This is a genomic window from Saccharothrix sp. NPDC042600 (genome assembly GCF_040647305.1).
GTDB lineage: Bacteria > Actinomycetota > Actinomycetes > Mycobacteriales > Pseudonocardiaceae > Actinosynnema > Actinosynnema mutabilis.
On sequence record NZ_JBEZBW010000068.1, the window covers coordinates 1 to 44,909 of the forward strand.

Sequence of the window (44,909 nt, forward strand, 5' to 3'; positions counted from 1 at the left end):
GGCGGCGGGGCGGGCGGCGGCGCTGTGCGGGCGCGCCCCTGGCGGTTGCCGCGGGCGAGGTCGGGCGGGCGGCCCTGGTGACTGCCCGAGCAGCCCTGCCGGGCGGTCTTGCCGGCTGCCGGCAGCCGCATGCCGTCCGCGGCCAGGCGCTCGGCGGTCGCCCGCCCGATCCCCCGCGATCCACCAGTGACGATCGCGACGCGCGTGTTCATCTCGGTCCCCTCCTCGGTCGTGTTCACACCGATAATGGAACCACGGTAGCAGCGCTATTGCAACATCGTTAACACGATCGTGTTATCGCCGCTAACCGACGAGGTCGCGAACCACCTCCACCGCACCCGCCGCCAACGTCGGAACGCTCGGCACCACGAACGACGTGTCCGCCGTCGCCGACCCGAGGCTGAGCACGTCCCGCGACCGCACCTCCACCCCGCCCCGCTCCGGCAACCCCACCAACCCACCCGCCAGCAACGACCCCACCAACGGCTCGGCCACCGCCGGCACGGCGTGGGACCGCGGGTTCACCGCGTTCACCACCACGTCCGCCACGACCTCCTCGTCCCCGACCACCCGGAACCCCCGCGCGACCCGCTCCACCTTCACCACCCCGCGCAGCAGCCGCAGGCGACCCGACTCGAACTCCCGCAACAGCAACTCCCCGTTCAACGGAGCCATGGGCGAGGCAAGGCTGTTGATCGCCCGAAAATGCCTGCGCCGCACCAACTCCCGGTCAACCGGGGACAACAGCCGCCACGCCGCCGAGCCCAACATGTGCACGGCCGCCGTGACCAACCGCCGCCCCAGGTACACCGAGTCCACTTCGGACAGTTGACGGCGCAGACGGGCCACCGGGTCCTCCGGAGCACTCAGTTCGCGCACCAGCGGCTCCAGGTCCTGGCCGACGGCTGCCAGTTCCGAGCGCAGCAGGTCCACCAACCCCTCCCGCGACCCCACCAGGTTCTCGCGCACCAAGTGCCGGAACTCCAACGCCACCGGCCGTTGCTGCACGTGCGGCAGGACACCGGTACGCGACACCAGCGTCACCGGCCCGGTGTGCCCGGTCGCGGTCAACGCCGCCACCACGTCCACCGCCGTCAACCCGCTCCCGATCACGGCCACATGCGCGTCGGACGGCACATCGGCCACCGTGCGCGCCAACGGGTAAGGCTCCAGCACGAACCCCGGACCGCCGTCGAGCCCGTAGTGGTCGAACGGCGACCCGCCGCCCACGGCCAGCACGGTCCGGTCCACCCGGTGCTCACCGGACGCCGTCCGCAGGGGCGCGGCACCCACCACCCGCTCGTTCACCACGCTGACCCGCCACCCCGCCGACCGCAGCCGCGCGATCGCGTCCGTCGCGGTTTCCTCCAAGTACTCACCGAACACCGCACGCGGCACGATCTGCACGCCCATCCGCGCGTCCAGGTACCCACCACGGCCCTCCAACCAGCGCATGTAGTGCGCACGGTCCGAGTGCCGGATCGACATGAGCACCGGCGGCGCGTTCACCCGCACCGCCTCCAGGTCCGGCTGGTACGCCCGCCCCCGCCACAACCACGGCGACTCCTCGAACACGGTCACCCCGCCGGGAGCCACGTCCGCCAGGGACAACGCGTCGAGCAGCGCCACGCCGGCCGCGCCGGCTCCGATGATCCCGATCTTCATGACCACGACACTCGCCGGCCGCGCACCCCGGCCGCCATCCCCCGTTTTCGGGGTTGTCCCAGGCCGGCGGCCGGGCGCATGATCGAGTGCATGGACTCCGCCCTGGCCCTGTTCGAGGAGGCGTCGCGCACCCTGCGCCGGTCGGTCCCGTTCGACGCCGCGGTGTGGCAGGCCAGCGACCCGGCCACCGGCCTGGCCACCGCACCGATGCGGGCGGAGAACCTGGGCGAGGACGGCTGCGACACGTACTGGGACAGCGAACTGCTGGCGGAGAAGGTGAACCTGTTCCGCGACCTGGCCCGCGCCCCGGTCCCGGTCGCCGCGCTGCGGGACGGCACCTCCGACGCCCCCGAGCACAGCGCCACCTACCGCCGGTTCCTCAAGCCGCGCGGCCTGGACGACGAGTTGCGCGCGGTGCTGCGGGCGGACGGCCAGTGGTGGGGCCAGGTGAGCCTGTTCCGGGAGCGGGGCAGGGCGGCGTTCACCCGGCGCGAGATCGCCACGGCGGCCGAACAGCTCGCCCCGCTGGGCAAACGGCTGCGGACGTTCGCCGGCCTCCGGCCCCCGGTTCCATCCTCGCACGGGGGTATGACAGCCGGGCCGGGGTTGCTGTTGTTCGACCTGTCGGGCGGGTTGCTGTCGATCAACGACGAGGCGCGCGAACTGCTCGCCGCCATGCCGGACAGCCCCTCGTCGCAGAGCCGTTTCGGGGTCCGAGTGCCGGCGTGGGTGCACAGCACGGCGGCCCGAGCGCTGACCGGCGACGACACCCGCGTCCGCGCGCGGGACCGGACCGGGCGCTGGTTGGTGTTCCACGCCTCCTGCCTGCGCGAGGAGTCCGGCGCGGCCACGCAGACGGCGGTGGTCGTGGAGCCCGCCAAGCCGGCGGACGTCGCGTCCCTGCTCACCGCCGCCTACGGCCTCACCGAACGCGAGCAGGAGATCACCGGCCTGGTCGCGCGCGGGTTGAGCAGCGCGCAGATGGCCCGCGGCCTGCACCTCTCCCAGCACACGGTCCGCGACCACGTGAAGGCGGTCTTCGCCAAGACCGGCGTCAACAGCCGGGGCGAGCTGGTCGCGAAGCTCTACACCGACCACTACCGGGGGCTGAACCAGGACGCCAGGGTCCGGGTCTGGCCGGGTTGAGCCCCCGGCAGCGGGTCAGCGGTTGCGGCGCTTGGTCCACACGTCGTAGGCCACGGCCGCGAGCAGCACCAGGCCCTTGACCAGCATGACCTTCTCGCTCTGCGCGCCGATCAGGGACATGCCGTTGTTGATCACCGCCATGATCAGGCCGCCGGTGATGGCGCCGACGACCTTGCCCACCCCGCCCTGCACCGCCGCGCCGCCGATGAAGGCCGCCGCGATGGCGTCCAGCTCGAAGTTGAACCCGGCCGTCGGGCCCGCCTGGTTGAGCCGGCCCGCGAAGACCACGCCCGCCAGCGCGCCCAGCACGCCCATGTTGACGAAGATCCAGAACGTCACGGACTTGACGTTCACGCCGGACAGCGTCGCCGCCTGGACGTTGCCGCCCACCGCGTAGATCCGCCGCCCGAACACGGTCCGGTTCGCCACCAGCGAGTACCCGATGACCAGCACGGCCAGCAGCACCAGCACCCACGGCAGGTTCCGGAACCGCGCCAACTGCACCACCACGGCCATCACGACCAGCCCGGCGCCGGCGAGCTTCGCCACGAACACCCACATCGGGTCCACGGTCTGCCCGTACCCGATCCGGCCGGCCCGCGCCCGCCACTGCGCCCCGCCCAGGCCCGCGACCACACCGAGGCCGACCAACAGCGACAACAGGTCCGCGCCACCCAGCGGGCCGAGCCCGACGTTGCCCAGGTAGCCCTCGACGAACCCGTTGGACAGCGTCCGGATCTCCTGCGGGAACGGCCCGATGCCCTGGTTGCCCAGCACGGTCAGGGTCAGGGCGCGGAACACCAGCATCCCGGCCAGCGTCACGATGAACGCGGGGATCCCGAAGTAGGCGACCCAGTACCCCTGCCACGCGCCGATCAGCGCGCCCGCGCCCAGCGTGATCAGGACCGCCAGGCCCCACGGCAGACCCGCCTGCACGGTCAGCACCGCGCACAGCGCGCCGGTCACCGCGACCACCGACCCGGCCGACAGGTCGATGTGCCCGGCGATGATCACCAGGATCATCCCCACGGCCAGGATCAGGATGTAGGAGTTCTGCACGATGATGTTCGAGATGTTCTGCGGTTCGAGCAGAGCACCGTCGGTGATCACCGTGAACAGCACCACGATCAGCGCGAACGCCACGTAGATGCCGCTCTGCCGCAGGTTGAAGCGGAACCGGCGCGGGGCGGCGGCCGGCCCCGCCTGCACCGGGGCGGCGGTCTTGACACTCATCGGTTCAGTCCCTTGGTCATGTGCTGCATGAGGCGTTCCTGGGTCGCCTCGTCCCGGCTCACCTCGCCGGTCACGCGGCCCGCCGACAGCGCGTACACGCGGTCGCACAGGCCGAGCAGCTCGGGCAGTTCGGACGAGATCACCAGGACCGCCTTGCCGCGCGCGGCCAGTTCGTTGACGATCGTGTAGATCTCGTACTTGGCGCCCACGTCGACGCCGCGCGTGGGTTCGTCGAGGATCAGCACGTCCGGGTCGGTCTGCATCCACTTGGCCAGCACGACCTTCTGCTGGTTGCCGCCGCTCAGCGCGGCGGTGGGGGTCAGCACGTCCGGGGCCTTGATGCCCAGCGACCGCCGGTGCGCCTCGGCGACCGCGAACTCCTCGCCCTCCCGCACCCAGCCCCGCGAGGCCAGGCGGGGCAGGGCCGCGGCGGAGATGTTGCGCTTGATGTCCTCGATCAGGTTCAGCCCGTACCGCTTGCGGTCCTCGCTGACGTACGCGATGCCGTGCTTGATGGCGTCACGCACGGTCTTCAGCTCGACCTCGCGACCGTCCTTGACGATCCGACCGGAGATGCGCACGCCGTAGGAGCGGCCGAACACGCTCATCGCCAGTTCGGTGCGCCCCGCGCCCATCAGGCCGGCCAGGCCGACGATCTCCCCGCGCCGCAACGTCAGCGACGCGCCGGAGACCACGACCCGGTCGGGCTGGACCGGGCTGTGCACCGTCCAGTCCTCGATCCGCAGCACCTCGTCGCCGATGCGCGGCTCGCGCGGCGGGAAGCGGTGCTCCAGGTCGCGGCCGACCATGCCGGAGATGATCCGGTCCTCGGTGGCCTCGGCGACGTCCATCGTCTCCACGGTCCGGCCGTCGCGGATGACCGTGATCCGGTCGGCGACGTCCATGACCTCGTTGAGCTTGTGGGAGATGATCACGCACGTGATGCCCTGGTCGCGCAGGCCGCGCAGCAGGTCCAGCAGGTGCGCGGAGTCGTCGTCGTTCAGCGCGGCCGTGGGCTCGTCCAGGATGAGCAGCGAGACCTCCTTGGACAGCGCCTTGGCGATCTCGACCAGCTGTTGCTTGCCCACGCCGAGGTCCGCGATCGGTGTCGTCGGGTTCTCCCGCAGGCCCACGCGCGCCAGCAGCTCGGCCGCCGCGTGGTTGGTGCGGTTCCAGTCGATGAACCCGCGCGTGGCCTGCTCGTTGCCCAGGAACAGGTTCTCCGCGATGGACAACTGCGGGCACAGCGCCAGCTCCTGGTGGATGATCACCACGCCGCGCCGCTCGCTGTCGCGCACGGAGGAGAACCGGCACTCCTCGCCGTCGAAGAAGATGCCGCCGTCGTAGGACCCGTGCGGGTGCACGCCCGACAGCACCTTCATCAGCGTGGACTTGCCCGCGCCGTTCTCGCCGCACACCGCGTGGATCTCACCGCGCCGCACGGCGAACGTGACGTCGTGCAGCGCGGTGACCCCACCGAACCTCTTGGTGATGCCGCGCATCACCAGGATGTCGTCGGACAAAGCCATCACTTCAACTGGTCGGCGGTGTAGTAGCCCGAGTCCACCAGGACCTTCTGGTAGTTGGCCTTGTCCACGGCCACCGGCTGCAACAGGTAGGACGGGACGACCTTGTTGCCGTTGTCGTAGTCCTTCTCGTTGTTCACCTGCGGCTTGCCGCCCTTGAGCACGGCGTCGGCCATGTCCACGGTCACCTTCGCCAGCTCACGGGTGTCCTTGAAGATGGTCGAGTACTGCTCGCCCGCGATGATGGACTTCACCGACGCCACCTCGGCGTCCTGGCCGGTCACGACCGGGTAGGGCTGGTCGGCGGTGCCGTAGCCGTTGGACTTCAGCGCCGACAGGATGCCGATCGACAGGCCGTCGTACGGCGAGAGCACGCCGTGCACCTTCCCGCCGCGGTAGGTGGTGGTGAGGATGTCCTCCATGCGCTTCTGCGCCGTGGCGGGGTCCCACCGCAGGATCGCGACGGTCTTGAAGTCCTTCTGGCCGCTCTTGACGTTCAGCGTGCCCTTGTCGATGTACGGCTGGAGCACCGACATCGCGCCGTTGAAGAAGAACGTGGCGTTGTTGTCGTCCGGCGACCCGGCGAACAGCTCGATGTCGAACGGGCCGGTCGCGCTGCCCGGACTGCCGTCGGCGTTGCGCAGCTTCAGACCGGTCAACAGGGAGTTCGCCTGCTCGACGCCGACCTTGAAGTTGTCGAAGGTGGCGTAGTAGTCCACGTTCGGGCTGTTGCGGATCAACCGGTCGTAGGCGATGACCGGGATGTTCGCCGCCTTGGCCTGCTCCAGCTGGGTGGTGATCGCGGTGCCGTCGATCGAGGCGATCACCAACAGCCGCGCGCCCTTGGTGATCTGGTTCTCCAGCTGGTTGACCTGGGTGGGGATGTCGTTCTCCGCGTACTGGAGATCGACCTTGTAGCCCTTGGCCTCCAACGACTTCTTGATGTTCTCCCCGTCGTGGATCCAGCGTTCCGAGGACTTGGTGGGCATGGTGACGCCCACGAGCGCACCCTCGGCGGACTGGCCCTGCTGGTCGACCGTCTTCTCCGACGACCCGCAGGCGGTGGCCAGCACCGCTGCGGCGGCCAGGACCGCGATCTTCGTCAACCTCATTGTTGCTCCTTGCGGCGGTGGGTGTCTCTAGCGCAGGCCCTGCGCGAGTCGGTGGTAGGCGGCGTTCCAGCGCAGCCGGTCGGTGAACGACTCCGCCGTCGTGGCGGCGTCGATCAGGGCCAGTTCGGTGCCGGTCATGGTGGCCAGGTCGCGCAGCGCCTCCGCGCCGACGGCCTGGGTGAGCACCGTGTGGTGCGGTCCGCCGGCGGTCAGCCAGGACTCGGCGGACGTGCTCAGCGACGGCGCGGGCTTCCACACCGCGCGCGCCACGGGCAGGTTGGGCAGCGGCTCGTCCGGCGCGACGACCTCGACCTCGTTGGCCACCATCCGGAACCGGTCGCCCAGGTCGGCCAGGCCGATCACCACGCCGGGTCCGGGCGCGGCGTCGAACACCAGCCGGACCGGGTCCTCCCGGCCGCCGATGCCCAGCGGGTGGACCTCGCACGAGGGCCGGTCGGCCGCGATGCTCGGGCACACCTCCAGCATGTGCGCGCCCAGCACCTTCGGCTCCCCCGGCCCGAAGTGGTAGGTGTAGTCCTCCATGAACGAGGTGCCGCGACCGGTGCCCGCGCCCATCGCCTTCACCGTCGCGAGCAGCGCGGAGGTCTTCCAGTCGCCCTCGCCGCCGAAGCCGTAGCCGTCGCCCATCAGCCGCTGCACGGCCAGGCCCGGGAGCTGGCGCAGCCCGCCCAGGTCCTCGAAGTTCGTGGTGAACGCCCCGAACCCGCCCTCGGTCAGGAACTGCCGCAACCCGGCCTCGATGCGCGCCGCGTAGCGCAGCGACTCGTGCCGCTCGCCGCCGCGCGCCAGCTCCGGGGCCAGCCGGTAGGTGTCGGCGTACTCCGACACCAGCAGGTCGATCGACTCGTCGGACACCCCGTCGACCAGCGCGACCAGGTCGTTGACGCCGTAGGTGTTCACCGACACGCCGAACCGCAGCTCGGCCTCGACCTTGTCGCCCTCGGTCACGGCCACGTCGCGCATGTTGTCGCCGAACCGGGCCAGCCGCAGCGACCGCAGGTGCGTGTAGCCGGTCGCGGCGCGCGCCCAGCCGTCGATGCGGTCGGCCAGCACCGGGTCGCTCGCGTGCCCGACCACGGTCTTGCGCGCCACCCCGATCCGGGTTTGCACGTAGGCGAACTCGCGGTCGCCGTGCGCGGCCTGGTTGAGGTTCATGAAGTCCATGTCGATGGTCGACCACGGCAGGGACTCGTTGTGCTGGGTGTGCAGGTGCAGCAACGGCTTCTGCAACGCGTCCAGGCCGGTGATCCACATCTTGGCCGGCGAGAACGTGTGCATCCACGCGATGACGCCGACGCACGCCGGGTCGGCGTTGGCCTCCTGCATCACCTTGCGGATGGCCGCGGTGTCGGTCAGCACGGGCTTCCACACCAGCTCGGCGCTGATCCGCCCCGACGCGCCGAGCATGCGCTGGATCTGCTGCGACTGCCCCGCGACCTGGTCGAGCGTCTCCGGGCCGTAGAGGTGCTGGCTGCCGGTGAGGAACCAGACCTGGGGCTTCGCGGCGGACGACATGGGCACTCCTTGTGCTGGGCTCGACATTGCGGGGCTCACTGCCCGTAGACGTTCTGGTAGCGCGCGTAGAGGCGGTCGACGTGCTCGGGGTCGATCGGGTCGGGCTTGCCGAGCTGCTGTGCGATGTGGACGGTCCGCGCCACGTCCTCCAGCATCACGGCCGCCTTCACCGCCGAGCGGGCGTCCTTGCCGACCGTGAACGGGCCGTGGTTGCGCATCAGCACCGCCGGGGACCGGCTCTCCCGCAACGTCTCCACGATCCCGCGCCCGATCGAGTCGTCGCCGATGAGCGCGAACGGCCCCACCGGGATGTCCCCGCCGAACTCGTCCGCGATCATCGTGAGCACGCACGGGATCGGCTCGCCGCGCGCGGCCCACGCCGTGGCGTAGGTCGAGTGCGTGTGCACCACTCCCCCGACCTCGGGCATGTGCCGGTACACGTAGGCGTGCGCGGCGGTGTCCGAGGAGGGCGCGAGTTCGCCGTGCACGAGGTTGCCGTGCAGGTCGGTGACGACCATGTTCTCCGGTGACAGCTCGTCGTAGGACACCCCCGACGGCTTGATCACCATCAGGTCCTCGCCCGGCACCCGCGCCGACACGTTGCCCGCGGTCCAGATGACCAGCTCGTACCGGGTCAGCTCGCGGTGCAGCTCGGCCACGCCGTGGCGCAGCGCGTCCAGGACCTTCATCGGCCGGCCTCCCCCTTGGTCGCCTTGCGCTCGACCGCCTGGCGGCGCAGGACCTTCAGCCGGTGCATGACCTCGTTCGCGCCCCGGCCGAAGTAGTCGTGCAGCTCCTGGTACTCCACGAACAGCCGCTCGTAGGCCTCGACGTTGGCCGGCACCGGCTCGTACACCGACCGCTCGACCTTGCCCATGGCCGCCGCCGCGGCGACGATGTCGGGGAACGCGCCCGCCGCGACCGCCGCGTGCATCGCCGAGCCCAGCGCCGGGCCCTGCTCGGACCCGATCACCGACAGCGGCAGGTTCGTGACGTCGGCGTAGATCTGCATCAGCAGCGCGTTCTTCACCAGGCCGCCCGCGATGACCAGCTCGGTCACCGGCACGCCCGAGTCGGTGAACGCGTCGATCACCATGCGGGTGCCGTAGGCGGTGGCCTCCAGCAGCGCGCGGTAGGTGTCCTCGGCGCGGGTGGCCAGCGTCTGGCCGACGACCACGCCGGACAGCTCGTGGTCCACCAACACCGACCGGTTGCCGCTGTGCCAGTCCAGCGCGATCAGGCCGTGCTCGCCGATCTCCTGCCCGGCGGCCAGCTCGGTGAGCAGCTCGTGGACGCCGATGCCGCGTTCCCGCGCCCGCTCGTGGTACTCGGGCGGGACGCCGTGGTTGACGAACCACGCGAAGATGTCGCCGACACCGCTCTGCCCGGCCTCGTAACCCCACAGGCCCGGCACGATCCCGCCGTTGACGACACCGCACATGCCCGGCACGTCCCGCAGGTCCACGCCGTTCATCACGTGGCACGTCGAGGTGCCCATGATCGCGACCATCACGCCCGGCTCCACGGCCTTGGCCGCGGGCGCGGTGACGTGGGCGTCGACGTTGCCGACGGCGACCGCGATGCCCTCGCGCAGCCCGGTCCACCCGGCCGCCCGGGCGGTGAGGCCGCCGGCGCGGTCGCCCAGCGCGCCCAGCGGGTGGTCGAGCTTGTCGGCGACGAACCGCTCGAAGTCGGGGTTGAGCTCCTTGAGGAACTCCGGCGACGGGTAGGCGTCGTCCTGGCGGATGCCCTTGTACCCGGCGGTGCACTCGTTGCGCACGTAGACGCCGGCGAGCTGCCAGACGATCCAGTCCGCGGCCTCGACCCAGTGCTCCATCGCCGCGTAGACCTCGGGGGCCTCCTCCAGCACCTGGAGGCCCTTGGCGAACTCCCACTCGGAGGAGATCAGGCCGCCGTAGCGGGGCAGCCACGGCTCGCCGCGCCGTTCGGCCAGGTGGTTGATCCGGTCGGCCTGCGGCTGGGCGGCGTGGTGCTTCCACAGCTTGACGTAGGCGTGCGGGTGGTCGGCGAACTCGGGCAGCTCGTTGAGCGGCGTGCCGTCGGCCGTGGTCGGGACCATCGTGCACGCGGTGAAGTCGGTGCCGATGCCGATCACGTCCGCCGGGTCGGCGCCCGCGGCCTCCAGAGCGGCGGGGACGGCGTGGCGCAGCACGTCGACGTAGTCGGAGGGGACTTGGAGCGCCCAGTCGGGCGGCAACGCGCGGCCCGAGGGCAGGGCGCGGTCGAGCACGCCGTGCGCGTAGTCGTGGACCGCGCTGCCGAGCTCGGCCCCGTCGCGGACCCGCACCACGACGGCGCGGCCGGACAGGGTGCCGAAGTCGACGCCCACCACGAGTGGGTCGTTGGTCATCGGGGATGGCCTTCCTGAGAAGCGATGTGATGCAGTGTTATCGCTAACAATTAAGACGTCAAGAGATGGCCGGTCTCGGGCTGGAAACAGCACCGAACCGAGTTGTTAACGCACTCACGGGAGAGCGGACGGCCACGCCGGGTGTTGCGCAAAGCGGACCGCCGTCCAAGGCGCGCCGGCCACCGGCGGGACGCGCGCCGGGCGCGCCGGCCACCGGGCGGGAGGTGCGCCGGGCGGGACGTGCGCCGTGGGCCGGCACATCCGCCGATCGACCCCGACCCGCCAAGCTTGCCCGCCGACGCGCTCGCGCGCCAGCCACCGAGCCGGTCCGTCCGCACGCCGGCCACCGAGCCGGTCCATCCGCACGCCGGCCGCCGAGCCGGGTCCATCCGCGCGCCGGCCGCCGAGCCCGTCAGCCGAGCCCGTCAGCCGAGCCGGTCAGCCCGCGGCCCGGCGGCCCCGGCGTTCTACTTGGGTGGCGCGACGCTGCCGCGGCTGATCAGGGCCGGGGCGATGGTGCGGCGCGTGTCGGCCGCCCCGCCGTCGGCGACCTGGGCCAGCAGCAGGTCCAGGGCTTCCCGCGCGACCGCCGCGAAGTCCTGTCGCACGGTGGTCAGCGGCGGGATGAAGAACTCCGCCTCGGGCACGTCGTCGAACCCGATCACGCTCACGTCCTCCGGCACCCGCCGCCCGCGTTCGTGCATCGCCCGCAGGATGCCCAGCGCCAGGTGGTCGTTCGCCGCGAACACGGCCGTGACCTCGGGCATCCGCGCGAGCATCTGCCCCGCCTGGTACCCGGCGCGGGCGCTCCAATCCGCGGGCACCAGCGGCGGGACCTCGGCGCCGGCGTCCTCCAGGGCCTTGCGCCACCCCTCGACGCGGCCCGAGCTGTCGAACCAGTTCGGCGGCCCCGACACGTGCCACACCGTCCGGTGCCCCACGTCGAGCAGGTGCTTGGTGGCGGCGTACGCGCCCGCTTGCTGGTCCACGGTCACCAGCGGCGTCGGGCGGGCCGGGTCGCCGTCGATGGTCACCACCGGCACGCCCGCGGGGATGTCGGCCAGGGCGTCGTTGGCCGACGCGGTCGGGGCGATCACCACGATCCCGGCCACCCGCTCGTCGCGGTGCCGCTCGACGGCCCGGTTGATCGACGCGTGGTCCAACTCCTTGACCCGGCCGACGCTGACCGCGAAGCCCGCGCCCGCGGCCGCCTCCTCGAACGCCGCCAGCAACGACGCCGGCCCGTACAGGGTGGAGTTCTGCGCCACCACGCCGATCAGCTGCGACCGCCCGGTCACCAGCGCCCGCGCGGCCTTGTTCGGCCGGTAGCCCAGCTCGGCGATCGCCGCCCGCACCCGCAGCCGGGTCTGCTCGCGCACGTTGGGGTGGTCGTTCAGCACGCGCGAGACGGTCTGGTGCGACACGCCCGCGAGTCTCGCCACATCCGTCATCGCGGGGTCGCGCGAGGTCTTGTTCTCCACTGCCGCACCCTCATCCCGGCTCATGATCGTCCACTTCGGATGTTAGCGATAACACCAGCTGTCCACCAGCGCGCGTGCCCGACACCCATTGTCCACCACGCCGGCGACGCGCGAGGGCAGGTCCGCGCCCCCGCGCGTCGCGGGCGGTCAGCCCACCCGGAAGGTGGCCCGCTGCCGCGCCTCGCGGGACGTCCCGAGCCGCGCCACCACCAGCCGCCCGGTGTCGTGCGTGACGTGCAGGTCACCCTGCCGGAACATCACCCCCGTCCGGCTCTCGTCCCGCACGAAGCTCGCCGCGCGCCCGTAGGCGTCGGTGTCCTCGTACGGGTCGATGCGCAGGTCCGTGCCGTCGGTCCGCACGTACCGGTCGGGGAAGTTCACCGACTGCAACGCCACCGTGCCCGCGCCCAGGAACCCCGCGACCACCCGGAACTGCGAGTCCGCCAGGTCGCGGACGTCGCCGTCCACCCGCAGCCGGTACTCGTGGTGCCGGACCACCGCGTGCGGCGCGTCCAGCGGGTGCAGCCGCACGGGCGGCTCACCCCGACCGACCGGCACGCCGAAGCTGGGCGTGCCGTCGGCGTTCCAGTACAGCCGCTGCACGCGGGTGTGCCGGTTGGGGTCGAACAGCGGGTCGCCGGTGATGTCGCGGTAGTCCCGCGCGTGGTAGACCAGCACGTCCACGTCCCCGACGCGGGTGAACGAGTTGTGCCCCGGCCCGTACTGGCTCGTGGCGGTGTTGGTGGTGAAGACCGGCCGCGGCGACTTGGTCCACGACCGCGCGTCGAGCAGGTCCGCGTTCTCGTCGGCGGTCAGCAGGCCCATGCAGTACCGGGCGTCGGTCGCGCTGGCGGAGAAGGTGACGAACACGCGGCCGTTGCGGATCAGCACCGCCGGACCCTCGTTCACCTTGAACCCCTGCACCTCCCAGTCCAGCGTCGGCACGGCGATGCGCACCGGCGCGGACGCCAGCGCCAGCGGCGAGGCCATCTCGGCGATGTAGAGGTTGCTGTTGGTGGCGATGCCGGGTTCGCTCTGCGCCCACACGAAGTACCGCTTGTCCCGGTGGACGAACGTGGTCGCGTCCAAGGTGAACGAGTCCCACCCGGTCACCATCTGCCCGCGCAGCGTCCACGTGGCCTCGCGCGGGTCCGCCGACGGCGACTCCAGCACGTAGGTGCGGATGCGGAAGGGCTGGTCGGAGTCGCCGGCGGCGAAGTAGATGTACCACTTGCCGTCGATGCGGTGCAGCTCCGGAGCCCAGACGTACCCGCCCATCGGGCCGGACGACGGCCGCCGCCACACCGTGCGTTCCCGGGCGGTGGCCAGTCCGTCCAGGGTGGACGCGCCCCGCACCACGATCCGGTCGTACTCCGGCACCGACCCGGTCAGGTAGTACATGCCGTCGGTGGGCGGGGTGACGAACGGGTCGGCCCGCTGCTCCACCAACGGGTTGCGCGAGGTCAGGACCGGCGTGGCCGGCGCGGCGGCCTCGACGTCCTGGGCGACCGCCCGACCCGCGGGCAGAGCGCCGGCGGCGGCCACGGCTCCCCCGGTCACCAGCAGGGATCGACGGCTGAGGCTCACGACAGTCTCCTGTCCTTGATGCGAATGAACGTCACGGAGTGGGCCGGGAAGGTGTGCGAGAACGACGTCTTCACGCCGCGCAGGGTGCTTTCCCTGGCCCGCACCGGCTGGAAGAACTCGGTGTTCATGTCGTCGGGACCGCCCTGGACGGTGGTCACCTTGGCGGTGTTGGCCACGGCCACCCGGTTGCCGAGGTCGAGCTTGACCCGGGCCGGCGACGCCTGGGCGTTGACGACCTTCACCACCAGTTCGCCGGTGGCCAGGTCACGCGTCACGACCTGGCGGAACGGCTCGGCGACCTTGTCGTCGGTGAACTCGCCCCACTTCTGCCCGTTCAGGAACAGCTCGACGTGCCGCCCGCGCACCGAGACCCGCAGGTCGTAGGTGCGCCCCGTCTCGACGCGCGTCCCGTTGGCCAGCAGGGTGGACTTGCCGCCGCCGACCGCCTTCTCCACGGCCGACTGGGTGTTGTTCCAGCCGCCCAGGTTCCACCAGTAGAAGTTGCCGGTGTCCTTGACGCCGAACGCGACCAGGAACCCCTCCGCGCCGGACAGCTTGGTGGCCTTGACGTCGAGGTCGTAGTCGCGCCAGTTCACGTCGCCGGCGGTGACGAGGGTGTCCTGTGCCGCCGCGTCGGACTGCACGTACCGGCCGCCGGAGACCGCCCACGAGCCGCGCCCGGCCGCCCGCGTCCACTGCGCGTCGGTGCCCGAGAAGTCGTCGGAGAACAGCTTCGCGCCCGTGGCGGAGGTGACGGAGACGTCGTCGTAGGCGGCGCTGGTGGCCCAGGTGGACAGCCCGATCGCGCCGGTGATCGGCCCGGCGACCGACGGCGTGGAGGTCTGCGTGCTCGGCACCACGTGGTCGCCCACGTTGGTCATGAACAGCTTCTGCACCTCGTAGTTCGCCGAACCCCAGGAGGCGTGGTTGTTGAGCCAGATCATGTCCGGCTGCCACTGCACGTAGTCCTGGTTGGCGAACAGCGGCGCGTAGGACGCCAGCTTCACCACGTCGGCGTTGCGCTCCAGACCGGTCATGTACGCGGCTTCGGCGAGCGCGTTGGACAGCTTGTTGCCCTGGGAGGCGTATTCCCCCAGGAACACCTTGGGGCCGTTGCGGTCGTAGCTGTCGTACCGGTTGTTGTTCTGGAGGAACCAGTCCGGGCTGTTGTAGTAGTGCTCGTCCACCATGTCCACGCCGCCCTGCTTGTTGAGCTGCCACAGGCGGTCGAACGTGGTTCCGGTGTCGTCCGGGCCGGAGTTGCTGATCACCGTGATGTCCGGGTGCTTCGCCTTGATGGCGTCGCGGAACTGCACGAAGTTGGCGAAGAACTGGCCGGGCAGGTTCTCCTCGTTGCCCACGCCCAGGTGGGTGAGCTTGAACGGCTCGGGGTGGCCCATGTCGGCGCGCAGCCTGCCCCACGTCGAGGTGGCGGGGCCGTTGGCGAACTCGATCAGGTCGAGGGTGTCCTGGATGTGGCGCTGCAGCAGGGCCGGGTCGTCGGTGGCGCGGTTCTGGCCGCAGCCGGTGACCAGCGCGGGCACGACGGGCAGCGGCATCGCGCCGATGTCCTCGGCGAACTGGAAGTACTCGTAGTAGCCCAGGCCGTAGGACTGGTTGTAGCCCCAGAAGTTCGCGTTGGTGGGCCGCTGCTCGACCGGGCCGACGGTGTCCTTCCACTGGTAGGAGCGGCGGCGCTCCCAGTTGGGAGCCTCGTAGCCGTAGTGGCTGTTGACGTTGACCAGGCAGCCGCCGGGGAAGCGCAGGAAGCCCGGCTTGAGGGCGGCGACCTTCTCGGCCAGGTCGGCGCGCAGGCCGTTGGGCCGGTTCTTGTAGGTGTCGCGCGGGAACAGCGACACCATGTCCAGCCGCAGCGTGCCGGCGCCCGCGCCGCGGACCGCGAGCCGGCCGACCGTGCTGGACTTCGCCGCCAGGAAGCTGCCGGTGTACTTGGTCCAGGCGTCGCCGCGGACCTGGACGGTCACCGCGTCGGCCAGCGGCGCGCCGGCCGGGTCGGTGAGGGACGCGGTCACGGTGGTGGCGGGCTGGTCGGTGCGCGCCCACACGGAGAAGTCGTAGCGCTTGCCCGCCACGACGTTGACGCCGGAGTTGTAGCCGGAGTTCACCACCCCGGCGGGCAGGCCCAGCTTGAGGTGGCGGCGGTTGCGCTCGTGCAGGCGCTGGTCGTCGTCGACGACCTCGATCGTGCCGCCGGCCAGCGGCGCCCACGACGTGAGGCCGCTGTAGGAGGCGTTGTCGACGCGGTCGTACTCGAACGACCGGTTCTGCACCAGCTCGGCGTACAGGCCGCCGTCGGCGGCGCGGTTGATGTCCTCGAAGAAGACGCCGTACATGGTGTCGGCGATGTCGGCGCCCCGGGCGGTGGGATCGACCGTGAGCGTGTAGTCGGTCTCGGCGGCGGCCTGCGCGCCGGGGACGGCGGCGGCCAGGCTCGCGGCCAGCAGGGCGGCGAGCACGCGTGATCGGGACATGGGTCGGTTGGGCTCCTGTCGATTGGCGGTTCGTCAGGGGAAGGCGGCGCGGACGCGGTCGGGCGCGACGCGGACCTGTATCGAGACGGTCACTGAATCGAGTCCGCGGAGCAGGTCGTCCGGTAGTTTCACGTGCCCGTCCACGCCGCCGAGCGCGCGGCCCTCGGCGCCCGGCGGTGTGGTGTCGCCGCTCGCCGCGGCGTGGCGGCCGTGGCCGCAGGAGTCGGTGACGGTCGTGCCCGAGGTCTCGTCCAGCGCGTAGCGCACCACGAGCCCGTCGGCGGCTTGGGCGGGTGGTGCGGTCAGGAGGGTGCCCGCCAAGGTCGGCACGGCGGCCGGCGAACGGATCATGCCGACGTTCTCCTCGTCGTCGGGAAGTGGCGTCACGGTGGCCCGCGCCACAAAAGTGAGCGCTAACATAGGTCGCCTGCTCGAACGGTGTCAACGATGCAAAATCGACGTGACTCAGGCCTTGACTCGCCGATTGTGAACGCTCACTCTTGTCCACCAAGTGACCACGGTCACCGCGGTGGAACTCGGAGGAAACCAGTGCTGAAGAAGATCACGGCAGCCGCAGGCGTGGTCCTGCTGAGCGTGCTGACCGCGTGCGGCTCGGGCGACGGCGGGACGTCGTCGCCGGCGGGCGCGAGCGACGGCATCACCATGGGCTTCGCCCAGGTCGGCGCCGAGAGCGGGTGGCGCACGGCGAACACCAAGTCGGTCCAGGACGAGGCGAAGGCCGCCGGGGTGGACCTGAAGTTCTCCGACGGCCAGCAGAAGCAGGAGAACCAGATCAAGGCGATCCGGTCGTTCATCCAGCAGAAGGTGGACGTCATCGCGTTCAGCCCGGTCGTGGAGACCGGCTGGGACGCGGTGCTGGAGGAGGCCAAGGCCGCGAACATCCCGGTGATCCTCACCGACCGCGCCATCGACTCCGACGACGACTCGCTCTACGCGACCTTCCTCGGCTCGGACTTCGTGGAGGAGGGCCGCAAGGCGGGCAAGTGGCTGGCGGAGAACGCCGGCGGCCCGGTGAACGTGGTGGAGCTGCAGGGCACCACGGGTTCCGCGCCCGCCAACGACCGCAAGAAGGGCTTCGCCGAGGCCATCGCGGCCAAGCCGGACATCAAGGTCGTGGAGTCCCAGACCGGTGACTTCACCCGTTCCGGCGGCAAGCAGGTCATGGAGGCGTTCCTGAAGTCCGTGCCCAAGATCGACGTGGTGTACGCGCACAACGACGACATGGGCCTGGGCGCGATCGAGGCCATCAAGGCCGCGGGCAAGGTGCCGGGCAAGGACATCCGGATCATCACCGTGGACGCGGTGAAGGACGGCATGACCGCGCTGGCCGCCGGCGAGATCAACTACATCGTCGAGTGCAGCCCGCTGCTGGGCAAGCAGCTGATGGACCTGGCGAAGAAGGTCGTGGCGGGCGAGCAGGTGCCCAAGCGGGTGGTGACCGAGGAGACCACGTTCACCCAGGAGCAGGCCAAGGCCGCGCTGCCCACCCGGCAGTACTGACCCCGGAGCGGTCCCCGGCGCGGTGGGCGCGGCGGGGACCGCTCCGACGCACCCACGAAGGCAGATCCATGACCGAACCGGTCGTCGACATGCGGGGCATCTCCGTGGAGTTCCCCGGCGTCAAGGCGCTGCAAGGCGTCGATTTCCGGCTGTTCCCCGGCGAGGTGCACGCCCTGATGGGCGAGAACGGCGCCGGCAAGTCCACCCTCATCAAGGCGCTCACCGGCGTGCACCGCCCGACCGGGCTGATCCGGCTCAACGGCGCGGAGGTCTCGTTCAGCGGCCCCGGGCAGGCGCAGGAGGCGGGGATCAGCACCGTCTACCAGGAGGTCAACCTCTGCGGGAACCTCACCGTCGCGGAGAACATCCTGCTGGGCCGCGAGCCCCGCCGGTTCGGCCGCATCGACGGCCGCGCGACCCGGCGCAGGGCGGCCGAGCTGCTGGAGCGCATGGGCCTGGCCATCGACCCGGGCTCGGTGCTGGCCGAGCACCCGATCGCGGTGCAGCAACTGGTGGCCATCGCGCGGGCGGTCGCCGTCGAGTGCCAGGTGCTGATCCTGGACGAGCCGACGTCCAGCCTGGACGCGGGCGAGGTCGCGGAGCTGTTCCGGATCATGCGCGTGCTGCGCGACGAGGGCGTGGCGATCCTGTTCGTCTCGCACTTCCTGGAGCAGGTCTACGAGATCTCCGACCGGATGACGGTGCTGCGCAACGGCCGGCTGGTCGGCGAGTACCGCACGGCCGAGCTGAGCCGGCTGGACCTGGTGTCGGCGATGCTGGGCCGGGAGCTGCGCGTGCTGGAGGAGCTGGAGGGGCAGGCGCACCCGGTGGACGACCGGCCGGTGCTGTTGCGCGCCACCGGCCTGGGGCGCAAGGGCGCGGTGGAGCCGTTCGACCTGGAGGTGCGGGCGGGCGAGGTGGTCGGGCTGGCCGGGCTGCTCGGGTCGGGGCGCACGGAGCTGGCGCGGCTGCTGTTCGGCGCGGACAGGGCCGACTCGGGCGCGTTGGAGTTCGACGGCAAGCCGCTGCACCTGCGCGGGCCGCGGCAGGCGATCGCGGCGGGCATCGGGTTCTGCTCGGAGGACCGCAAGGCCGAGGGCCTGGTGGCGGAGCTGAGCGTGCGGGACAACCTGGTGCTGGCGTTGCAGGCCTCGCGCGGCTGGACGCGGCCGTTGTCCCGGCGCACCAAGGACGAGCTGGTGGAGAAGTACGTGGCGATGCTGGACATCCGGCCCGCCACGCCGGACACGCCGATCCGCAACCTCTCCGGCGGCAACCAGCAGAAGGTGCTGCTCGCGCGGTGGCTGGTGACCAAGCCGAAGTTGCTGGTCCTGGACGAGCCGACGCGCGGCATCGACGTGGGCGCGAAGGCGCAGATCCAGAAGCTGGTGGCGGAGCTGGCGGCCGAGGGGGTGGCGGTGGTGTTCATCTCCGCCGAGTTGGAGGAGGTCGTGCGGGTGTCCGACCGCGTGGTGGTGCTGCGGGACCGGCGCAAGGTCGCCGAGCTGCGCGGCGCGGACGTGGACGAGGTCATGGCGCACATCGCGGGCGGGAGGGCCGCCGCGTGAACCGGCTGTGGTGGCCCCTGGGCGCGCTCGTGGCGTTGCTGGTGCTCAACGTCGTGGTGACGCCGTCGTTCTTCTCGATCCGCATGCAGGACGGGCACCTGTACGGCAGCGTGATCGACATCCTGAAGAACGGCGCGCCCACGTTGTTGATCGCGTTGGGCATGACGTTGGTGATCGCGACGCGGGGCATCGACCTGTCGGTGGGTGCTGTCGTCGCCATCGCCGCCGCGGTGACGTGCGAGTACATCGCGGGGTCGGGTGACCCGGGCAGCGCGACGACCGCGTTGGTGGGCATGGCCATCTCGTTGGGGCTGTGCCTGGTCCTGGGGCTGTGGAACGGGTTCCTGGTCGCCGTGCTGCGCATTCAGCCGATCGTGGCCACGTTGGTGCTGATGACGGCCGGGCGCGGCATCGCGATGCTGGTGACCGACGGCCAGATCATCACGGTGAACAACGAGACCTACCGGTCGGTGGGCGCGGGGTTCGTGCTGCTGCCGCTGGCGATCCTGATCAGCGTGGCGGTGCTGGCGCTGGTGGCGGTGGCGACCCGCAAGACCGCGCTGGGCCTGCTGATCGAGGCGGTCGGGGTGAACCCGGAGGCCAGCCGGCTCGCGGGCGTGCAGTCGCGGACGATCATCTGGACGGTGTACGTGTTCGCGGCGCTGTGCGCGGGCGTGGCCGGGTTGATGATCAGCTCGAACGTGAGCGCGGCGGACGCGAACAACGCCGGGTTGTGGATCGAGATGGACGCCATCCTGGCCGTGGTCATCGGCGGCACGTCGTTGGCGGGCGGGCGGTACTCGCTGACCGGGACGTTGCTGGGCGCGCTGGTGATCCAGACGTTGACCACGACCGTCTACACGGCCGGTATCGCGCCGGAGATCACGTTGGTGTTCAAGGCCGTCGTGGTGGTGCTGGTGATCCTGGTGCAATCGCCGAAGGTGCAGTCGCTGTTCCGGCGGCGACCCACCCGGCCGGTCGCGGAAGTGCTGAAGCCGCAGGAGGTGGCGAGCTGATGGCGTCCCAGAGCATTCCCAAGGCGCTGTCGGTCGGGCGGGTGCCGTCGCGGCACCTGCCGGTGGTGGCGACGTTCGCGTTGTTCGTGCTGACGTTCGGCGCGGGGTCGGTGTCGTTCGAGAACTTCGCGTCCGGGCAGGTGTTCGCGAACCTGTTCATCGACAACGCGCACCTGATCGTGCTGGCCGTGGGCATGACGTTCGTGATCCTGACCGGCGGCATCGACCTGTCGGTGGGGTCGGTGCTGGCGCTGTCCACGATGATCGCCGCCGCGGGGGTGAAGGCCGGGTGGCCGGTGCCGCTGGTGGTCGTGGTGGTGCTGCTGACCGGGTCGGTGCTCGGGCTGCTGATGGGCCTGATGATCCACAAGTTCGACGTGCAGCCGTTCATCGTGACGCTGGCGGGCATGTTCCTGGCGCGCGGGCTGTGCTTCGTGATCAGCATCGAGTCCATCAGCATCAAGGACAAGGGTTATCGGGCGCTGGGCATGGACCGCATCGCCCTGGGCGGCGGGGTGTCGATCACGAACAACGTGCTCATCGCGGTGGCGGTGCTGGTGGCGGCGATGTACGTGCTGCACCTGACCCGGTTCGGGCGCACCGTGTACGCGTTGGGCGGCAGCGAGCCCTCGGCGCGGCTGATGGGGTTGAAGGTCGGGTTCACCAAGGTCGGCGTGTACGTGGTGAGCGGGTTCTGCTCGTCGCTGGCCGGTCTGGTGTTCTCGTTCTACACCGCGTCCGGGTACGGGTTGCACGCGGTCGGCATGGAGCTGGAGGCCATCGCGGCGGTCGTCATCGGCGGGACGTTGTTGGCCGGTGGCGCGGGTTACGTGCTCGGGTCGGTGGTGGGCGCGCTGGTGCTGGGCACGATCCAGACGATCATCAGCTTCGACGGCACGCTCAACTCGTGGTGGACGAAGATCGTGATCGGCGCGCTGCTGCTGGCGTTCATCGTCCTGCACCGGCTCATCGTGCGGCGCTCGTCGGCGTGAGCCGGTCGGCGCGGTGGCGGTCGTGCCCGCCCTCGGGGGGCGAGCTGGGCCGCCACCGCGCCGACCAGCGCGGTGGCGTCACTGTCAGAACTTGTCGAGCGCGATGGCGTCGTAGGTGGTGGTCGGGGTCGGCGGGGTGCTGAAACGGCCGTTGACCAAATAGAAGCGGTTGCCCCAGGCCGCCACGGTCGCGGGCACGTCGAACCGCGGATCGGTCATCTGGACCACCACCCGGGCGCTGGACGCGTCGGCGCTCAGCTCCAGCTTGGTGAACAGGTTGACCCGGTTCTGCACCACGTACAGGTCGCGGCCCTCGCGCAGCAGACCGTCGTTGCGGGTCAGGACCACGCCGCCCAGGTCGATCTCCTTGGTGACGCCCTGGTGGTCCACCCGGAACAGCTTGCCGGTCGAGGTCTGGCCGATGATGAGCCCTTCGCCGTCCGGCGTGGTGACGATGCCGTTGGCGTTGGCGACGTCCGGGATGTCCTGCATCTCGCCGGTGAGCGGCACGCGGGTGACCTGGTCGGGCCGGGGCAGCTCGCCGCACGGGCCCAGCGGCAGCCGGTACAGGGTCGGCTCGTCGGAGTCGGTGACCCACACGGCGTCGCGGGTGATCACCAGGTCGTTGACGAACGACTCGCCCTCGAACAGCTTGTAGCTCGTGATGGCGCGACCCGAGAAGGCGTCGAGGACGCGCAGGTCGCCGCCCGTGCCGCCGGCGACGAACAACCGTCCCCGCCGCGGGTCCACCTTGAGCCCCAGCGACGGCGTGCCGGGCCCGGCCGCGAGCACCCGGCCCCGGCCGGTGGCCAGGTCCACCTGGTAGATCGACCCGTCGGCGCGCGAGCCGAAGTACGCGGTGGGCCACGGGCCGATCGCGATGCCCTCCGGCATGAACCCGTCGGGCAGCGGGAACCGGGTGGGGAACGCGGTCGCCCCCGCCGTCCCCGGCACGAGCACCGAAACCCCGAGTGCGGCGACCGCCGCCAACACAGCGCGTCTGCGCATGGATCCTCCCCTGGTGGTCTGTGGGCGGAAGTCTCACCGGTGCGGCCGGGGTGACTCCAATACCGCGTGGACCTGGCGACATACCCTGTGGGCATGTCGATCGACCTGCGGCTCATGCGCTACGTCGTGACCGTCGCCGACGAGGGCGGTTTCCAGCGGGCCGCCGACCGCCTGCACGTCGCGCAGCCCGCGTTGAGCCGGCAGGTGGGGCAGCTGGAGCGGACCCTCGGCGTCGAGCTGTTCACCCGGCGGCCCACGGCGTTGACCGACGCGGGGCGGGTGTTCGTGGCCTCGGCCCGGCGCATCCTGGGCGAGGCCGACCGGTTGGCCGAGCTGACGCGCGCGGCGGGGCGGGGCGAGTTCGGCACGGTGAGGCTGGGGCACGTGGTCAGCGCGTCCTTCGAGGCCGTGCCGCGCCTGGTGGACGTGGTGTCGCGGCGCTACCCGGGGGTGCGGGTGGAGACCACCGAGGCGTGGTCGGCGGAGCTGGCCGAAGGGCTGCGCTCGGGGCGGTTCGACGCGGCCCTGTCCCGCAGCCTCCCCGACGACCCCGACCTGGACCGCTTGACGGTGCACCGCGAAGACCTGGTCGTGGTGGTGAGCGACGAGCACGAGCTGTCCACCATGGACAAGGTGACGCCCGCCGACCTGACCGGGAGTGAACTGCTCCTGTCACCTCGGCACCTGCCGTCGTGGCGCGCCACGGTCCTGTCCGCGCTGCTCCCCGGCACGGTGGTGCGGGCCTCGCGCATGCCGGGCTGGCGGCGGTTCGACGAGCTGACCGCCGGGACGTTCGCCGTGGTGACCGAAACCGTGGGCGCGCACCGCCCGCCCGGCACCACCGCGCTGCGCTTCGCGGAACCGCCGTCGGTCGGCCTGGACCTGGTGTGGCGCCGGGACTCCGCCTCGCCGGCGCTGCGCCTGCTCGTGGACCTGGTCCGGAACGGGCTCAGGCGATCGTGAAAACCAGTTCCGGCCGTTCCCAGGTGACCTTCGGCGGCGACGCGGGAACCACGCCCACCCGCTCCGCGCCCACCGAGAGGTAGAACCGCTCCGCCGGCGGGTGCGACACCACCCGGACCCGGTCCAGCCCCGCTTCCCGGGCCTGCGCACGCATGTGGTCCACCAGGGCGCGGCCGACACCGCGTCCCTGGGCGTCGTCCGCCACGAACGCTATGTCCAGCTCCGGCGGGTCCAGGACCAGCGCGTAGAAGCCCAGCAGCTCGTCCCGCGGCCCGGCGGCCAGGTGGACCACGTTGCGCTCGACGTACTCCCGCGTCACGCGGTAGCCGTCGAGGATCGAGGCGTAGTTCCCCTGGTACGCGCTGGAAGCGTGCATCAGGGCGGTGAGTCGGTCGGCGTCTTCGGCGCGGGCACGGCGGATCTCCACCACCGCATCCTAGGCTCGCGCTGAGAAACCACACAGGATGGTGCCCCAGAGTGGTTGGCAGGCATGGAAATACCGGTCCGCGCGGCACGAGCACCCGGGCCGTTACGCGGCGATGCGCACGGACATCCCGCCCGACTCCCCCGCCGCGAACGCCGCCCGCCGCCACTCGGACCTGACCCGAGCGATCCTGCGCGGGTACGACATCGAGGAGCCGGACCAGACGGACGCGGCGCGCATGATGCACGCCACCCTGCACGGCTACGTCCACTTGGAACTGTCCGGCGGCTTCAGCCACACCCCGCTCGTCGGAGACCACCTGGCAAGCCACCCTCACCGCCCTGCACGCCGTGCTCACCGACTGGCCCACCGCCTGATCCGACTCACTTGGCGATCTGCACCAGCACCGAGCCGGCGATGAGGAGTGCGACGCCGGCCAGGCGGGCGGTGGTGAGCCTGCGGCGGGGCAGGCGGAACAGGCCGTGGTGGTCGATGACGGCGGACGCGAGTTGTTGGCCGGTCACGGTGAACGCCACCGTCGTCGCCGCGCCGATCTCCGGGATGAGCAGGAAGGTGACCGTCACGTAGGCCGCCGCGCACGCGCCGCCCAGCCAGCCCCACCACGGCATGCCGCGCAACCCGTCGAGCCCCGGCCCGGGCGTCTTCCCCGTCGCCACCAGGACCGCGAGCACGACCGCGATGGCCGCCACCGCGACGGCGAAGCTGATCAGCGCCACGGCGAACGGCGCGCCGAGGTCACCGCGCAGCAGGGCGTTGACCGCGCCCTGCACCGGCAGGACGCCGCCCGCCACGACGCCGAGCAGCACCCAGCCGGTCCGGCTGCCCGGCGCGGGTCGGGTGTCGGCCGGCGTGGCGGTGCCGGGTCCGGCCTTGATCGTCCGGTTCTGCCCGCGCACCACCACGGAGATGCCGACGACCACGGCCGCCGCGCCGACCACGACCAGTGGGTTGAGCGGCACCTGCCGCACGCCCAGGAGACCGCCGAGGTCGAGCACGAGCGAGGCCAGCACCTGGCCGGTGACCCACAGGCCCACGGTGGTCACCGCGCCGAGCCGCGGGATCAGCAGGATGCCGCTGGTGATGTAGAGCGGGCTGGCCAGACCGCCGAGCAGGTGCCACCACGTCGCGTCCCCGACCCCGCCCAGCGCGCCGAGGCTGCCGGTCACCACCGCCACCACGGCCAGGAGGACCGCGGCGACCGAGAGTTGGAGCGTCGAGGCGCCGTAGGGCGTGCCGACCGCCCGGTTGAGCTGGAGGTTCACCGAGGCCTGCACCGCGAGGAGCGTGCCGGCGAGCAGCGCCGAGGCGAGGAACGCGAGGTACATGCCCGCCATGCTAGGCACTAAGTGGACACAGTGTCCACTTAGTGCCGGAAGGCGGCGCGGTAGGCGTTCGGCGTCGTGCCCACCACCTGCTTGAAGTGGTCGCGGAACGTCGTCGTGGAGGTGAAGCCGACCTCGGACGCGATGCGGTCCACCGTGTGGTCGGTGGCCTCCAGGAGGTGCTGGGCGCGGCGAATCCTGGTCCTGATCAGCCAGCGGACCGGGGTGGTGCCGGTCTGCTCGCGGAACCGGCGGTTGAGGGTCCGGGTGCTCATGCCCGTCCTCGCCGCGATGGCGGCCGGGGTCAGGTTCGCGCCGGCGTTGTCGTCCAGCCACCGCAGGAGCGGCTCGAACGTCGAACCCCGGGGCACCGGCGGCGGGTCCTGCGCCACGAACTGGGCCTGTCCCCCTTCGCGTTCCAGGGGCATCACCGACAGGCGCGCGGCGGTGGCGGCCACCGCCGAGCCGAAGTCGCGGCGCACCAGGTGCAGGCACAGGTCCAGGCCCGCCGCCGCGCCGGCCGAGGTGAGGAACTGACCGTTGTCCACGTAGAGGACGGCGGGGTCCACCGCCACGGCCGGGTGCAGCCGGGCCAGCTCGGGGGCGGCGGACCAGTGGGTGGTGGCGCGGCGGCCGTCGAGCAGGCCCGTGGCGGCCAAGGTGAACGCGCCGGAACAGATCGACGCGATGCGCACCCCGTTCCCGGCGGCGGCGCGCAGGGCGTCGAGGACTTCGGCGGGCACGGGCGCGGTCGCGTCGGCGCGGCCGGGCAGGACCACGGTGTCGGCGGCGGCCAGGGCGTCCAGGCCCCACGGGGCGGTGAGGGTGAACGCGCCGGCGTCCACGGTCGGGTGGGGAGCGCAGAGCCGGACGTCGTAGGCCGGGCGGCCGTCGGGCAGGCGGGTGCGGGTGAACACCTCGATCGGCGTGGACAGGTCGAACGGGATGACCCCGTCCAGCGCGAGGACGGCCACGGTGTGCATGGGGCGCACAGTAGGTGGTGGCGAGATCCCGTTGTTCCCTGTCCGCCGTGGCACTCCTCGGTGGCGCTCGCCGTTCCTAGGTTCGCCGCATGACCTTTGTGGCCCCGATCCTGATCGGTTTGTTGTTCGTCACGTTGAACTCCCTGATCCCCGAACACCACCGCCGGCCGTTCAACGCCGTCCTGGTCGGCGGCGCCGGAGCCGCTTACCTGAGCGGTGGGGGTTTCGGGGTGTGGGAGTTCGTGTTCACCGCCGTGGCGACTTTCGTGGCGTTCCTCGGGTTGCGGTCGTGGACGTTCATCGGTGTCGCGTGGTTGCTGCACACCGCGTGGGACTTCGCGCACCACGTGAAGGGCAGCCCGATCATCCCGTTCGCGGAGCACTCGTCGTTGGGGTGCGCGATCTGCGACCCGGTGATCGCCCTGTGGTGCTTCGCCGGCGGACCGTCGATCACCCGGTTGCGAGTCCCAGCGCGTCCCACACGCGGCTGAGGACGCGGTCGCGGCGGGCCGGGTCGAGGTCTTCGAAGCCCGCCGTGACCAGGCCGTCGACCACGACGTCGAGGGTGTCGGCGACGACCTCCGGCTCCGCGACGCCCGACCGCCGGACGAGACCGCGCAGGTGCTCGTCCCACCAGGCGTTGAACCCGTCCAGTTCGGCGCGCAGCACGGGTTCGGTCGGCGCGGCGATCAGCAGGGACAGCCAGAACCGGTGCACCCGGTCCCCGGTGTCGGCGACCGCCCACCGGACCAGCGCCCACAGCGGGTCGGGCGCGGCGGCCATCGCGCGTTCGGCCTGGGCGCGGCGGATCGCGAGTTCACGCCGGACGGCGAGGCGGAGCAGGTCGTCGCGGTGGGGGACGTAGTGGGTGACGACGGATGTGGACGCGCCCAGGTGGTCGGCGACGGCGCGGATGGTGACGGCGGCGAAGCCCCGTTCGGCGGCGATCCCGACGACCGCGTCGGTCACGGCGGCGAGGCGGGCGGCGTGGTCTACCTGGCGGGGCACGGCCGGGAGCCTACCTTGTCATGCAACGGACGTTGTGCAACGCTCGTTGCATGAAGGTCGTCGTGGTGGGGGCGGGGTTCGCGGGCTTGACGGCGGCGCGCGAGTTGGCGCGGGCGGGCGTGGAGGTGACCGTCCTGGAGTCGGCCGACCGGGTGGGCGGACGCGCGTCGACCGTGCTGTCGGCCCTCGGTTCGGCCGTGGACCTGGGCGGGATGTGGCTGGGTCCCGGGCACACCGAACTGTCCGCCTTGGCCGCCGAGCACGGCGTCTCCACGTTCCCGACGCCCACCGCCGGAAAGCGCCTGATCCTCGACGGCGACCGCCCGACCCGGGCGTGGCTCCCCCTGCTCGTGACCGGCGCGGCCCTGCTCCGCCTGTCCCTGCCCACTTCCGACGACCGCACCACCATCGCGGACTGGTTGACCCGCCTGCCCGGTGCGGCCGCCCGCCGCCTGGTGGAGGTCGTGGTGGCCGAGGCGATCGCGGCGGACGTCGACCAGGTGACCAGGCGGGCGTGGGCGTCGGCGGTCAGGTCGTCCGGCGGCCTGCGCTCGATGCTCGGCACGGCCCAGGCGTCCCTGATCACCGGCGGCGCGGGCGCCCTGGCCGAACGCCTCGCCCGCCCCCTGGACGTCCACCTGTCCCGCCCGGCCACGGCGATCACCCGCACGCCGACGTCGGTGGTGATCACCACCCACACCGGCCCGCTCACCGCCGACCACGCGATCATCGCCGTGCCACCACCGGTGTCCGCCCACATCCACCACACCCCGCCGCTGCCGCCGAGCCGCGCGGAGGTGGAGCGCGGCACCACGATGGGCACGATCTACAAGGCGATCGCCGTCTACGAGCGCCCGTTCTGGCGCGACGCGGGCCTGAGCGGCGAGGTGATCGCCCTGACCGGCCCGGTGCCCGCCGTCTTCGACGTCTCCCCGCCGAACGGCCCGGACGGTTCGGGCGGCCCGGGCGGTCCGGGCCACTTGGGCGGCCCGGGCCACCTGGGCTTCCTGGTCCCGGGCCGCCGCGCGAAGCACCTGGCGAGCCTGTCCGCGGCCGACCGCCGGGCCGCCGTCCTGCGCATCGCCGCGACCGCCTTCGGACCGGCGGCCCTGACCCCGGTCGACTGGCACGAGAAGTCCTGGCACGAGGACCCGCACGTGCTGGGCGGCTACTCGGCGCTGCCCCACCCCGGCGGGTACGCGGCCACCCGGCACCCGCCGACGCCCGCCGGCCGCGTGCACTGGGCGGGCACCGAGACGTCCGACGCGTGGCCCGGCTACCTCGAAGGCGCGATCCGCTCGGGCCGGCGGGCCGCCCGGGAAGTGCTCACCGCCTGAACCGGTCCGGCTGCCTCACGGCCCATCGGCCAAACTCATCGGCCCGGACCCGTCGGCCCAGACCCGCCGGCCCGGACCCGCCGGCCCGGACCCGTCGGGCAGGCCGTCGCGCCGAGGTCGCCCTGTGGCCCGCGCGACCTCTCCATACACGGGACGCCGGACCGGCCGATCGGTTCCCGATCCTGCATGTCACTCGATCGGTTGATCCACGGCCGGCCCACCCCGCATCCCGTTCTACCAGGTCACGCGCCCGCCGGCCGCTGCGTGGCCAACCACTGCTCGAAAGTGGTCGGCGCGATCCGCGCCCCCGGCCCCGGCAGCAGGGCGTTCCCGCTCATCTCCAGCCCGAACACCCCGTCCCACGTCGGCACGAGCCGAACCTCCCGCCCCACGGCCCGGTGCGTCCGCCGGGCCATGTCCACCAGGTCGTGGCGGTCGGGGCCGGCCAGGCCGGGGTGCAGGCCCAGGGGGTCGCCCGCCGCCACCTCGGCCAGGAACTCGGCCACGTCCGCGGGCGCGACCGGCTGCACCAGCAGCGGCGCGATGGTCGCCACCCCGTCCCGCTCGGTCCAGGCCGTCACCATCGCCGCGAAGTCGTGGAACTGCGTCGCGGGCACGATGGTCCACGGCACCCCGCCCTCCCGGACCAGCCGCTCCTGCTCGCGCTTGCCGTAGTAGTGCGCGTTGCCCTCGATGCCGTGGATGCCCACGATCGACAGCAGCACGTGGTGGCGCACGCCCGCCCGCCGTTCGGCGTCGAGCAGGTTCGTGGTGGCGGTGGCGAAGTACTCGACCAGCGCCGCACGGTCCAGAGTCGGGCCGTTGGTCGCGTCGATCACCGCGTCCACACCGGTCAGTGCCGCGTCCAGGCCCTGACCGGTGATCAGGTCCACCCCCAGCCCCCGGCTGATCCCCACGACCTCGTGCCCGGCGCGCTCCAGCACGGCCACGGTCAGTGCCCCGATGTTGCCGGTCGCCCCGGCGACTGCGATCCGCATGAGTCCATCCCCTCTCGGTGTGCCCGGAACACTATCTCGGACTAAAAAGATCCGCAATATCTGCGATACACTCCACCCGTGAAGCTGCCGGTGAGCACCGAATGGCTGTTGCACTGCGCCACCACGCTGGCGCAGCTGGAACCGGGCGCCACGGCGTCGGCGGCGCAGCTCGCCGAGTACTACGACCTGCCCGCGCCCTACCTGGCCAAACAACTCCAGGCCCTGGTCAGGGCGGGCGTCCTGGCGGCCACGACCGGGCCGCGCGGCGGGTTCCGGCTCGGCCGACCCGCGTCCGACATCACGTTGCTGCACATCGTCGAGGCCGTCGACGGCGCGGCCTCGCCCTACGAGTGCCAGGAGATCCGGCAACGCGGCAAGGGCGCGCTGCCCGCCGAGGACTGCCGCGACACCTGCATCCTCGCCCGCAAGATGGCCGACGCGCACGAAGCGTGGAAGCAGAGCCTGGCCGCGGTCTCCCTCGCCGACATCCTGGCCGAACTGCCCCCGACCGCCCCGGCCCGCACCCGCTCCCGCATCGCCCTCACCGGCCGCAGGTAGCCGGCGGAAAAGAGAAGGCGCCGGCGCGGGAAGTCCGCGCCGGCGCGATCCGGAAACCGCCCTACTCCTCCCGCGCCCACGCCTTCTTCAACGCGAGCTTGCCGCCGGTGTGCAGCAGGGAGCCCGAGTAGATCCGGCTCGCCAGCAGCACGACCAGCACGACCGTCCCCGCCAGCAACCCCATCGCCAGCAACGCCTCCCACGCCGCCGCTTGCTGCGCGAACATCCGCACCGGCATCGCGATCGCCGACGTGAACGGCACGTACGACAGCACGTGCAACACGGTCGCGTCGTCGGAGAAGGTCATCACCCCGAAGTACGGTCCGATCACCAACATCACCACCAACCCCATGCTGGAACCCAGGTCCTCCTGCCGGCTGACCACCGACCCGGCGACCGCCCACATCCCGGCCAGCAGCAGGAACCCCAGCACCAGGAACGGCACGAACCACCCCAGCGCCGGCGCCACCACCGCCAACAGTTCCTGGTGCCCGCCCAGCCGCAACGCGATCGGCGCCAGCACGGCCAGCACCACCGCCTGCGCGAGCGTCAACACCGTGTGCCCCACGATCTTGCCCGCCAGCAACGCCCGCACCGGCACCGTGGCCACCAGGATCTCCACGATCCGGGTCTGCTTCTCCACCACCGTGCTGGTCGCGATCGCCGCGCCGCCCATGCCGAAGATCAGGAACACCACCGCGAACACCATGACCGTGACCGTCTTCTGCCCCTGCCCCACCGCCTGCGGGTCGAGCAGCTCGACCCGGGGCGCGGTGCGCAGCGCGGCCACCACGTCGGTCGGCGGGTCGTCCAGCGCCAGCACCTTCACGCCGTCGCCCGACGGCACGACCGCCGCCTCCACCTCCTCCGACCGCACCAGGGCCGAAGCGGCGTCCACATCGGACACCGTCCGCACTTCCAGGTCACTGCCCGCCAACGCCTCCGCCGCCGCCGTGCCCACGGCCGCGACCTTCGTCCGATCGCCGCCGAACACCGTCGGCAGGATCGACATCGCGAACAACCCCAGCACGATCACCGCGAAGCCGATCCAGAAACCCTTGGTGCGCACCAGGGTCTTGACCTCGCGCTCGGCCACCAGCCGCGTCGCGCTCACGAACCGCCGCCGGTCCATCAGATCGCCTCCATGAAGATCTCTTCGAGCGTGGGCACGACGGGGGTGAAGCCGCGGACGGTTCCCTTGCGCAGCGCGGCGTCCAGCACGACCTGGTCCGCGCCCTCGTCGTCGACCTCGAACACCGCCCGCGGCCCGTCCACGTCCACCACGCGCACCCCGGGCACGTCCCGTACCCACCCGGCGTCCCCGGCGACCACGACCTCGAACCGCGTGGTCCCGTGCCGGGCGCGCAGCTCGTCGCGGGCGCCCGCGGCGGCGATCCGGCCGCCGGAGATGATCACCACGTCGTCGCACAGCCGTTCCACCACCGACAGCTGGTGGCTGGAGAACAACACCGGCACCCCGCCCGCGGCCCGCTCGCGCAGCACGCCCAGCACGGTCTCCACGGCGATCGGGTCCAGGCCGGAGAACGGCTCGTCCAGGATCAGCAGCACCGGGTCGTGCACCAGCGCGGCGGCGACCTGCGCGCGTTGCTGGTTGCCCAGCGACAGCTCCTCCAGCCTGTCCTTGGCCCGCCCGTCGAGCTCCAACTGCTCCAGCAGGCGCGCGGTGTTGCGGCGCGCGGTGGCCTGGTCGAGCCCGTGCAGCTGGCCCAGCCACGCGATCTGCTCGGCCACGCCCATCTTCGGGTAGAGGCCGCGCTCCTCGGGCATGTACCCGAACCGCTGCCGCACCTCGCCGGTCACCGGCGCGCCGTCCCAGCGGACGGCGCCGCCGTGCGCGGCGAGCACCCCGAGCACGATGCGCATGGTGGTGGTCTTGCCGGACCCGTTCGCCCCCAGGAACCCGGTCATCCGCCCGGGACGGACCTCGAACGACACGTCGTCGAGGACCCGGTGATCGCCGAAGCTCCGGCTGATCGACGTCACTGTCAACATGACCGCAACGCTATGCGCCGCGCCGCCGCCGCACGTCCGGCGCGAGATCGACTCCGGGGGTCCTCCGCGAGGAGGACCCCGCTCACGCCTGGCCGGGCGCGACGATCCCGTGCTCGTAGGCGAACACCACGGCGTGCGTGCGGTCCCGCAGCCCCAGCTTGGCCAGGATGCGCGACACGTGCGTCTTCACCGTCGTCTCCCCCAGGTACAGCGCCGCCGCGATCTCGGCGTTGCTCGCGCCGCGCGCCAGGTGCACCAGCACCTCGAACTCGCGGTCGGTCAGCGCCGACGGCCGGGCGGCGGGCGTGGCGACCGACGGCGCGGTGAACCGGGCGATCACCCGGCGCGTCACCTCCGGCGACAGCAGGGCGTCGCCCCGCGCCACCACCCGCACGGCGTCCACCAGGTCCTCGGGCGAGGAGTTCTTCAGCAGGAACCCGCTGGCCCCGGCCCGCAGCGCCTCGAACAGGTAGTCCTCGCGGTCGAACGTCGTCAGGATCACGACCCTGATCGGGCTGTCGGCCCCGCTGGGTCCCAAGATGCGCCGGGTGGCCTCCAGGCCGTCCACGCCGGGCATCTGGACGTCCATCAGCACCACGTCCGGCCGCAGCCGCCCGACCACCTCGACCGCCTCCAGGCCGTCGCGCGCCTCGCCGACGACCTCGACGCCCTCCTCCGTCCCGAGGATGACCCGGAACCCCGCCCGCACCAGGTCCTGGTCGTCCACGAGCACCACGCGCACCGTCATGCCGGGAACCTCGCCCGCACCAGGTACCCGCCGTCGCGGCGCGGTCCCACCTCCAGCGAACCGCCGTGCACGGCGACGCGCTCCCGCATGCCCACCAACCCGAAACCCCCGCCCTCGGTCGTCGAGGCGCCCCGGCCGTCGTCGGCCACCTCGACCTCCAGCTCCTTCTCCAGGAAGCGGACCCGCACGTCCGCGGCGCCCGCCCCCGCGTGCTTCACGACGTTGGTCAACGCCTCCTGCACGATCCGGTACGCCGACAGCGCCACGCCCTCCGGCACCGGCCGCGGGTCCCCGTACGTGCCGTGCGCCACCTTCAACCCCGCGGAGCGGGCCATCTCCACCAGCTCCGGCACCTGGTCCAGGCCCGGCGAGGACGTCTGGCCGGCCGGTTCGCCCAGCACCGGCTCCGCCGGTTCGGCCCGCAGCACGCCCAGCAGCCCGCGCAGCTCCCCGATCGCGGTCCGGGCGGTGTCCTCCACGGTGCGCAGCGTCGAGCGCGCCAGCTCGACGTCCCGGTCCAGCACCCGCCGCGCCGCGCCCGCCTGCACGCCCATCACCGACACGTGGTGCGCCACCACGTCGTGCAGGTCACGCGCGATGCGCACGCGTTCGGCGACGACCGCGCCGCGCATGTTCTGCTCCTGCGACTGCCGCAGCTCCTCCGCCCGGTGCTCCAGCTCCTCCTTGCGCCGCGCGGACAGCCACGCCGTGCCGCCGAAGTAGTAGGCGGACAGGAAGAACAGCACGTTGAACGCGACCCCGTAAAGCACCGAGGCCAGCACCGGGTCCAGCGGCCCGGCCGCGCCCTCGAACGGCGGCGGCTCCGGCCGCAGCATGAACCGCGCCAGGTTGAACCCCAGCCACCCGAACATGACCACGATGACGCCGATGCGCGCCACCCGTGCCCGCCCGCGGTCCTGGCTCCACGCGCCGACCGTGTAGATCGCGATGAACAGGGCCATCGACGGCACGAGGTTGTCCGCGACCTGCCGCGACTGCCCCGCGAGGAACGCCACGCTGACCGCCACCAGCACCGTCATCGGGAACCGCCGCCGCACCGCGAGGGGCAGGCTGACCGCCGCGCCCCACAGCAGGTGCTCGACCAGCGAGGGGCCCGTCACGTTGTGCGCGTACGCGCCCATGCTGCGCACCAGCAGGCTCACCGCGCCCGCGCCGGCCAGCATGGCGACGGCCAGCCACACGTCGTGGCGGCGCTGCGCGGCGGTCGGTCCGGGTCGGCGCCAGTGGCTCCACGCGTCGGGGGTCCTCACGGTGCGGAACGGTAACCGATGTTGCCGGCGCGCGGACCGTGCGGTACGGTGGTGGAGTCCACCCAGCGGATGTTGGCCCAGCCTCCCGCGGGACGATCTCCACCAAGGCTAGAACCCCCAGTGCGGTTCCCCACAGTGCGGTTCCCCGCAGCGTGGCTCCTCACAACGTGGCTCCCACAGCATGGCTCCCCACAGCGTGGTTCGCCTTCCACCTCCGCGCCGCAGTGCGCGCCTCTGTCCGGAAAGGACACACCACCATGACCGCAACCCTTACCAGCAAACACGAAACCGAGCCGCGGACGCCCGTCGCCGGCGTGCTCGACATCCACCAGGACACCGCCTACCTGCGCACGACCGGGTACACGCCCGGTCCCGCGGACGTGGTCGTCCCGCAGGCGGTGCTGCGCCGCCACGGCCTGCGCCGCGGCGACCTGGTGGCCGGCGCGGCCGGCGCGCCCACCGGCAGGCAGAAGCTCCCACCGCTGGTCGAGGTCGCCTCGGTCAACGGCGAGGACCCCGGGAAGGCGTTGCGCCGCCCCGCTTTCGCCGACCTGGTGCCGCTGCACCCGACCGAACGGCTGCGCCTGGAGCACGACCCGCACGACCTCACCACCCGCGTGATCGACCTGGTGATGCCGGTCGGCAAGGGCCAGCGCGCCCTCGTCGTAGCACCGCCCAAAGCGGGCAAGACCTCTGTGCTGCAAGCGATCGCGCGCGCCATCAGCCGCAACAACCCCGAGTGCCACCTGATCGTCGTGCTCGTCGGCGAACGGCCCGAGGAGGTCACCGACATCCAGCGGTCCGTGCCGGGCGAGGTGGTGGCGTCCACGTTCGACTGCACGCCCGCCGAGCACATCGCGTCCGCGGAACTCGCGATCGAACGGGCGAAGCGGCTGGTCGAGGCCGGGCAGGACGTCGTGGTGCTGCTCGACTCGCTGACCCGCCTGGGCCGCGCCTACAACCTCGCCGCCCCGTCGCACGACCGCATCCTCACCGGCGGCATCAGCTCCAGCGCCCTGACCCCGCCCAAGCGCTTCCTCGGCGCGGCGCGCAACATCGAGGGCGGCGGCTCGCTGACCATCTTCGCGACCGCGTTGGTGGAGACCGGTTCGGCGGGCGACACGGTGATCTTCGAGGAGTACAAGGGCACCGGCAACGCCGAGCTGAAGCTGGACCGCAAGACCGCCGCGCGCCGCGTGTTCCCCGCGGTGGACGTGGACCAGTCCAGCACGCGCAAGGACGAACTCCTGCTGTCCCCGCAGGAGTTGGCCGTGACCCGCACCCTGCGCCGGGTGCTGGAGGGCCGCGACGCGATGGACGTCCTGCTCGACGGCCTGCGCAAGACCCGCACCAACGCCGAGTTCCTGGCCCAGCTCAGCCGCCCGGCGTGACACCGGGCTGCCGGTACAGGGCGACCAGCACGCCGTGCACGGCCTCGCCCTCCCCCGCGTCCCGCGCTCCGTCCACGACCTCCCGCAACGCCTCCGCCATCCGCGCCGCGACCTCCGGGGTCAGCCGCAGGTGGCGCAGGACGACCAGCGGCTGCTCCGCCGCCCGCGACACCTCCTCCGCGACCGCGCCGAAGACCGCCTGGGTGTGCTCGGCCGGCGAACTGGTGTAGGACATCCGCTTCGCCGCGCGCTGGTAGTACTGCTCGGTCCCGCCGCGCACCTGCCGCGTCTCGACCACGCGCACCAGCCCGGCCTCGCGCAGCACCTTCAGGTGGTGGCCGACGTTGCCCTTCCGCGCGTCCAGCGACACCGCGAGCTGGCTGATCGTCGCGGGTTCACGGCCCAGCGCGAAGAGCAGGCGTTGGCGCAGCGGGTGCGACAGCGCCTTGAACTGCTCGGGGCTGCCGATCTCCAACCAGTCGTCCACGGAAGAAAGTGTCTAACTCTCTTGACGCTTTCGCAAGCCCGCTGATCTACTCCCCGCCATGGACACCACGTCGATCGTCACCCGGACCCGCGAGCTGCTGGTCGAGCACTACGTCTTCCCCGACGTCGCCGCACGGCTCGACGCCTTCCTGGCCGGCCGCACCGACCACTACGCCGCCGCGACGACGCCCGAGGAGCTGGGCAAGCTCGTCACCGAGGACCTCCAGTCGGTCAACGGGGACCGGCACCTGCGGCTCAAGCACCACGTCGACGAGGTGCCCGAGGGCGACGACGCGGCCTCCGAGCACCAGATCCGCCGCGAGTTCGACCTGGCGATGGGCGGCGTGCCGGGCCTGCGGCGGCTGACCGGCGGGGTGGCGCACCTGGAACTGGCGCCCTACCTGTTCCCGGTCGGGATGTGCGCCGACGTGGTGGCCGCCGCGTTCACGCTGGTCTCACGGGCGGAAGCGCTCATCATCGACCTGCGGCGAAACCGCGGCGGCGACCCGCACACCGTCGCCCTGGTGTGCAGCCACCTCCTGGCCGAGCCCACGCACCTGAACACCATGTACCACCGCGAGGACGAGTCCTACCACCAGTTCTGGAGCTCGCCGGTGGTGCCGGGGACCCGGTTCGACCCCACGAAGCCGGTGTACGTGCTGACCAGCGCGGTGACGTTCTCGGCGGCCGAGGAGCTGTCCTACGACCTGCAACAGCTCAAGCGCGCCACCGTCGTCGGCGAGACGACCGGCGGCGGCGCGCACCCGCGCCGGGGCTTCACCGTGCACCCGCACCTGGAGGCCACCATCCCCACCGCCCGCGCGATCAACCCCGTGTCCGGCACCAACTGGGAGCTGGTCGGGGTGCGGCCGGACATCGCCGTGCCCGCCGACGAGGCCCTGGACCGCGCGCACCGCGAGGCCCTGGCGGAGTTGGACCGCCGTGGCGGTGACTCGCCGTCACTGGCCGAGGCGCGCCGGGCGCTCGCCTAACCCGCCCACGCCAGCAGCGGCTCGTGCCGTTCGGGGGCGCGCAGGGCGGCCATGGCCTGGCGTTCGAGCTGGCGGATGCGTTCACGGGTGACGCCGACGCGGTCCGCGACCTGTTGCAGCGTGCACGGGTCGCCGCCGTGCAGGCCGTAGCGCAGCGTGATGATGAGCGCTTCGCGCGGCGGCAGGGTGTCCACCAGGGCCCGCAACTCCTCGGCCAGCGCCCGGTGTTCGGCGACCTCCGGCGCGGACAGCACGTCGGTGTCCTGGATGAGGTCGGCGACGCGGGTCTCGCCGTCGTCGCCGACCGGGGTGTCCAGGCTGATCGCCTCCCGGCCGATCCGACGCAGGTCGGCGACCCGTTCGGGGGTCGTCCCGGCCGCCTCGGCGAGGTCCTCGACGGTCGGGTCGCGACCCAGGCTCAGGTGCAGCTTGCGCTCCAGCTTGCCCAGCCTGCCGATCTCCTCGACCACGTGCACGGGCAGCCGGACGGTGCGGGTGTGCGTGGCGATGGCCCGTTCGACGGCCTGCCGGATCCACCAGGTCGCGTAGGTGGAGAACTTGTAGCCCTTGGCGTAGTCGAACTTCTCCACCGCGTGCATCAGCCCCAGGTTGCCCTCCTGGACCAGGTCCAGCAGCGGCAGGCCGCGGTGGTAGTGCTTCTTCGCCACCGACACCACCAGGCGCAGGTTGGCGCGGATCATGTGGTCCATCGCGGCCTGGCCCTCGCGGACGAGGGTCTCCAGGTCGCGGCGGCGTTCGGGCGGCAGGTCGCCGCGGTCGGCCTGGCTGCCGCCGTCGCGGCGGAGCAGTTCCTCCGCGTACACCCCGGCCTCGATGCGCTTGGCCAGGACGACCTCCTGCGCGGCGTCGAGCAGGGGCGTCGCGGAGATCTGCCGCAGGTACTGACGCACCAGGTCCGGTTCGTCGTCGCGTTCGGCGGGCTCGGCACGCCGGTGCCGTGTCATCGTCGGTCACCTCCCACGACTGGGGTAACCGCGTCGGCTGGGAGTCACACCGTCCGGATGTGGTGCGCGGCCCACACCTCGCTCGCGTCGTGGTGGGACTCGACCCCGGCGAAGAACGCGTCGGCCACCCGCTCGAACTCGGCGTCGTCACCGTCGAAGCCCTGGAACTCAGGGCTGAACACCGCGAACCCGCCGGGCTGGTCGGCCGGCCGGTAGAGCACGGCGATCGTGAGCGAGCGCGGCGCGAGCCCGTACTCGACGGCCTCGACCAGCAGCGCGTCGACCGGACCCGACTCCTTGTGCACGTAGGCGTCCACGACCATCACCGCCCGGGTGGCGCCTTGTTCGTTGTCCTCCAACGCCCGTTGCGCGGCCCGCGCGCCCTCGGCGATGTCGTCCGCGACCATCCGCTCCAGGAACCGTTCACCCTGTGGGTTCTCGTAGGCGAAGATCGGGATCAGCGTCTCGCCCTCGGAGACGCTCCAGATGCCATGGGCGGCGAGGAAACCTGCCATCGACGCGGTTTCGATCATCGGGGCAGTATGCCAACAGCCCGTCAGGCCGGCACCAGCGACGCCACGGCGAGCCCGAGGAAGGCCGCCGGGTAGGGCAGGTCCCGCCACTGCCGGGCTCGGGCGACCACCCCGACCGCGCCGACGAAGTAGAGCACCAGCCCGACCGCCGCCGCGAGCCCGAGCCACGGCACGACCAGCCCGGCGAGCAGCCCCAGCGCGCCGGCGGTCTTGATCACGCCGAGCGGCACGATCCAGGAGGCCGGCAGGCCATAACTGGCCATGTTCGCCAGCACCCACCGGCTGCGCGCGAAATCGACGCCGGCGGCGGCGAAGTTGGCCACGGCAGTCACGACCGTGACGACGACATAAGCGGTAGACACGCCCAAACCCCCTCTTCTTGTCTCCCTCAACCTTCACCTCCCTTCTCCGCACCGTCCAATAGCAGCTTCTATAACCTGGCGGAATGGACGTGGACACGCGCTTGGTGCGGGCATTCCTGGCGGTCGCCGAGGAGGGCAGCCTGACCCGGGCGGCGGAGCGCCTGTACGTGTCGCAGCCGGCGCTGACCAAGCGGATCCGACGCTTGGAGACCGACCTGTCCGTGCGGCTGTTCACCCGCTCCCGCGAGGGCATGACCCTCACCGAAGCCGGCCGTGCGCTGGCCGACCGGGCTCCCGCCCTGCTGGCCCTGTGCGACGACGTCCTGCGCGACACGAAGGCCACCGCCGGCCGGGCGGCGAAGGTGCTGCGGGTGGGTTTCATCGCCAGCGCCGCGAACGAGGCCACTCCGGACATCATCAAGGCGTTCGGCCGCCGGTGCCCGGGTTGGCGGGTGGAGATGCGCCAAGCGCCCTGGTCGGAGCCGACGGCCGGCCTGTCCACCGGGGAGGTGGACGTCGCCTTGCTGCGCCTGCCGTTCCCCGACCAGGACGCGTACAACGTGCGGGTCCTCCTCACGGAACCCAGGTGCGTGGTCCTGCCGTCCAACCACCGCCTCGCGACCCGGGACACCATCGCGTTCGAGGAGCTGTGGGACGAACCGTTCGTGGCGGCCCCGGCCGAAACCGGCGCGTGGCGCGACTACTGGCTGGGCACCGACCACCGCCCCACGCCACCCAGGATCGGTGCGGTGACCGACCAACCGGACGCCTGGCTGCAAGCGGTGGCCAACGGCTACGGCATAGCCCTGGCCCCGGAATCAGCCACCCGCTTCTACCCCCGCCCCGGCATCACCTACCGCCCGGTGACCGGCGTGAGCCCGACCCGGGTCTGCGTGGCCTGGCCCAAGTCGATCCCCCAGCACCCGGCGGTGCGGGCCTTCGTCGAGTCATGTCCACAATGGACTGATCCGGTGTGAGCCACGCGCTGACCACGACGTTCAGCCCGGGCCGCCCTGCCGGCGTCCGCCCGTACACCGTCCGCTCCGGCCGCGACGAGATTGGCCCAAGAAGTGGTGCGCGATTTGGCTCTCAAAGAGGAGCCAAACTCCACTTAGGGTTCGGGACACCGACGAACGAGGAGCAGTGAAGTGACGACAGTGGACCTCTGGTTCGATCCCGTGTGCCCCTGGGCGTGGGTCGCCTCCAGGTGGGTGCTCGAAGTCGAACGGGTCCGGCCGGTTCGGGTCGGGTTCCGGGTGTTCAGCCTCGCCCTGCACAACGAGGGCCGCGAGGTCGATCCCTGGTACCGCCAGTGGCTCGACGCGCGGTGGGGTCCCGCCCGGGTCGTGGCCGCCGCCGAGCGGGCCTACGGCGAAGAAGTGGTCCGCGACCTCTACACCGCGTTCGGCACGCGCATCCACCTCGACAAGCACCCCGTGGACGAAGCCCTCAACCGGGCCGCGCTCGACGCGGTCGGCCTGCCCACCGCGCTCGCCGACGCCGCCCACCGCACCGACCTGGACGACCTCCTCCGCGAGGCCAACCGGCAGGCGCTCGAACCGCTCGCGGAAGACCTCGGCGTCCCCGCCCTGCACATCCGCGGCGACGACGGCACGGTCAACGCCTTCTTCGGCCCGGTCCTCAGCCCGGCCCCGCAGGGCGAAGCCGCCGGCCGCCTCTGGGACGGCATCACCCTGCTCGCCGCCACCGACGGCTTCTTCGAACTCAAACGCGGCCGGACGCGCAAGCCCGTCTAACGCTCCGACCGCCACACCATCCCCGCCGGCACCAACGACAGCAGCGTGATCCCGCCGAACACCGCCGCAGCCCCGGGCAGACCCGCGAACCCCAAGCCGATCCCGCCCGCCGCCGCGCCCGCGAACGTGCCCAGGTTGACCGCCGCCCCCATCACGCCCAGCGCCGTCCCCCGCGCCTCGCCGCTGTGCCGGACCATCAACGTGATCACGCACGCCGCCGTCGCCGAGTGGCACAACCCGAGGACACCGGTCAGCACGACGGCCACCGGCAGCAGCACCGTGAAGTAGATCGCCACGATCGCCACCAAGGACACCGCCAACGACCAGAACATCACATGGTGCGCCCGCGCACGCCCCGACCCGACAACCCGCCCGGCGATGAGGTTGCCGAAGAAGTACGTGCCCCCGCTCAACGTCCACACCAGGGCGAACGCGCTGGGCGACAACCCGAACCGGGCGTCGTAGATCACCGCCAGGTAGGACAGGTACCCCATGAACGCGGCCGTCCGCAGCAACGCCACCGCCAGCAACGGCCGCAAGCCCCGCAACGCCCGGTACGACGCCAGGTACCCCAGCGTCGAGGTCGGCAGCACCCGTCCGGGCCGCACCCAGAACACCGCCGCCAACGCCAGCGCCAGCACCGCCGTCATCACCAGGTCGCCGCGCCACCCCCACACCAGCGCGGGCAACGCGACCACCGGCGCGGCCAGCATCACGGTGAGCGCGCCGGTGGCGGTGACCAGGGTCGCCGCGCGCCCGGCGGCCGGTCCGTCGCCGAACCGGTCGGCCGCCGACGCGGTCAGCGCCGGGTGCACCACCGCCATCGCCGCGCCCACCAGGGCGCAGAACACCGCCATCGCCACGAACTGCCCCAGCGCGCCCACCAGCGACGCCACGGCCAGCGCGACCAGCCCGAGCGCCGCCGCCCGCAGCCGGGCCACCCGGTCCAGCAGGGGCGCGAGCACCGCGCCGGCCGCGAGCGCGGCGAGGCCGCCGAGCCCGCGCAACCCGCCCAGGACGGCCGCGCTGGTGTCGGCATCGCGCGCGATGCGGACCAGGAACGTGCCGAACACCGTGTACGGCAGCAGCGACACCGAGGAGGCCAGCATCAACGGCCACAGCCGGCGCGCCATCCGCAGGTCCCCGGGCACCTCGACCGCGACGCTCACCGACCACTCCCCCCAAGAGTCGGGAGAATATTCGCATAGCTCACGATCTCGGGAGCGGGTTTCCACGCGGTGGGACCTCAGCCCTCGAAGTGCCGCAGCCAGTCCCCCAGGATGCGCTCCAGCGCACGGGCGTCCCGCGGCTCGACCAGGTCCAGCAGCCGCCGCTCGTTGGCCATGTGCTCGGTGAACGCGGTGTCGATCACCCGCAGCCCCGCCTCGGTCAGCGCGACCACCCGCCGCCGCCCGTCGGACCCCTCGGACCGGCGCGTGACCAGGCCGTCGCGTTCGAGCCGGTCGATGCGCTTGGTGATCGCCCCCGTGGTGACCATGGTGTGCTGGGCCAACTCGCCCGGCGCGCGCTCGTAGGGCGCGCCCGCCCGGCGCAGGGCCGCGAGGACGTCGAACTCGCCTTCGCCCAGCCCGTGCCGCCGGTAGACGACCGCCAGCTGCTCGGTCAGCACGGCGGCGAGCCGGTGCAGGCGGCCGATGACGCCCTGCGGCGAGACGTCCACGTCGGGGCGTTCCCGCGCCCATTCCGCCTGGATGCGGGCCACGCGATCGGTCACCCGCGCCACTATACCTTCCACGGAAGCTATATTGTCTTCCGTGGAAGCTACTTCCCGGTGGGCCGCGGTCACGGCCGTCGCGCCGATCGCCTGGGGCTCGACCTACTACGTCACCCACCACTACCTGCCCGCCGACCAGCTGCTGTGGGGCTCGGCGCTGCGCGCGCTGCCCGCCGGGCTCCTCCTGCTCGCCGTGCGCCGCGAACCGCCGCGCGGCGACTGGTGGTGGCGCTCGCTCGTGCTGGGGACGCTGAACATGGGCGCGTTCTTCGCCCTGGTCTACCTGTCCGCCCAACTCCTGCCGACGAGCCTGGCGGCCACGGTCATGGCGCTCTCCCCGGCGGCGATGATGGCGTTGGCGTGGGTCGCGCTGGCGGAACGGCCGCACGCCCTGTCCGTCACCGGCGCGGTGGTGGGGATCGGCGGCGTGGTCCTGGTGTTCGCGGCGGGCATCGACTCGTTCGACCCGCTCGGGCTGACCGCCGCCGGCGCGGCCATGCTGATGTCCGCGTTCGGGCACGTGCTGACCAAGAAGTGGGGCGCGACGGCCAACGTCCTGTCGGTCACGTCGTGGCAACTCGTCGCGGGCGGACTCGTCCTGCTCGTCGCCGCGCTGGCCGTGGAAGGCCCGCCCCCGGCGGCGACGCCCTCGAACGCCCCCGCGTTCGCTTACGTGGCCGTGGTCGCCACGGCGGTCGCGTTCGCCGCGTGGTTCACCGGTCTGCGGCACCTCGACGCGGGCGCGGTGGGGTTGATCGGGCTGCTGAACCCGGTGACCGGCGTCCTGCTCGGCATGGTCGTGGCCGGCGAACTCCTCACCGCGCACCAGTTCGTCGGTCTGGCGCTCGTGCTGCTCGGCGTGCTGCTGGGCCAACCCGGGGTCCGCCGCCTTTTCACGCACGTGAAAGGCGGTGGGGTTTCGTTGACGCGCGATCGGGCTGCCGCCTATAAAGGTCCGGACCAACGGGTGTAAGCCGCGACACTCGAAGCCCCTTGCCCGCGAAGGGTTCTTCAGCATGCGCACACGTCTGTCGGTTCTGGGTGCCGTCGCGTTCTGCACAGCCGCGACCACCAGCGCCTCCGCCGAGGCCGCGAGCCTGTCCGCCGCGTTCAGCCAGGAATCGGTGTGGAGTTCGGGCTACGGCGGCAAGTACACGATCACCAACACCGGCACCTCGGAGAGCACCGGCTGGACCGTCGAGTTCGACCTGCCCGCCGGGTCGAGCGTGTCCAGTTCGTGGAGTTCGGTGCTCACCCGCTCCGGCCGGCACTACAAGTTCACCAACGCCTCCCACAACGGCCGCGTCGCGCCCGGCGGCACGGCGAGCTTCGGCTTCAACGTCGCCGGGTCCGGTCTGCCGACCGGCTGCACCGTCAACGGCGCGCCCTGCTCGGGCGGCGGCCCGGCCCCGGACACCCAGGCCCCGACCGCCCCCGGCGGACTCGCGGCCACCGGGGTCACGACCGGTTCGATCTCGTTGTCCTGGAACGCTTCCACCGACAACGTGGGCGTCACCGACTACCAGGTCCTCGACGGCACGACCGTGGTCACGACCGCCACCACGACCAGCGCCACCGTCACCGGACTGGCCGCCGGCACCACGTACACGTTCACCGTCAGGGCCCGCGACGCGGCGGGCAACACCTCGGCGGCGAGCGCGCCGGTCACCGCGACCACCAGCACCTCCAACGGGTCCACAGTGGACGTCTCCACCGCCGCGCAGCTCCAAGCGGCGTTGGCGAACGCCGTGCCGGGCCAGACGATCCGCCTCGCCGCCGGCGTCTACCGCGGCGCGTTCGCCGCCACCCGACCGGGCACCGCGTCCGCGCCCATCACGCTCACCGGCCCGACCGACGCCGTCCTGGTCAACGACGGCCCCTCGGGCACCGCGCCGAGCTGCCCCGCCCCCACCCCGGGCTGGGACCCCGGCTACGGCCTGTGGCTGCACGACGCCCCGCACTGGAACCTGACCGGGTTCACCGTGCGGGAGTCGAAGAAGGGCATCGTCGCCGACAACTCACACCACACCACCATCTCCGGCGTGTCGGTGCACCACGTGGACGAGGAGGCGGTGCACTTCCGCCGGTCCTCGGCCGACAGCGTCGTCCGCGACTCCACCATCACCGACACCGGGCTGGTGCAGCCCGGTTACGGCGAGGGCGTCTACATCGGCTCGGCGGGCTCGAACTGGTCCTGCCACGGCAACTCCGGCGGTGTGGACCGCAGCGATCGCGTGCAGGTGCTGGACAACCGGATCGGGCCGAACATCGCCGCCGAGCCGATCGACGTCAAGGAAGGCACGTCCGACGGCGTGATCCGCGGCAACACGTTCGACGGCCGGGGCATCTCCGGCCAGAACTCGGCGGACTCGTGGGTGGACGTGAAGGGCATGCGCTACACCATCGAGGACAACACCGGCACCTTCACCTCGCCCGGCACGTTCGCCAACGGCTACGAGACGCACAACCCGTCCACCACGCCGTCGTTCCCCAACGGGTGCGGGAACGTGTGGCGCGGCAACCGGTCCGACCTCGGCGGGGTCGGCCAGTACGCGATCAGGATCACGTCCACGTCCAAGTGCTCCGGCCTGCCGAACGTGGTCCACGCGTCCAACACGGTCACCCGCGCGACCGTCGGGCTGACCAACGTCCCGGTCACACCGTGACCTCGGCGGCCGGCCGGTCCCGGTCGACCGATGTTGACGTGCGGCTTCGTCCGCTCGAACTTCGCCTTCGCCACTGGATTGTCCTCCTGGACTTCTGTTGCTGTGCCGAGCGGGTGTGGTTC

Annotated in this window: 44 protein-coding genes; 16 read left to right on the forward strand and 28 right to left on the reverse strand. The window is 71.9% G+C overall.

The annotated features are described in order from the left end of the window. Positions 1–212: SDR family NAD(P)-dependent oxidoreductase (locus tag AB0A74_RS30135; protein WP_358254764.1), on the reverse strand; the 212-nt coding region annotated here is incomplete at its 3' end. A 91-nt stretch (positions 213–303) separates the two neighbouring features. Beyond that, a complete protein-coding gene (locus AB0A74_RS30140) occupies positions 304–1,665 on the reverse strand; it encodes an FAD/NAD(P)-binding protein (protein ID WP_358254690.1) in 1,362 nt (453 codons plus the stop codon). 90 nt (positions 1,666–1,755) lie between these two features. Here AB0A74_RS30140 and AB0A74_RS30145 point away from each other — a divergent pair, with 90 nt between their 5' ends. Next, on the forward strand, positions 1,756–2,811 hold the full coding sequence (locus tag AB0A74_RS30145; protein WP_358254692.1) for a helix-turn-helix transcriptional regulator: 1,056 nt from the start codon (positions 1,756–1,758) through the stop codon (positions 2,809–2,811). Between the two features lie 15 nt (positions 2,812–2,826). On the opposite strand, the gene mmsB is transcribed toward AB0A74_RS30145, so the two are convergent. The 10 genes from mmsB to AB0A74_RS30195 all read right to left on the reverse strand — a co-directional run bounded on the left by mmsB (position 2,827) and on the right by AB0A74_RS30195 (position 16,536). Beyond that, positions 2,827–4,044, reverse strand: a complete 1,218-nt coding sequence (gene mmsB, locus AB0A74_RS30150; protein WP_358254694.1) for a multiple monosaccharide ABC transporter permease — start codon at positions 4,042–4,044, stop codon at positions 2,827–2,829. Beyond that, positions 4,041–5,573, reverse strand: coding sequence for a multiple monosaccharide ABC transporter ATP-binding protein (gene mmsA, locus AB0A74_RS30155; RefSeq protein ID WP_358254696.1), 1,533 nt, complete (start codon positions 5,571–5,573; stop codon positions 4,041–4,043). Before mmsA ends, mmsB begins: the two co-directional genes overlap by 4 nt. Next, positions 5,573–6,682 (reverse strand): multiple monosaccharide ABC transporter substrate-binding protein, encoded by a 1,110-nt coding sequence (gene chvE, locus AB0A74_RS30160; RefSeq protein WP_343939355.1) that lies wholly within the window; start codon positions 6,680–6,682, stop codon positions 5,573–5,575. Before chvE ends, mmsA begins: the two co-directional genes overlap by 1 nt. Positions 6,683–6,709: 27 nt before the next feature. Next, entirely contained in the window at positions 6,710–8,218 is a 1,509-nt protein-coding gene (araA, locus tag AB0A74_RS30165) for an L-arabinose isomerase (protein ID WP_358254698.1), read from the reverse strand. A 35-nt stretch (positions 8,219–8,253) separates the two neighbouring features. Next, positions 8,254–8,907: an L-ribulose-5-phosphate 4-epimerase gene (locus AB0A74_RS30170; protein ID WP_358254700.1), complete on the reverse strand. Its 654-nt coding sequence runs from the start codon at positions 8,905–8,907 to the stop codon at positions 8,254–8,256. Then, the gene (gene araB, locus AB0A74_RS30175) at positions 8,904–10,589 is read right to left on the reverse strand and encodes a ribulokinase (RefSeq protein WP_358254702.1); all 1,686 of its coding nucleotides are present in this window, start codon (positions 10,587–10,589) and stop codon (positions 8,904–8,906) included. Before araB ends, AB0A74_RS30170 begins: the two co-directional genes overlap by 4 nt. Positions 10,590–11,056: 467 nt before the next feature. After that, the gene (locus tag AB0A74_RS30180; RefSeq protein ID WP_358254704.1) at positions 11,057–12,094 is read right to left on the reverse strand and encodes a LacI family DNA-binding transcriptional regulator; all 1,038 of its coding nucleotides are present in this window, start codon (positions 12,092–12,094) and stop codon (positions 11,057–11,059) included. Between the two features lie 123 nt (positions 12,095–12,217). Continuing rightward, positions 12,218–13,657: a family 43 glycosylhydrolase gene (locus tag AB0A74_RS30185; RefSeq protein ID WP_358254705.1), complete on the reverse strand. Its 1,440-nt coding sequence runs from the start codon at positions 13,655–13,657 to the stop codon at positions 12,218–12,220. After that, entirely contained in the window at positions 13,654–16,149 is a 2,496-nt protein-coding gene (locus AB0A74_RS30190) for an alpha-L-arabinofuranosidase C-terminal domain-containing protein (protein ID WP_358254707.1), read from the reverse strand. Before AB0A74_RS30190 ends, AB0A74_RS30185 begins: the two co-directional genes overlap by 4 nt. A 33-nt stretch (positions 16,150–16,182) precedes the next feature. Next, on the reverse strand, positions 16,183–16,536 hold the full coding sequence (locus AB0A74_RS30195; RefSeq protein ID WP_358254709.1) for a hypothetical protein: 354 nt from the start codon (positions 16,534–16,536) through the stop codon (positions 16,183–16,185). A 162-nt stretch (positions 16,537–16,698) separates the two neighbouring features. Between AB0A74_RS30195 and AB0A74_RS30200 the strand changes: the two genes are divergently transcribed. The 4 genes from AB0A74_RS30200 (at position 16,699) to yjfF (ending at position 21,246) form a co-directional block, all read left to right on the forward strand. Then, positions 16,699–17,670 (forward strand): ABC transporter substrate-binding protein, encoded by a 972-nt coding sequence (locus tag AB0A74_RS30200; RefSeq protein ID WP_358254710.1) that lies wholly within the window; start codon positions 16,699–16,701, stop codon positions 17,668–17,670. 68 nt (positions 17,671–17,738) lie between these two features. Next, positions 17,739–19,238: a sugar ABC transporter ATP-binding protein gene (locus AB0A74_RS30205; protein WP_358254712.1), complete on the forward strand. Its 1,500-nt coding sequence runs from the start codon at positions 17,739–17,741 to the stop codon at positions 19,236–19,238. Next, entirely contained in the window at positions 19,235–20,254 is a 1,020-nt protein-coding gene (locus tag AB0A74_RS30210; protein ID WP_343939335.1) for an ABC transporter permease, read from the forward strand. Before AB0A74_RS30205 ends, AB0A74_RS30210 begins: the two co-directional genes overlap by 4 nt. After that, positions 20,254–21,246: a galactofuranose ABC transporter, permease protein YjfF gene (gene yjfF / locus AB0A74_RS30215; RefSeq protein WP_358254714.1), complete on the forward strand. Its 993-nt coding sequence runs from the start codon at positions 20,254–20,256 to the stop codon at positions 21,244–21,246. Before AB0A74_RS30210 ends, yjfF begins: the two co-directional genes overlap by 1 nt. 84 nt (positions 21,247–21,330) lie before the next feature. Here yjfF and AB0A74_RS30220 read toward each other — a convergent pair whose 3' ends face one another. Further along, positions 21,331–22,254 (reverse strand): superoxide dismutase, encoded by a 924-nt coding sequence (locus AB0A74_RS30220; protein ID WP_358254716.1) that lies wholly within the window; start codon positions 22,252–22,254, stop codon positions 21,331–21,333. 93 nt (positions 22,255–22,347) lie between these two features. Here AB0A74_RS30220 and AB0A74_RS30225 point away from each other — a divergent pair, with 93 nt between their 5' ends. Next, entirely contained in the window at positions 22,348–23,217 is an 870-nt protein-coding gene (locus AB0A74_RS30225; RefSeq protein WP_358254718.1) for a LysR substrate-binding domain-containing protein, read from the forward strand. Here AB0A74_RS30225 and AB0A74_RS30230 read toward each other — a convergent pair. Then, positions 23,204–23,644, reverse strand: coding sequence for a GNAT family N-acetyltransferase (locus AB0A74_RS30230; RefSeq protein ID WP_358254719.1), 441 nt, complete (start codon positions 23,642–23,644; stop codon positions 23,204–23,206). The two genes, AB0A74_RS30225 and AB0A74_RS30230, sit on opposite strands and share 14 nt — an antisense overlap. Positions 23,645–23,756: 112 nt before the next feature. Here AB0A74_RS30230 and AB0A74_RS30235 point away from each other — a divergent pair, with 112 nt between their 5' ends. Continuing rightward, complete coding sequence (locus AB0A74_RS30235; protein ID WP_358254721.1) at positions 23,757–24,062, forward strand: TetR-like C-terminal domain-containing protein; 306 nt, start codon at positions 23,757–23,759, stop codon at positions 24,060–24,062. Here AB0A74_RS30235 and AB0A74_RS30240 read toward each other — a convergent pair. Both AB0A74_RS30240 and AB0A74_RS30245 read right to left on the reverse strand, forming a co-directional pair. Beyond that, positions 24,025–24,987, reverse strand: a complete 963-nt coding sequence (locus AB0A74_RS30240) for a DMT family transporter (RefSeq protein ID WP_358254723.1) — start codon at positions 24,985–24,987, stop codon at positions 24,025–24,027. The genes AB0A74_RS30235 and AB0A74_RS30240 overlap by 38 nt on opposite strands. Positions 24,988–25,025: 38 nt before the next feature. Further along, positions 25,026–25,967, reverse strand: a complete 942-nt coding sequence (locus AB0A74_RS30245) for a helix-turn-helix domain-containing protein (protein WP_358254725.1) — start codon at positions 25,965–25,967, stop codon at positions 25,026–25,028. A gap of 89 nt (positions 25,968–26,056) precedes the next feature. On the opposite strand from AB0A74_RS30245, the gene AB0A74_RS30250 reads away from it, so the two are divergent. After that, positions 26,057–26,458 carry a DUF6010 family protein gene (locus AB0A74_RS30250; RefSeq protein WP_358254727.1) on the forward strand — a complete coding sequence of 134 codons (402 nt, stop codon included), beginning with the start codon at positions 26,057–26,059 and terminating at the stop codon, positions 26,456–26,458. On the opposite strand, the gene AB0A74_RS30255 is transcribed toward AB0A74_RS30250, so the two are convergent. Next, positions 26,418–26,975 (reverse strand): TetR family transcriptional regulator C-terminal domain-containing protein, encoded by a 558-nt coding sequence (locus AB0A74_RS30255; protein WP_358254729.1) that lies wholly within the window; start codon positions 26,973–26,975, stop codon positions 26,418–26,420. The two genes, AB0A74_RS30250 and AB0A74_RS30255, sit on opposite strands and share 41 nt — an antisense overlap. A 50-nt stretch (positions 26,976–27,025) precedes the next feature. Here AB0A74_RS30255 and AB0A74_RS30260 point away from each other — a divergent pair, with 50 nt between their 5' ends. Further along, a complete protein-coding gene (locus AB0A74_RS30260; RefSeq protein ID WP_358254731.1) occupies positions 27,026–28,312 on the forward strand; it encodes an NAD(P)/FAD-dependent oxidoreductase in 1,287 nt (428 codons plus the stop codon). 242 nt (positions 28,313–28,554) lie between these two features. On the opposite strand, the gene AB0A74_RS30265 is transcribed toward AB0A74_RS30260, so the two are convergent. Next, on the reverse strand, positions 28,555–29,310 hold the full coding sequence (locus AB0A74_RS30265) for an NAD(P)H-binding protein (RefSeq protein WP_358254733.1): 756 nt from the start codon (positions 29,308–29,310) through the stop codon (positions 28,555–28,557). 78 nt (positions 29,311–29,388) lie between these two features. Between AB0A74_RS30265 and AB0A74_RS30270 the strand changes: the two genes are divergently transcribed. After that, a complete protein-coding gene (locus AB0A74_RS30270; protein ID WP_358254735.1) occupies positions 29,389–29,868 on the forward strand; it encodes an Rrf2 family transcriptional regulator in 480 nt (159 codons plus the stop codon). A gap of 61 nt (positions 29,869–29,929) precedes the next feature. Here the strand turns inward: AB0A74_RS30270 and AB0A74_RS30275 are convergent, their stop codons facing one another. The 4 genes from AB0A74_RS30275 to AB0A74_RS30290 form a co-directional block, all read right to left on the reverse strand. Continuing rightward, positions 29,930–31,000, reverse strand: coding sequence for an ABC transporter permease (locus AB0A74_RS30275; RefSeq protein ID WP_358254737.1), 1,071 nt, complete (start codon positions 30,998–31,000; stop codon positions 29,930–29,932). Next, entirely contained in the window at positions 31,000–31,881 is an 882-nt protein-coding gene (locus tag AB0A74_RS30280; RefSeq protein WP_358254739.1) for an ATP-binding cassette domain-containing protein, read from the reverse strand. Before AB0A74_RS30280 ends, AB0A74_RS30275 begins: the two co-directional genes overlap by 1 nt. A gap of 82 nt (positions 31,882–31,963) precedes the next feature. Then, positions 31,964–32,629, reverse strand: coding sequence for a response regulator transcription factor (locus AB0A74_RS30285; protein ID WP_358254740.1), 666 nt, complete (start codon positions 32,627–32,629; stop codon positions 31,964–31,966). After that, positions 32,626–33,813: a sensor histidine kinase gene (locus tag AB0A74_RS30290; protein WP_358254765.1), complete on the reverse strand. Its 1,188-nt coding sequence runs from the start codon at positions 33,811–33,813 to the stop codon at positions 32,626–32,628. Before AB0A74_RS30290 ends, AB0A74_RS30285 begins: the two co-directional genes overlap by 4 nt. Positions 33,814–34,124: 311 nt before the next feature. Between AB0A74_RS30290 and rho the strand changes: the two genes are divergently transcribed. Then, on the forward strand, positions 34,125–35,291 hold the full coding sequence (gene rho, locus AB0A74_RS30295; protein ID WP_358254742.1) for a transcription termination factor Rho: 1,167 nt from the start codon (positions 34,125–34,127) through the stop codon (positions 35,289–35,291). On the opposite strand, the gene AB0A74_RS30300 is transcribed toward rho, so the two are convergent. Continuing rightward, a complete protein-coding gene (locus AB0A74_RS30300; RefSeq protein WP_358254744.1) occupies positions 35,275–35,778 on the reverse strand; it encodes a winged helix-turn-helix domain-containing protein in 504 nt (167 codons plus the stop codon). The two genes, rho and AB0A74_RS30300, sit on opposite strands and share 17 nt — an antisense overlap. Positions 35,779–35,836: 58 nt before the next feature. Here AB0A74_RS30300 and AB0A74_RS30305 point away from each other — a divergent pair, with 58 nt between their 5' ends. Then, positions 35,837–36,769, forward strand: coding sequence for a S41 family peptidase (locus AB0A74_RS30305; RefSeq protein WP_358254745.1), 933 nt, complete (start codon positions 35,837–35,839; stop codon positions 36,767–36,769). Here AB0A74_RS30305 and AB0A74_RS30310 read toward each other — a convergent pair. From AB0A74_RS30310 to AB0A74_RS30320, 3 genes are read right to left on the reverse strand one after another with little or no spacing between them, the layout of a single operon-like run. After that, positions 36,766–37,734, reverse strand: a complete 969-nt coding sequence (locus AB0A74_RS30310; protein ID WP_358254747.1) for a sigma-70 family RNA polymerase sigma factor — start codon at positions 37,732–37,734, stop codon at positions 36,766–36,768. The two genes, AB0A74_RS30305 and AB0A74_RS30310, sit on opposite strands and share 4 nt — an antisense overlap. A gap of 44 nt (positions 37,735–37,778) precedes the next feature. Next, positions 37,779–38,267: a hypothetical protein gene (locus AB0A74_RS30315; protein ID WP_358254749.1), complete on the reverse strand. Its 489-nt coding sequence runs from the start codon at positions 38,265–38,267 to the stop codon at positions 37,779–37,781. 23 nt (positions 38,268–38,290) lie between these two features. Continuing rightward, positions 38,291–38,629 carry a DoxX family protein gene (locus tag AB0A74_RS30320; RefSeq protein WP_358254750.1) on the reverse strand — a complete coding sequence of 113 codons (339 nt, stop codon included), beginning with the start codon at positions 38,627–38,629 and terminating at the stop codon, positions 38,291–38,293. Between the two features lie 83 nt (positions 38,630–38,712). On the opposite strand from AB0A74_RS30320, the gene AB0A74_RS30325 reads away from it, so the two are divergent. Beyond that, positions 38,713–39,606 carry a LysR family transcriptional regulator gene (locus AB0A74_RS30325; RefSeq protein ID WP_358254752.1) on the forward strand — a complete coding sequence of 298 codons (894 nt, stop codon included), beginning with the start codon at positions 38,713–38,715 and terminating at the stop codon, positions 39,604–39,606. A 171-nt stretch (positions 39,607–39,777) separates the two neighbouring features. Beyond that, positions 39,778–40,386, forward strand: coding sequence for a DsbA family protein (locus AB0A74_RS30330; RefSeq protein ID WP_358254754.1), 609 nt, complete (start codon positions 39,778–39,780; stop codon positions 40,384–40,386). Here AB0A74_RS30330 and AB0A74_RS30335 read toward each other — a convergent pair. Both AB0A74_RS30335 and AB0A74_RS30340 read right to left on the reverse strand, forming a co-directional pair. Continuing rightward, positions 40,383–41,555, reverse strand: a complete 1,173-nt coding sequence (locus AB0A74_RS30335; RefSeq protein WP_358254756.1) for an MFS transporter — start codon at positions 41,553–41,555, stop codon at positions 40,383–40,385. The genes AB0A74_RS30330 and AB0A74_RS30335 overlap by 4 nt on opposite strands. A 77-nt stretch (positions 41,556–41,632) precedes the next feature. Then, complete coding sequence (locus AB0A74_RS30340; protein WP_358254758.1) at positions 41,633–42,121, reverse strand: MarR family transcriptional regulator; 489 nt, start codon at positions 42,119–42,121, stop codon at positions 41,633–41,635. 40 nt (positions 42,122–42,161) lie between these two features. On the opposite strand from AB0A74_RS30340, the gene AB0A74_RS30345 reads away from it, so the two are divergent. Beyond that, positions 42,162–43,094: a DMT family transporter gene (locus tag AB0A74_RS30345; protein ID WP_358254760.1), complete on the forward strand. Its 933-nt coding sequence runs from the start codon at positions 42,162–42,164 to the stop codon at positions 43,092–43,094. A gap of 43 nt (positions 43,095–43,137) precedes the next feature. Continuing rightward, on the forward strand, positions 43,138–44,787 hold the full coding sequence (locus AB0A74_RS30350; RefSeq protein ID WP_358254762.1) for a cellulose binding domain-containing protein: 1,650 nt from the start codon (positions 43,138–43,140) through the stop codon (positions 44,785–44,787). Positions 44,788–44,909 lie beyond the last annotated feature (122 nt).

Bases quoted from the DNA above. Each gene is read 5' to 3' on its own strand.
- mmsA (WP_358254696.1), bottom strand. From the start codon at position 5,573: ATGGCTTTGTCCGACGACATCCTGGTGATGCGCGGCATCACCAAGAGG.
- AB0A74_RS30245 (WP_358254725.1), bottom strand. From the start codon at position 25,967: ATGCACACCGTGGCCGTCCTCGCGCTGGACGGGGTCATCCCGTTCGAC.
- AB0A74_RS30310 (WP_358254747.1), bottom strand. From the start codon at position 37,734: ATGACACGGCACCGGCGTGCCGAGCCCGCCGAACGCGACGACGAACCG.
- chvE (WP_343939355.1), bottom strand. From the start codon at position 6,682: ATGAGGTTGACGAAGATCGCGGTCCTGGCCGCCGCAGCGGTGCTGGCC.
- yjfF (WP_358254714.1), top strand. From the start codon at position 20,254: ATGGCGTCCCAGAGCATTCCCAAGGCGCTGTCGGTCGGGCGGGTGCCG.
- AB0A74_RS30240 (WP_358254723.1), bottom strand. From the start codon at position 24,987: ATGTACCTCGCGTTCCTCGCCTCGGCGCTGCTCGCCGGCACGCTCCTC.
- AB0A74_RS30325 (WP_358254752.1), top strand. From the start codon at position 38,713: ATGGACGTGGACACGCGCTTGGTGCGGGCATTCCTGGCGGTCGCCGAG.
- AB0A74_RS30180 (WP_358254704.1), bottom strand. From the start codon at position 12,094: ATGAGCCGGGATGAGGGTGCGGCAGTGGAGAACAAGACCTCGCGCGAC.
- AB0A74_RS30140 (WP_358254690.1), bottom strand. From the start codon at position 1,665: ATGAAGATCGGGATCATCGGAGCCGGCGCGGCCGGCGTGGCGCTGCTC.
- AB0A74_RS30235 (WP_358254721.1), top strand. From the start codon at position 23,757: ATGCGCACGGACATCCCGCCCGACTCCCCCGCCGCGAACGCCGCCCGC.
- AB0A74_RS30265 (WP_358254733.1), bottom strand. From the start codon at position 29,310: ATGCGGATCGCAGTCGCCGGGGCGACCGGCAACATCGGGGCACTGACC.
- AB0A74_RS30350 (WP_358254762.1), top strand. From the start codon at position 43,138: ATGCGCACACGTCTGTCGGTTCTGGGTGCCGTCGCGTTCTGCACAGCC.
- AB0A74_RS30315 (WP_358254749.1), bottom strand. From the start codon at position 38,267: ATGATCGAAACCGCGTCGATGGCAGGTTTCCTCGCCGCCCATGGCATC.
- AB0A74_RS30275 (WP_358254737.1), bottom strand. From the start codon at position 31,000: ATGGACCGGCGGCGGTTCGTGAGCGCGACGCGGCTGGTGGCCGAGCGC.
- AB0A74_RS30205 (WP_358254712.1), top strand. From the start codon at position 17,739: ATGACCGAACCGGTCGTCGACATGCGGGGCATCTCCGTGGAGTTCCCC.
- AB0A74_RS30305 (WP_358254745.1), top strand. From the start codon at position 35,837: ATGGACACCACGTCGATCGTCACCCGGACCCGCGAGCTGCTGGTCGAG.
- AB0A74_RS30290 (WP_358254765.1), bottom strand. From the start codon at position 33,813: ATGCTGGCCGGCGCGGGCGCGGTGAGCCTGCTGGTGCGCAGCATGGGC.
- AB0A74_RS30280 (WP_358254739.1), bottom strand. From the start codon at position 31,881: ATGTTGACAGTGACGTCGATCAGCCGGAGCTTCGGCGATCACCGGGTC.
- AB0A74_RS30190 (WP_358254707.1), bottom strand. From the start codon at position 16,149: ATGTCCCGATCACGCGTGCTCGCCGCCCTGCTGGCCGCGAGCCTGGCC.
- AB0A74_RS30220 (WP_358254716.1), bottom strand. From the start codon at position 22,254: ATGCGCAGACGCGCTGTGTTGGCGGCGGTCGCCGCACTCGGGGTTTCG.
- araA (WP_358254698.1), bottom strand. From the start codon at position 8,218: ATGTCGTCCGCCGCGAAGCCCCAGGTCTGGTTCCTCACCGGCAGCCAG.
- AB0A74_RS30225 (WP_358254718.1), top strand. From the start codon at position 22,348: ATGTCGATCGACCTGCGGCTCATGCGCTACGTCGTGACCGTCGCCGAC.
- AB0A74_RS30285 (WP_358254740.1), bottom strand. From the start codon at position 32,629: ATGACGGTGCGCGTGGTGCTCGTGGACGACCAGGACCTGGTGCGGGCG.
- AB0A74_RS30250 (WP_358254727.1), top strand. From the start codon at position 26,057: ATGACCTTTGTGGCCCCGATCCTGATCGGTTTGTTGTTCGTCACGTTG.
- AB0A74_RS30145 (WP_358254692.1), top strand. From the start codon at position 1,756: ATGGACTCCGCCCTGGCCCTGTTCGAGGAGGCGTCGCGCACCCTGCGC.
- AB0A74_RS30170 (WP_358254700.1), bottom strand. From the start codon at position 8,907: ATGAAGGTCCTGGACGCGCTGCGCCACGGCGTGGCCGAGCTGCACCGC.
- AB0A74_RS30260 (WP_358254731.1), top strand. From the start codon at position 27,026: ATGAAGGTCGTCGTGGTGGGGGCGGGGTTCGCGGGCTTGACGGCGGCG.
- araB (WP_358254702.1), bottom strand. From the start codon at position 10,589: ATGACCAACGACCCACTCGTGGTGGGCGTCGACTTCGGCACCCTGTCC.
- mmsB (WP_358254694.1), bottom strand. From the start codon at position 4,044: ATGAGTGTCAAGACCGCCGCCCCGGTGCAGGCGGGGCCGGCCGCCGCC.